General features: G+C 69.5%; 40 protein-coding genes (2 of these 40 cut by a window edge). 22 read left to right on the top strand and 18 right to left on the bottom strand.

What is annotated here, in order from left to right:
• The 3 genes from HUA75_RS43750 to HUA75_RS43760 all read left to right on the top strand — a co-directional run.
• Positions 1–925: the 3' portion of an adenylosuccinate synthetase gene (locus HUA75_RS43750; protein ID WP_174489829.1), read on the top strand. The gene continues 455 nt to the left of window position 1, outside the view; 925 of the gene's 1,380 nt are visible here — the last part of the coding sequence; its start codon lies off the left edge, out of view; it ends in the stop codon at positions 923–925.
• A gap of 81 nt (positions 926–1,006) precedes the next feature.
• The gene (locus tag HUA75_RS43755) at positions 1,007–1,912 is read left to right on the top strand and encodes a VWA domain-containing protein (protein WP_174489830.1); all 906 of its coding nucleotides are present in this window, start codon (positions 1,007–1,009) and stop codon (positions 1,910–1,912) included.
• A 57-nt stretch (positions 1,913–1,969) separates the two neighbouring features.
• On the top strand, positions 1,970–3,220 hold the full coding sequence (locus HUA75_RS43760) for a DEAD/DEAH box helicase (protein ID WP_141644170.1): 1,251 nt from the start codon (positions 1,970–1,972) through the stop codon (positions 3,218–3,220).
• A 49-nt stretch (positions 3,221–3,269) separates the two neighbouring features.
• Here the strand turns inward: HUA75_RS43760 and HUA75_RS43765 are convergent, their stop codons facing one another.
• Complete coding sequence (locus HUA75_RS43765; RefSeq protein ID WP_174489831.1) at positions 3,270–4,148, bottom strand: alpha-ketoglutarate-dependent dioxygenase AlkB; 879 nt, start codon at positions 4,146–4,148, stop codon at positions 3,270–3,272.
• Between the two features lie 98 nt (positions 4,149–4,246).
• On the opposite strand from HUA75_RS43765, the gene HUA75_RS43770 reads away from it, so the two are divergent.
• From HUA75_RS43770 to HUA75_RS43780, 3 genes are read left to right on the top strand one after another with little or no spacing between them, the layout of a single operon-like run.
• Positions 4,247–4,732: an RNA polymerase sigma factor gene (locus tag HUA75_RS43770; RefSeq protein ID WP_141644168.1), complete on the top strand. Its 486-nt coding sequence runs from the start codon at positions 4,247–4,249 to the stop codon at positions 4,730–4,732.
• The gene (locus HUA75_RS43775; RefSeq protein WP_174489832.1) at positions 4,729–5,484 is read left to right on the top strand and encodes a DUF4384 domain-containing protein; all 756 of its coding nucleotides are present in this window, start codon (positions 4,729–4,731) and stop codon (positions 5,482–5,484) included. Before HUA75_RS43770 ends, HUA75_RS43775 begins: the two co-directional genes overlap by 4 nt.
• Entirely contained in the window at positions 5,484–7,313 is a 1,830-nt protein-coding gene (locus tag HUA75_RS43780) for a caspase family protein (RefSeq protein WP_254628089.1), read from the top strand. The genes HUA75_RS43775 and HUA75_RS43780 overlap by 1 nt, the downstream gene beginning before the upstream one ends.
• Before the next feature lie 15 nt (positions 7,314–7,328).
• Here HUA75_RS43780 and HUA75_RS43785 read toward each other — a convergent pair whose 3' ends face one another.
• The 6 genes from HUA75_RS43785 to HUA75_RS43810 all read right to left on the bottom strand — a co-directional run bounded on the left by HUA75_RS43785 (position 7,329) and on the right by HUA75_RS43810 (position 18,935).
• The gene (locus HUA75_RS43785; protein ID WP_371746332.1) at positions 7,329–9,194 is read right to left on the bottom strand and encodes a penicillin-insensitive murein endopeptidase; all 1,866 of its coding nucleotides are present in this window, start codon (positions 9,192–9,194) and stop codon (positions 7,329–7,331) included.
• Positions 9,195–9,410: 216 nt separating this feature from the next.
• Positions 9,411–10,136, bottom strand: a complete 726-nt coding sequence (gene deoD / locus HUA75_RS43790) for a purine-nucleoside phosphorylase (RefSeq protein WP_141644164.1) — start codon at positions 10,134–10,136, stop codon at positions 9,411–9,413.
• Positions 10,137–10,173: 37 nt separating this feature from the next.
• Positions 10,174–14,097 carry a hypothetical protein gene (locus HUA75_RS43795; protein WP_174489835.1) on the bottom strand — a complete coding sequence of 1,308 codons (3,924 nt, stop codon included), beginning with the start codon at positions 14,095–14,097 and terminating at the stop codon, positions 10,174–10,176.
• Between the two features lie 35 nt (positions 14,098–14,132).
• A complete protein-coding gene (locus HUA75_RS43800) occupies positions 14,133–14,537 on the bottom strand; it encodes a TonB family protein (RefSeq protein ID WP_174489836.1) in 405 nt (134 codons plus the stop codon).
• A gap of 51 nt (positions 14,538–14,588) precedes the next feature.
• The gene (locus tag HUA75_RS43805; protein WP_174489837.1) at positions 14,589–17,897 is read right to left on the bottom strand and encodes a carboxypeptidase-like regulatory domain-containing protein; all 3,309 of its coding nucleotides are present in this window, start codon (positions 17,895–17,897) and stop codon (positions 14,589–14,591) included.
• Positions 17,898–18,017: 120 nt separating this feature from the next.
• A complete protein-coding gene (locus HUA75_RS43810) occupies positions 18,018–18,935 on the bottom strand; it encodes a hypothetical protein (RefSeq protein WP_217446550.1) in 918 nt (305 codons plus the stop codon).
• 270 nt (positions 18,936–19,205) lie between these two features.
• On the opposite strand from HUA75_RS43810, the gene HUA75_RS43815 reads away from it, so the two are divergent.
• On the top strand, positions 19,206–19,877 hold the full coding sequence (locus HUA75_RS43815; RefSeq protein ID WP_254628080.1) for an abortive infection system antitoxin AbiGi family protein: 672 nt from the start codon (positions 19,206–19,208) through the stop codon (positions 19,875–19,877).
• Between the two features lie 86 nt (positions 19,878–19,963).
• Positions 19,964–21,721: a CotH kinase family protein gene (locus HUA75_RS43820; protein ID WP_174489840.1), complete on the top strand. Its 1,758-nt coding sequence runs from the start codon at positions 19,964–19,966 to the stop codon at positions 21,719–21,721.
• A gap of 28 nt (positions 21,722–21,749) precedes the next feature.
• Here the strand turns inward: HUA75_RS43820 and asnS are convergent, their stop codons facing one another.
• Positions 21,750–23,150 carry an asparagine--tRNA ligase gene (asnS, locus tag HUA75_RS43825; RefSeq protein WP_174458424.1) on the bottom strand — a complete coding sequence of 467 codons (1,401 nt, stop codon included), beginning with the start codon at positions 23,148–23,150 and terminating at the stop codon, positions 21,750–21,752.
• Between the two features lie 260 nt (positions 23,151–23,410).
• Here asnS and HUA75_RS43830 point away from each other — a divergent pair, with 260 nt between their 5' ends.
• From HUA75_RS43830 to HUA75_RS43840, 3 genes are all read left to right on the top strand, one after another.
• A complete protein-coding gene (locus tag HUA75_RS43830; RefSeq protein WP_141644157.1) occupies positions 23,411–24,439 on the top strand; it encodes a kinetoplast-associated protein in 1,029 nt (342 codons plus the stop codon).
• Between the two features lie 384 nt (positions 24,440–24,823).
• Positions 24,824–25,621 carry a right-handed parallel beta-helix repeat-containing protein gene (locus HUA75_RS43835; RefSeq protein ID WP_174489841.1) on the top strand — a complete coding sequence of 266 codons (798 nt, stop codon included), beginning with the start codon at positions 24,824–24,826 and terminating at the stop codon, positions 25,619–25,621.
• An 8-nt stretch (positions 25,622–25,629) separates the two neighbouring features.
• The gene (locus HUA75_RS43840; RefSeq protein WP_174489842.1) at positions 25,630–27,471 is read left to right on the top strand and encodes a putative Ig domain-containing protein; all 1,842 of its coding nucleotides are present in this window, start codon (positions 25,630–25,632) and stop codon (positions 27,469–27,471) included.
• Between the two features lie 85 nt (positions 27,472–27,556).
• On the opposite strand, the gene HUA75_RS43845 is transcribed toward HUA75_RS43840, so the two are convergent.
• The 3 genes from HUA75_RS43845 to HUA75_RS43855 form a co-directional block, all read right to left on the bottom strand.
• A complete protein-coding gene (locus HUA75_RS43845; protein WP_141644154.1) occupies positions 27,557–30,847 on the bottom strand; it encodes an RCC1 repeat-containing protein in 3,291 nt (1,096 codons plus the stop codon).
• A 129-nt stretch (positions 30,848–30,976) separates the two neighbouring features.
• Complete coding sequence (locus tag HUA75_RS48160) at positions 30,977–31,234, bottom strand: hypothetical protein (RefSeq protein ID WP_371746333.1); 258 nt, start codon at positions 31,232–31,234, stop codon at positions 30,977–30,979.
• Positions 31,153–33,390 carry an RCC1 repeat-containing protein gene (locus HUA75_RS43855; protein WP_254628081.1) on the bottom strand — a complete coding sequence of 746 codons (2,238 nt, stop codon included), beginning with the start codon at positions 33,388–33,390 and terminating at the stop codon, positions 31,153–31,155. Before HUA75_RS43855 ends, HUA75_RS48160 begins: the two co-directional genes overlap by 82 nt.
• 240 nt (positions 33,391–33,630) lie before the next feature.
• On the opposite strand from HUA75_RS43855, the gene HUA75_RS43860 reads away from it, so the two are divergent.
• The 3 genes from HUA75_RS43860 to HUA75_RS43870 all read left to right on the top strand — a co-directional run bounded on the left by HUA75_RS43860 (position 33,631) and on the right by HUA75_RS43870 (position 36,508).
• The gene (locus tag HUA75_RS43860; protein WP_174489844.1) at positions 33,631–34,740 is read left to right on the top strand and encodes a kelch repeat-containing protein; all 1,110 of its coding nucleotides are present in this window, start codon (positions 33,631–33,633) and stop codon (positions 34,738–34,740) included.
• A gap of 49 nt (positions 34,741–34,789) precedes the next feature.
• Positions 34,790–35,599 (top strand): SAM-dependent methyltransferase, encoded by an 810-nt coding sequence (locus tag HUA75_RS43865; protein WP_141646718.1) that lies wholly within the window; start codon positions 34,790–34,792, stop codon positions 35,597–35,599.
• Between the two features lie 192 nt (positions 35,600–35,791).
• Positions 35,792–36,508 carry a hypothetical protein gene (locus HUA75_RS43870; protein WP_141646717.1) on the top strand — a complete coding sequence of 239 codons (717 nt, stop codon included), beginning with the start codon at positions 35,792–35,794 and terminating at the stop codon, positions 36,506–36,508.
• A gap of 24 nt (positions 36,509–36,532) precedes the next feature.
• Here HUA75_RS43870 and HUA75_RS43875 read toward each other — a convergent pair whose 3' ends face one another.
• The 3 genes from HUA75_RS43875 to HUA75_RS43885 form a co-directional block, all read right to left on the bottom strand.
• Positions 36,533–38,050 (bottom strand): hypothetical protein, encoded by a 1,518-nt coding sequence (locus HUA75_RS43875; RefSeq protein ID WP_254628092.1) that lies wholly within the window; start codon positions 38,048–38,050, stop codon positions 36,533–36,535.
• A gap of 196 nt (positions 38,051–38,246) precedes the next feature.
• Positions 38,247–40,016: a DUF4215 domain-containing protein gene (locus HUA75_RS43880; protein WP_141646716.1), complete on the bottom strand. Its 1,770-nt coding sequence runs from the start codon at positions 40,014–40,016 to the stop codon at positions 38,247–38,249.
• A 222-nt stretch (positions 40,017–40,238) separates the two neighbouring features.
• Positions 40,239–41,714, bottom strand: coding sequence for a M20 family peptidase (locus HUA75_RS43885; RefSeq protein WP_371746334.1), 1,476 nt, complete (start codon positions 41,712–41,714; stop codon positions 40,239–40,241).
• Between the two features lie 182 nt (positions 41,715–41,896).
• Between HUA75_RS43885 and HUA75_RS43890 the strand changes: the two genes are divergently transcribed.
• Positions 41,897–43,657: a glycosyl hydrolase family 18 protein gene (locus HUA75_RS43890; protein ID WP_141646715.1), complete on the top strand. Its 1,761-nt coding sequence runs from the start codon at positions 41,897–41,899 to the stop codon at positions 43,655–43,657.
• Positions 43,658–43,740: 83 nt separating this feature from the next.
• Here the strand turns inward: HUA75_RS43890 and HUA75_RS43895 are convergent, their stop codons facing one another.
• Positions 43,741–45,945 carry a M3 family metallopeptidase gene (locus HUA75_RS43895; RefSeq protein WP_174489845.1) on the bottom strand — a complete coding sequence of 735 codons (2,205 nt, stop codon included), beginning with the start codon at positions 45,943–45,945 and terminating at the stop codon, positions 43,741–43,743.
• A 195-nt stretch (positions 45,946–46,140) separates the two neighbouring features.
• On the opposite strand from HUA75_RS43895, the gene HUA75_RS43900 reads away from it, so the two are divergent.
• The 5 genes from HUA75_RS43900 (at position 46,141) to HUA75_RS43920 (ending at position 50,649) form a co-directional block, all read left to right on the top strand.
• Positions 46,141–47,220: a hypothetical protein gene (locus tag HUA75_RS43900; RefSeq protein ID WP_174478032.1), complete on the top strand. Its 1,080-nt coding sequence runs from the start codon at positions 46,141–46,143 to the stop codon at positions 47,218–47,220.
• A 38-nt stretch (positions 47,221–47,258) separates the two neighbouring features.
• Positions 47,259–48,797 carry an acetyl-CoA hydrolase/transferase C-terminal domain-containing protein gene (locus tag HUA75_RS43905; protein WP_174461693.1) on the top strand — a complete coding sequence of 513 codons (1,539 nt, stop codon included), beginning with the start codon at positions 47,259–47,261 and terminating at the stop codon, positions 48,795–48,797.
• Positions 48,794–49,720 (top strand): tetratricopeptide repeat protein, encoded by a 927-nt coding sequence (locus tag HUA75_RS43910; protein ID WP_254628083.1) that lies wholly within the window; start codon positions 48,794–48,796, stop codon positions 49,718–49,720. Before HUA75_RS43905 ends, HUA75_RS43910 begins: the two co-directional genes overlap by 4 nt.
• Positions 49,721–49,739: 19 nt before the next feature.
• A complete protein-coding gene (locus HUA75_RS43915) occupies positions 49,740–50,225 on the top strand; it encodes a hypothetical protein (RefSeq protein ID WP_174489846.1) in 486 nt (161 codons plus the stop codon).
• 154 nt (positions 50,226–50,379) lie between these two features.
• The gene (locus HUA75_RS43920) at positions 50,380–50,649 is read left to right on the top strand and encodes a hypothetical protein (protein ID WP_174489847.1); all 270 of its coding nucleotides are present in this window, start codon (positions 50,380–50,382) and stop codon (positions 50,647–50,649) included.
• A 94-nt stretch (positions 50,650–50,743) separates the two neighbouring features.
• Here the strand turns inward: HUA75_RS43920 and HUA75_RS43925 are convergent, their stop codons facing one another.
• Both HUA75_RS43925 and HUA75_RS43930 read right to left on the bottom strand, forming a co-directional pair.
• Positions 50,744–51,841, bottom strand: a complete 1,098-nt coding sequence (locus HUA75_RS43925; protein WP_174489848.1) for a hypothetical protein — start codon at positions 51,839–51,841, stop codon at positions 50,744–50,746.
• A 10-nt stretch (positions 51,842–51,851) separates the two neighbouring features.
• Entirely contained in the window at positions 51,852–52,085 is a 234-nt protein-coding gene (locus HUA75_RS43930) for a hypothetical protein (RefSeq protein ID WP_217446551.1), read from the bottom strand.
• Positions 52,086–52,478: 393 nt separating this feature from the next.
• Here HUA75_RS43930 and HUA75_RS43935 point away from each other — a divergent pair, with 393 nt between their 5' ends.
• Both HUA75_RS43935 and HUA75_RS43940 read left to right on the top strand, forming a co-directional pair.
• On the top strand, positions 52,479–53,453 hold the full coding sequence (locus HUA75_RS43935) for a hypothetical protein (protein ID WP_174458443.1): 975 nt from the start codon (positions 52,479–52,481) through the stop codon (positions 53,451–53,453).
• A 114-nt stretch (positions 53,454–53,567) separates the two neighbouring features.
• Positions 53,568–55,334, top strand: coding sequence for an NBR1-Ig-like domain-containing protein (locus HUA75_RS43940; RefSeq protein WP_174489850.1), 1,767 nt, complete (start codon positions 53,568–53,570; stop codon positions 55,332–55,334).
• An 18-nt stretch (positions 55,335–55,352) separates the two neighbouring features.
• On the opposite strand, the gene HUA75_RS43945 is transcribed toward HUA75_RS43940, so the two are convergent.
• On the bottom strand, positions 55,353–57,671 hold the 3' portion of the coding sequence (locus HUA75_RS43945; protein ID WP_174489851.1) for an HYR domain-containing protein. It continues 1,101 nt past the right edge of the window; only the last 2,319 of its 3,420 coding nucleotides appear in the window; its start codon lies beyond the right edge, outside the window; the stop codon is at positions 55,353–55,355.

Below are 57,671 nucleotides of genomic sequence, written 5' to 3' on the forward strand. Positions count from 1 at the left end.
GGAGGCCGCCGTCCTCGCGGCAGACTTGTGTCGACCCGACGTCCTCACCAGGAAGGCCCGCGCCGCGCAGGAGCGACTTCGCGCGGAGCTGGCCGAGGTGCGGCGCGCCGCCGTGGGCCATCCCGACTCCGCGCCCGAGCTGGGACTGCTGGAGGACTCCGACATTCCCTCGCGCTGGGTGGAGGCCGTGCGCGTCATCCATCCCGAGCAGCGCGTGGTGGGCAATGGCTGGCTCGGCCCCCGGCTGCGCGAGGGCCACACCGTCTTCGAGGGCGCGCAGGGCGTCCTGCTGGATGAGTGGCGCGGCTTCCATCCGCACACCACCTGGAGCACCTGCACCTTCGAGCCCGCCCTGGCCCTGCTGCGCGAGCAGGGCTTCGACGGGGACGTACATCGACTCGGCGTGCTTCGCGCCTACGCCACGCGCCACGGCGAGGGCCCCTTGCCCACCGAGGAAGCCTCGCTCGCGGCCTTGGTGCCCGAGCCTCACAACACCGCCGACGGCTGGCAGGGCGGCTTCCGCGTGGGCGGGTTCGACGCGGTCCTCGGACGCTATGCGCTCCAGGTCTGCGGCGGTGTGGACTCGCTCGCCCTGACACATGTGGACAGGCTTGGCCCGCACTGGCCCGTGTGCTCCGCGTACCACGCACCTCCCGGCACCGCGGAAGACGAGGCGCTCGTGGTGCGCGACGAGGCCGGGCGCGTCACGGCGCTGCGTCCCGGCGCGGCCCAGGACCTCGCATGGCAGGCACGACTCACCGGGGCGCTCGCCCGCTGCACACCCGAGCGGACGACGCTGTCGCTGGGAGAGAGCGCCGACACCCGGACTCAGCGCTTCGTCACCTGGGTGGAGGCGACCCTGGGCGTGCGCGTCTCCGTGACGTCACAGGGCCCCAGGGCCCGGGACAAGCGCTCCCGGGGCTGACGACGAGAGGGCCTCCGGGCTAGCGTCCGGGCACATCGCGAGGTGCATTCGCGGTGTCTCCACCGAGGGGGTCTTTCAGTCATGGGTTACGGGAGCTACAGCCACAAGGCGCATGAGGCGATGACGAAGGCTCGCAGCGAGCTGCCGCCTCAGGAAGTGTTCAAGCAGCGCGCCTGCCATCCCCAGATGGACCCCTTGGGGGTGAAGTTCCGCGAGAGCCGCGACAGCGCGGCCCACCCGAACTCGCTCGCCGTCGTCATGGCGCTCGACGTGACGGGCTCCATGGGCAACATCCCCGAGAGCCTCGCGCGCCAGACGTTCCCCTCGTTCATGAAGGACCTGATGGAGGCGGGCATCCCCGACCCGCAGGTGCTCTTCATGGCGGTGGGTGACGCGTTCTTCGACCGCGCCCCGCTCCAGGTCGGCCAGTTCGAGTCCTCCGAGAATCAGCTGGACCAGTGGCTCACCTGGATGTTCCTGGAGCGCGGCGGTGGCTCGAACCCCGGCGAGTCGTACGAACTGGGCATGTACTTCGCCGCCGAGCACACCTCGATGGACTGCTTCGAGAAGCGCGGGAAGAAGGGCTACTTCTTCATGACGGGCGACGAGCCGGCCTTGGAGAACGTGTCCCTGACCCAGGTGAAGTCCCTCATCGGAGACACGCTCGACAAGGACATGCCCATCTACCAGGCCGTCGAGCGGCTGGAGCGGACGTTCCACCCGTTCTTCCTCATCCCGGACCAGCGGCGGAGGGGCTACTGCGAGGACTTCTGGCGCATCGTCATGGGCGACAGGGTCATCTGCATGGATGACGCGGTGGACACCTGCGACGTCGCCGCCGCGCTGGTGGCCCTCACCGAGCGCGCCGTCCCCCACCTCGACGCCATCGCCAAGCGCCTTCGGGACTCCGGCAAGCCCCCCGAGCGGGTGAAGGGCATCCTGCGGGCGCTGGAGCCCTGGGCCCAGAAGCTGCGAGCCACGACGTAGGACAGTGTCGGTCGAGGCTCTTTCCCACGGAGCCTCGCGCCGTGATACCCCGAAGCCGTGAGTGAATCCTTCGAACGGCTCGGACTGTCCAAGGCCACCCTCGGCGCCCTGCGCCGGGTGCGCTTCACGCAGCCCACCCCCATCCAATCCCAGGCGATTCCCCCTGCCCTCTCGGGCAAGGACATCATCGGCTGCGCGGCCACCGGCACGGGCAAGACGGCCGCCTATGTGCTGCCCCTCGTGGAGCGCTTCCACAGCAAGTCGGGCACGCTCGGCCTGGTGCTCGCCCCCACCCGCGAGCTCATCCAGCAGATCGCCGAGCCCGTGCAGGTCTTCGCCGAGGCCCGCGGCCTGACGCACGCCGTGGTCATCGGCGGCGAGGACATGGGCGCCCAGGTGGAGGCCCTCAAGGCCCAGCCCACCTTCGTGCTCGCCACGCCTGGCCGCCTGGTGGACCTGCTGGAGAACGGCATGGTGGACTTCAGCAAGCTGGAGGCCCTGGTGCTCGACGAGGCCGACCGGATGCTCGACATGGGCTTCTTCCCTCAACTCGAGCGCATCTTCGAGGCCCTGCCCCGCCGTCGGCAGACGCTGCTGTTCTCCGCGACGCTGGGGCCGGACGTCACCGAGTTCGCCCGCGAGCGGCTGTACCGTCCCGTGCGCGTGGAGGTGACTCGCAGCGGGACTCCCGCCGAGCGGGCCGAGCAGCGGCTCTACATCGTCAAGGCCGAGGAGAAGTCCTCGCTGCTGCTCACGCTGCTGGCGGAGGATTCGACGACGGCGCTCGTCTTCACGAAGACGAAGGAGCGCGCGGACAAGGTGATGCGCATCCTCCAGCGCGCGGGCCACAAGAGCGCGGTGCTGCACGCGGACCGGACGCAGAACCAGCGTCGCCAGGCGATGGAGGGCTTCCGCAAGGGGACGTACCGGTGCCTCGTCGCCACGGACATCGCCGCGCGCGGCCTGGATGTGGAGGACGTGGGACAGGTCATCAACTACGACCTGCCCCATTCACCCGAGGACTACGTGCACCGCATCGGTCGCACCGCGCGCGCGCAGGCCAGCGGCGTGGCCTCCACGTTCGCCATCCCCAAGGACAAGGAAGTCGTCGCGCAGATTGAGCGCGTCATGCGCGGACAGATTCCCCGAGTGCCGGTGCCTCGCGAGGACCCCGTGTTCCAGGAGGCGTGGGCCCAGTTCCTCGCCTCACAGAAGAACCCGGGCCCGGCGCAGCAGGAATCGGAGGCGCCCAAGCGCGAGCAGCGGCGGCCCGAAGGCCGACACGCCCGCACGCATCGCAAGCGCTGACCAGGCCGAGGGCTCCAGGGCCACCCACCCCCGGCGACGGGGGTTCGCGTCAGGGGGAAGCGGGGCGCTCGCGCTCCAGCTCCGCGCGGAAGAAGGCGCTGCCTTTGGCGAGCTGCGCCATGTAGCCGCGCACGTCCTCGCGCGCCTCGTCGGACAGCTTCGCGAAGGGCATCACGTGCGCATCCGGCACGTAGCGGAACGTCAGGTTGATGCGCCGCGTGCGGAAGTCCGGCAGCTTCGGCGCCAGGTCATGCCCCTCGCGTGTGTCCACCCGCTGCACCCGGTGGAACGTCTCTTCCTTCCACCGCGTCCCGCCGAACAGCTCCAACGAGCCGTCATCCAGCCACTGCTCCAGCACCACCGCGTCGCGCTCACCGGGCCGTGAGGACGTGACGAACTGGATGAGCGCCCGCTCTCCGAAGGACAGCGAGGCCACCGGCCCCGGCTCGAAGTCCTTGTGCTCGCCCACCCGCGCCGTGTCCACCCAGCGGTCATCCTCCAGGCGACTGCCGTAGAAGTTCACCAGACAGGTGTTGAGGTGCCAGCCCTTGGGCATGTCCGGCCCCCGGAACATGCGCCGCGCCAGGTCCTCCACCTTGTCCACCTGCCGCTGGAGCACCGCCGGAAAGGGCTCCGCCTTGACGCACCGGTTCAGGATTCCCTTGGGGGGGCGGTAGTAGTCCAGGCACGCGAACTGCCAGTTTCCCAGCCAGTACACCGGCCGCAGCAGGCGCCGCTGCTGCTGTCCCGGCGGGGGCGGGAAGTGCGTGGAGTAGCGCTCCTCCCAGAGCGGGTGGAGCCCACCGAGCCAGTTGAGGATTTCCATCCGGTCCGCGGCGGACAGGAAGCTCGCGTTGTAGTGGTGACCCGGAGTGCGCTGGCGGGCCTTCTGGGCCAGCGAGGGGCCACGGCGGGGGGGAAGGGCCATGGGCGCCCCCGTGCTACCACACCCGCTCTGTCCGGAGCGCCTGTTGCGCAATCCGGACACCCCGGGTGTTGGTAGGGAGGCCGGAACGCGAAACCACCATGTCCGAAGACCGCCTCCATGCGCTTTACCGCACCTACGGGCCCGCCCTGTATGCCCGCTGCCGCCAGATTCTGGGCGACGACGCCGCGGCCGCCGACGCGGCCCAGGAGACCTTCCTTCGCCTGCACCGGCAGTTGGCCCGCGCCCCGGATGCCCACCACGCCCTCGCGTGGATCTACCGCGTGGCCACCAACTACTGCCTCAACCAGGCCCGGGACCGCCGCCGCCGCGCCGTGCCCGTCGGAGAGCTTCCCGAGGCACCGGGCGTCGACGCCGAGCGACTCCTGGAGGACCGGGACCTCGCTCGCCGCCTCATCACCACCGCGCCCCCCAAGGCGGCCGAGGTCGCCTGGCTGCACCTCGCCGATGGGATGACCCAGGACGAGGTCGCCCAGGTGCTCGGCATCTCCCGTCGCACCGTCGTCAACCGGCTCGCAGACTTCCACCGGCACGCACACACGCTCGCCGGGAGGCCCCCCTCATGAACACCGCCCCCTCCCACGTCTCCAGCCTCAAGCTGGATGCCCTCGCGATGGATGCGCTCTCCCCCCAGGAGCGCAGTGCCACCCAGGCCCACCTGGACACCTGCCTCACGTGTCGCACCCGCGCGGACGAGCTGGCGTCGCTGCGCCGCCACTTCACCGCCTATGTGCTCCCCCGCGCCGACCGGCTCCCCACCCGCGTGTCGCCGTGGGGACACCGCTGGCGATGGTGGGCTCCCGCCCTGGCCCTCTCGTCGGCGGTGCTGCTCCTGCTCGCGCTCGTCGCCATCCCCTCTGTCGAGGAGCCCGAGCTCGCCCTCAAGGGAGGCGCGGTGCTCCAGCTCTTCGCGCACCGCGGCGAGCGCACGTGGAAGGTGGAGGAAGGCGAGGCGCTGGCCGCGGGCGACCAGGTGCGCTTCGTCGTCGAGGGACTGGGGCTGCCCTACGTCCTCGTCGTCTCCGTGGATGGCGCGGGACAGGTGAGCACCTACTTCCCGTTCGGGGGAACCGAGAGCGGCCTGTTGCCCTCGAGGGGGCTGCCGCTGGAGATTCCGGGGAGCGTGGTGCTCGACAGCGCCCCGGGCCCCGAGCGACTGTTCGCCCTGTTCTCTCGCAAGCCGCTGTCCATCGAGTCCGTGGCTCCCGCACTGCGTGAAATCTCGGCCGGGGGGGCTGACGTCATCCGAGACCGCACGAGGTTGCCGGTTCCCGCCGGAGCACAGGCCTCCTTCCTCTTCGAGAAGACCCAGCCGTGATGACCTTCATCCGCTGCCTCGTCCTCGCCTTCGTGTGTTGCGCCGCCCTGCCCGCCCAGGCGGGGACCCGGCGCATCGCGGTGCTGGTCGGCCACAACGTCGGCAGTGGCGAGCGGCCTCCGTTGCGCTACGCCGAGGCCGACGCGGTCAAGCTCGCCGGAGTCCTCTCCGAGCTGGGAGACGTGCCACCCTCGGACCTCATCGTCCTGCAGGGCGAGAACCTGGCCACGGTGCGCGCCGCGTTGGACGCCGCCGCGCGGAAGGTCGACTCGCTTCGCGTCACGCCGGACACGCGGGTGGTGCTGCTCTTCTATTTCTCCGGGCACTCGGATGGCGTGGCCCTGGAGCTGGGCACGGAGCGACTGCTGTATGCGGAGCTGCGCCGGTGGCTGGACGCGACGCACGCGGATGTGCGGCTGGCCATCGTCGACAGTTGCCGCAGCGGCGCGCTGCTGCGCTTCAAGGGCGGACGACCCGGCCCCTCCTTCGAGCTGCGCTTGACGGACGAGGTGCACAGCACCGGGCATGCGCTGCTCACCTCCAGCGCGGAGGACGAGCTGGCGCTGGAGTCTCGCGAGGTCGGCGGTTCGCTCTTCACGCACCATCTGGTGTCCGGGCTGCGCGGGGCGGCGGATGCCTCCGGCGATGGGCTGGTGACGCTGGCGGAGGCGTATCAGTACGCCTATGCGCATACGGTCTCCGCCACCGCAGACGTGCTGACGGGCGCGCAGCATCCCGCCTATGACTACCGGCTGACGGGCAAGGGCGAGCTGATCCTCACCCAGCTCCCCAGCCCGGGCACGGCCCTGGAGCTGCCCTCCGACTTCGAGCGCGCGTTGTTGCTGCGTCCCGGGCGGGGACAGGTGCTCGCGGAGCTGGGGCCGGGCGCGGTGCCCCGGCTCGCGGTGCCTCCCGGGGAGTACGAGCTGCGGGCATGGCGCGCGGGCAAGCAGCACCAGGGCACGGTGCGCGCGCCGTCGGGACAGGTTCAGAAGGTGCGGTGGGAAGACCTTCAGCTCGTGGCCCCCGCGCCTCTCGTCGGTGGAAGGAAGGGGGGCTCGGAGCCGGTGGCGCGGACGGCCGTCTCCTCCTCGTCACCCGAGGAGTGGAACTGGCCGGCGTCGGCGGCTCCGGTGCAGCCTGGGCAGGCGCCCGGTGCGAAGACCTCCAGGACGGCGCCGGAGGAACCTCGTCCCTGGGAGGAGGCCGCCACGCGCCGGGCCGCGGCCGAGGCTGGCACGGTCTCGGTGGAGTCTCCGGAGCCTCCGACTTCGGAACCCCTGGCGGTCGGCGCGCTGGAGCCCGTGGCCGAGAAGTCGGTGTTCGAACAGGCACTGCCGCCACCGCCCCTGCCCATGTCACGATTCCAGAATCCTCCTGGGAGCCGTGCGCTGAGCCTGACGGTGGGAGCGCGTCAGACGGTGATCGATCCGGACGGGGCCTTGGTGTCGTTCCGACTGGAACTGTCCCGGACGGAGTCGAGCGGAATGACCTTCTCGCTGGAGCTGGGCCAGGGGCCGCACCAGGAGGACCGGGAGTTCATCACGGGGCTGGGCGTGGGCTACGCGTGGAAGAAGCAGGCCCGCATCGTGGAGTTCACCGGCGGCGTCGAGGCCAGCATGCAGCTTGTCGTGCAGAGCCGGTCGGGCGAGACGCTGTGGACCGTTGGACCCGCTGTCGCTCCCGTGGGGTCCATCGCGGTCTTCGTCATGCCCCAGCTCGCGCTGCTCATCGGAGGACGACTGCCCGTGGCCGTCCTCCGGATGGACGACTTCACCGAGGTGAAGTTCCTGCCCGCACTGGACCTGGGGGTGAGGACGCGCTTCTAGCGAAGCGCTCGAGGTTCAGCGTCCGTGGGAGATACCGGCGGACGAGCCCTCCGAGGCACCATGCACCGAGGCCGGCGACGCGGGCACGGCCGTAGCCGAAGCGGACGGCACCGACCCGGCGACTGGCAATGAGGCCGCCTGCGCAGACGCAGCGACTGGGATGGTGGTCTGCACCGCTCCGGCAACGGGCGCGGCGGCGGGCTTCACCGTCTCGGCAACGGGCGCAGCGGGCTTCACTACCTCGACGACAGGTGCGGCAACCGGCTTCACCGTCTCGGCGACAGGCATGGCAGCGGGCTTGACCACCTCGGCAACGGGCGCGGCGGCCGGCTTCACCGTCTCGGCGACAGGCATGGCAACGAGCTTCCCCGCCTCGGCAACGGGCGCGGCGGCCGGCTTCACCGTCTCGGCAACAGGCGCGGCGGCCGGCTTCACAGTCTCGGCAACGGGCGCGGCAGCGGGCTTCACAGTCTCGGCGACAGGCATGGCGGCCGGCTTCCCTGCCTCGGCAACGGGCGCGGCGGCCGGCTTCACCGTCTCGGCAACAGGCGCGGCGGCCGGCTTCACCATCTCGGCAACAGGCGCGGCGGCCGGCTTCACCGCCTCGGCAACAGGCGCGGCGGCCGGCTTCACCGCCTCAGCAACGGGCGCGGCAGCCGGCTTTACCGTCTTGGCAATGGGCGTGGGCTTCGCGCAGTTCGTCGCGAGCGCTGCATCCATCGTGGGCGCGGCGCTCGTGGCGACGGCCATCGCGGGAGCCTTCGGCTCGGGCGGCAGTTGCCGGGGCGGCAGCACGAAGGGCGGCGGCACGGGGCAGTTCGTGCACGGTCCCCGCAGCGGCACCGACAACCGCTGGCCAGCACGCAGGAAGTTGTTCCGCATGCGGTTCGCCTTGCGAATCATGGACACCGTCGACCCGTACTTCAGCGCGATGCCGCCCAGCGTGTCACCGGAGCGCACGCGGTGCACCATCACGTTGTGCTCGGGCTGCAACGACAGGAGCGGCTGCACCCTGCGCCCCAGCTCCTGCGCCCTCGGGTTGTGGAAGCGCAGGTGGAAGTGGTCCCGATGCCGACGCGCGTGCCGGATGATGCCCACCGGGCTGAACAGCGAGTCCAACCACGCCTTGTCCTCGCCCACCGCGAGCGCATGGTCGTAAAGGACCTTCTGCACGCGCTTGTCCACGAGGATGAGCTGGATGTCCGTCTTGGTGACGACCGCGCGGATGAACGCCCAGTTGAGCGGCACGTTGATGTACTTCTCGCGCTCGCGCTCACGGATGGGGTCCACCGTCGGGTAATAGAAGCCGACGTCCACGTCCCGGCCATTCTGGTGGCTCTTGTGAGGACGCTTGTAGCCGCCCTCCTTGTTGCTGATGCCATTGACGCGGATGGGCGGCGCTTCCGGGTACTTCGAGCGCACCTCGCGAATGGCCGACACCAGGTAGTCGATGCTCTCCTGCGTGCCCCACGCAATCTCCGGCGACACGACAATCCAGTCGTCGCCCCGGGGGAACTGCACGGAGTTCACCAGCCGGCCGCTGTGCGCGAAACCCACCGCCATGGAGCCGAGCGACGCGATGTCTTCCTTCCAGCGCCGCGTCAGGTCCTCATCGGACACCTCCGCCGAGTACAGCGGCCCCGTCGGCACCTCGCCGCCCACCACCGGCGTCTCGCCCTCGCCGTCGTCGCCTTCACCCTCGCCGGCCTCCGCCGCCTCGTCCTCCAGGTCCTCCGCCGACAGCGCGCAGCTCTCGTCGGAAGCCTGGGCCACGACAGCGGCGGCCCCGGAAGTCGCCCCCTCCGCCGAGGCAATCGGCACGGCTTCAACCGGTGCCGGAGGCACCTGCTCTCGCCCAGGCGTCAGTCCTTCCGAACGCACGGACGCAAGGGCAGCCTCGCCGCCAGAGGGGGGAGCCACGCGCGCGGCACAGCCGGCGCAAACCAATAGGAGCCAGAGGGGGTAACGCACCGGGCCGGAGGATGGCCCGAGAATCGTTCGAGCACAAAGCCCCGCCCTGATTTTTTGGCGCCCCCCTGCCCCGGGGGGCGCTCTCTGCGTGGCCAGGGCCACACTTCCCGCGCGAGAATGTCCGCGTCAGGGCGCCGGCGCCGGCACCTTGAGTGCGACGTCGAGCGCCAGCTCAATCATCTCGTCGAACGAGGTCTGCCGGTCTTGCGGGGAGAGGGCCTCACCCGTCTGGAGGTGGTCCGACACGGTGAGCAGGGCCAGGGCGCGCGCACCGAACTCGGCTGCTACGCCGTACAAGCCAGCAACCTCCATCTCGATGGCCAGCACGCCCATGCGCACCAGCGTGGCGGTGAGCTGCTCTTGCGGGTGGTAGAACAGGTCGGACGTGAAGACGGTGCCCGCGCGCACGGCCTTGCTCCGTCGCTCCGCCGCCTCCATCGCCCACCGGGCGAGCTGGAAGTCCGGCACGGCCGCGAAGTCGTGGTCCAGCAGCCGCATCCGGTTCACCTTCGAGTCCGTGCCGGCCCCGGTGGCGACGATGACGTCCCGCAGCTTCACGTCCGGGCGGAGCGCGCCGCAGCTCCCCACGCGGATGAGGACGCGGGCGCCATATTCCTTGATGAGCTCGGTGGCATAGATGGAGATGGACGGCACGCCCATGCCGTGTCCCATCACCGAAATCCTGCGGCCCTGATAGGTGCCGGTGAAGCCGAACATGTTGCGCACGGAGGTGACGCCCCGGGCGTCCTCCAGGAAGCGCTCGGAGATATAGCGGGCCCGGAGGGGGTCGCCGGGCATCAGCACCACGTCGGCGAAGTCGCCGGGTGCGGCGGAGATATGAGGGGTTGCCATGGGGGCGCACCATAACGCTCCGTGCGCCTGCCCGCGATTACCAACTCGAACTGCCGAACCCCGAGCCGCTCCCAGAAGAACCGCTGCTGTAGGAAGAACTGGAGAAGCCCGAGTCGCTGCTCGAAGAGGACGAGCTGGACGAGAACGAGCTGGACGAGGACGACTCGCGAGCCCGCGCCTGCTCACGGGCCTCCTCGCGGCGCCGCTCCTCCTCGCGCTCGGCCTCCTCGATGGCGTCACGAGCCTCGCGCGTCGCCGAGTCCGCCGACCGCAGGGCCTCCGGATAGAGCCCCTTGTCGAGCGCGCGCCGTGCCGAGTCGAGCTGGGAGCCTCCCGCCCTGCCCCGCCAGGTCGCGGCGCTCTGCACGAGGCTGGCGGCGGACCGGATGGCGTCGGAGGCCTCCTCGGCGGCGCGCAGCTCTCCGCGCAGGTCCGCCGACTTGCGCGCGGCCTCGGAGGCGATGCGGTCCGCCACCCGGTCGAAGGCCACCCAGTCTCCATGCGGCTTCGCGAAGTCCTTCATCGTCGTGTCGAGCTCGCGACGCAGCGTCACCAGGGCGTTGATGGCGACCGTCGTCGCGCGGCTGTCGGTGATGCCGTCGTTGGCGGCCTGACGAATCCACTGGTCCGCGAAGGACAGGGCGCGGTCCGCCGAGGCCAGGCTCTCCTCGGCCTGGGCGTGGTGGGCCCGGTCCGAGGCGGCGGTCTGCCGCACCTGCTCCAGCGACAGGCAGGCGGCGGCGAGCCGCTCGGCGGCGTCGAAGGGGTCCGCGGGGCGCGTGTCCGCGGCGGTCACCGCCGCCAGGAGGAGCTGCCGGGCTGCATCGCGGGCCGTGCGCGTGGGCTGCATCGTGCGGGCATCGGAGGCGTCGGTGTCACAGGCCGTGATGAGGCCCTGGGCCACGAGCAGCGTGCGGGCATTGCCCTCCTCGGTGGACTGGAGTCTCCGCGACTTCTCCTCGACTTCATCGAGCCGGGCGTGGACCCGGGCATGGCGCGCCTCCACCTCCGTCAGCAACGCGGCGGTGGCCAGCAATCGGGCCTCCGCATACGCCAGCTCCGACTCCGCCAGGCGCTTCGCCGCCTCACCTCGATGAAGGGCCACCTCGGCGAGGTTGTCCTGCACCGTGCCGTTGGCCTCCGGATGCACCGGGTCCTCCGGCCGCAGCCGCAACGCGGAGGGGCGATAGCCACGTGTCAGCGCCTCGAGCAGCACGGTGCCATCCGCCACGCGCACCTCGAGACGCCGGGCCTCCGCACGGCACGCATCCCGCCGGGCCGCGAAGTTCTTCCGGGCCTCGTGGCTGCCGGCGATGAGCGCCTCCACTTCGCCCACGCGCGTCAGGGTGGCCGTGAGCGCCGTGAGCGCCGCATCCAGCTGTCCCTCACCGAGGGCCGCTCGCGCCTCCGTCAAGGAGTGGGCACCAGAGGCATGCCGGTCCGTCGGGTCCGCGTCCTTCTCGCGAAGCATCGCCGAGGCGGGCTTGTCCATCGACTGCCCCAGCTCCGCGCGGGCCTTCGCCGTTTCCTTCTCCACGCGCGCCAGGGAATCTCGCGCCCGGGCCGAGAGCGCCACCAACTCGTCCGCTTCCGTCGCTCGCGTGGCCAGCGCCGAGAAGGACTGCCCCAGCACCTCGACGGACTCCTTCACCGGCTGGTCCACCAGCGCCTTCGCGGTCTCCTCCGCCGTATGTCCCAGGGCCGCGAGCGCGTCATCCAACCACCGGCGCGAAAGGCCCGCGCCCCCCAGCGCCTTTCCCGCCTGCGTCACCACCGGGAGCACCTCGCGCGCGGCCACGTCCAACACGGTGACGAGCGCCAGTGCATCATCCATCCGTCGCGCGCCCTGCGCGAGCGGCCCCTCCAGCGCGGCGAGCGGGTCCATGCCCAACAGGGACCTCGCTTGCTTCGCGAGTGCGTCCAGGCACGGCGTGACGTGACCGATGACGTCCTTCACGCGAAGCACCGCGTCCCCGGAGGCGGTCGTCTTCAGCTCGGCCGAGAAGGACTCCAGCACCTTCACCGAGTCCACCGAAGTCGTCGGAGCCTTCTCCAGCGAGTCCACCAGCACAAGGGCCCGCTCGGCATGGGTGTTGAACGCCTCCAGCAAGGCCTCGAAGGAGAGCGAGAAGGGCTGATAGCTCTTCAGGTCGCCGATGAGCCGCTGCGCCTCCGTGCGCGGTCCGCGCAGCACGTCCTCCACGCCTTCGTCGGGGTGGAAGACGATGGGCTCGTCGCGCAGCAAGCGGGTGACCTGCTCGTAGCGAGCCGTCCCCAGATGCGCTCCCAGGGCCTTCGTCATACCCGAGCCCTCGAGCAGTTCCTCGGCCCGATGCAGCACGCGCGCGGCGGCGGTGGCGAGCAGGAAGAGTTCGTCCACATCGGAGGCAAGCTGCTGCCCGCGCTCCCGGGTGATTCCCGCGAAGCGCTTCTCGATGTCCTCTCGGGACTTGCCGGCGCACAGGTGCGTGCGCTCCAGGAGGCCGAAGAGCGCGTGGGTCTTCTCGTCGATGGCCGTGCGCCAGCGGGCATGCAGTTCGGTGGCCTTGCGCCGACTCGCGTTGCGGCGACGACGCGCCCAGACACCCGCGAGGAGCAGGCCCGCGCCACCCGCCGCCCCGCCCTGGTTGCGCGTCCTCCGGGCCTGCTCCGCCTCGTCCGCCGACGCGACTGCCGTGCGGTAGGAGTCCTCAGTCGCTCGCAGCAGCTCGCCGTATGTGGAGGCTCTCGCATCATACGCCTCGCGAGCCTGCCCCAGTGCCAGCCGGGCTGAGGTGAGCGGCTCCTGGAAGTCCTCGACCTCCGGCCTCGTCGCGAGGCGCTCCAGCAGGCCCGCCAGCTCCGTGAGCCGCTGCCCATCCCGTCCCGCGGCATCCAGCGTCTCGGTGACCTTCGCGCGTGCCGCCTCGGCCGACGTGAGCGCGCCGCCATGAGCGAGCGTCATGTCGCGCACCGCGCCGCGCGCCGTCTCCGTCTCCGTGCGCAGCAGCGTGAGCCGCTCGGACGCAAACGCGGCCAACGGATGCGCGGACAGCGTCACCTGCGCGGACTCCAGCGATTTGAGTCGCTCGGACGCGGCACGGTGCGTCTCCATCGCCACGCGCAGCCCGTCCAGACGCGTCCGCAGTCCGTCATGAACCGCCGTCGCCTTCGCGAGGTCGGCCTTCTCCAGAGGTGTCAGCAGCGCGAGGGCATGGAGGACCTGCTGCTCCGCGCCAGGAAGGTCCACGGCGGCCGCGGTCAGCCCCGAGGGAAGCGCCGTCCCGAAGGCCGCGAGCCGCTGCGCGGAGAGGCGCGGCACCTCCTCCCGCATCGCCAGGAGCCGGCCCCGCAGGGACTCGAGGAGCCGGTTGCGCTCGGCCACCTCCTGGTCGATGGCGGAGGCCACCCGCGAGTCGACGAGCGTCACGGTGTTCTTCGCCGCGTCGATGATGCGACCACCGTTGCGCATGGCCTCGATGGCCGGAGCATCCAGGTCGCCCTTCCACTGGGCCTCGCCCGCCTTGCGCCGGTCCTGCGCCTCCGAGCCGAAATACGACAGGTTCCGCTCCGCCAGGGACAGCACGAACACGGCGCCGTCCGGCTCCTGCGTCTTCGGATGCTTCAGCGCGCCGAAGCGGGTGCGATTGGACAACCCCTTGCCCAGGGCATGCAACGCGGCGTCGATACCCGTGAAGGTCGTGCCCTCGGCGTCGACGAAGCGCTCCCCCGCCGCGCTCCAGAGGAACACCACCGTCCAGTGGGGCGCGTTCGTCGCGAGCCAGGCCTCCAGTTCCTCGAGCTGCTCCTCGGAGACGCCGACGTCTCCCTTCACATAGACGTGCTGGGACTCGGACCAGAGCTTCTCGACGCTCGTCGCGCTCTGGATGCTTCGAGGCTTGCGCGCGGCCTCGACGGGCGACGCGGCCAGGGCAAGCGCGAGAAGGAGCAGGAGCGCGAACGACGGGGACGAGCGTTTCATCGGTGGCACCGAGACGAACGAGCGCTGCGAGGTGTTCAAGGTGCGGCGACCCACGCGACATGAAAGTGCGCGTCGAGCGTGGCCAGGGCGTAGTCCTTGGGCAGCGGCGCGAACGGCGCGGCCTTCTGCACGGCGGACAGCGCGGCGGCATCCCAGACCTTGGAGCCCGACTCCTGGGAGACGACCGCGGTGACGAGCTTGCCATCCCGGCCAATCACCGCCTGGACCACCGTCCTGCGTCCCACGGCGGGCAGCCCCTTGCGCGCGGGCTGCTTCCACTTGCCGGCGACCTGGGAGTAGGCGCGCTGCTGATACGCGGCGCTCGTCAGCTCGGGCTGGAAGAAGGCCTGGAGCTGGGGGGTCCCACCGGCGGCGAGCGCCAGCGGCGCGACGACCAGCATGAGCAGGGCCACGACAGACAGCGGACGGAGGCGGAGCATGGCGCGCAATGGTAGTCGCCACGGACCGCGCCGCGAAGGGGCCTCACGCCGTCAGTTCCACTCCATCTTCATCAGCAGCTTCTCCGGCAGCAGCGTCCATGAGGGCAGCAACTCGAGCGACACCTCCCCCGTCCCCGGAAGCGTCAACTCCTCGCGCACGACACTGAAGGGATGCTGCGCGTCCTTTCGAAAGACGAAGGCCGTATAGGCCCCCTCCGGCTGCGAGCGGAACGTCCAGCCACCGCCCTCCCTCGCCGGCTCCCGCGAGTACATGGACTGAAGAAGCACCAATTCCCCCGGAGTGCTCGGAGCGGGCACCGACCCTGGCACGAGGATGGCCACGGAGTCCTCGCAGGCCCCCTCGACCCGCAGGTGGAGCGTCACCCCGTCCCGACGCGCCTCGAAGTCCACTGTCACCGTGCCGGTAGCAGGGACCTGGACGTGCCGCGCCATGAACACGGGGCGCGACGCGGGCTCCTCCTCTTCGTGGACATGGGGCTGGACAGCCACGAGATAGGTGCCGGGAGGGACACTTCCTTGCTCGAAGCGACCGGAGACGACCCGCACCTCCCTCCGGAAGCCACTCGCCGCGCCCGAGAGGACCACCGTGCCATCGCCTGTCTTCAAGCCGCTCACGGTGCCGCGCAGCGTGGCCCCCGCATCGAGCGCCACCGTGACCTCGTCCTGCCCCGCGCCGAGCAACAGGCGCTTCTGTGAATACGAAGCGTGCGTCACGACGAGCGCATACGGTCGCTCCATGACATGCGGCAAGGTGAAGGTGCCATCCTGCCGCGTCCTCGCCGCTCCCGCCTCCTCGTTGGGCCGAGCCTGGCGCTCCCAGCCCTCGGCATCCTCGGGGACGTCGCCCACGTCCACCAGCGCTCCCGCCACGGGCCTTCCCGTCGCCGCGTCCGTCACGCGCCCCCGCAGCGGCCGTCCCTGGTGGAGGACCACCGCTCCCAGGTCCAGGGACTGCCCCTCCACGACCTCCACCGTGAGCGACAGCTTCGCGAAGCCGGGGGCGGTGAAGTGGAGCGTCAGCTTCCCCCCGGTGAGGGGACCCCGAAAGAACTCGCCCCGAGCGTTCGTGACGGTGCCGTCCCACAACTGGAACCGGGTGACGGGAGTGCCATCCTCACGAACCAACCGCCCCCGGATGCCCACGTCCCGGCGCATCACCAGGCGCACCTCGGCGTCGCCCGCCTCGACGGGCACGGAGGTCTGGCCCCTGGTCGTCGAGGCCCCCTGCGTCCGGGTCGCATCCAGTGAATAGCCACTGCCTCGCACCGTGAGCGAGTACGCGCCCGGAACGAGGTGGCTCAGCGTGAAGCGCCCTCCTTCGTCGGTCTTGCCCGTCGATGGTCCCGGGTGCGACAGGATGCGGCTGGAGCCGTCGCTTTGAGGTCGCACCACCACGGCCTTCCCTGCCGGCTGCGCACGCACCTGGGCTCCATCGACGGGACGGCCATCCCCGTCCTCGACGACGCCCGAGAGGGACAGTCCCGCGAGGAACTGGAGGCGCGCATACACGGGCTGAAGCCCCCGCACCTCGATTGGCGTGGTCAACTGGCGCAGCGTCTCCGACTCCTTCTGGGTGACCACCAGGTGGTGCCGCCCCTCCTCGATGCCCTGGAGCGCGAAGCGGCCCCTCGCATCCGTGAACGCCCTCTTGTCGTGAGCGCCCGCCACCTCCGACACCACCGGCACCACGTCCACCTGGGCGGAGCGCACCGGAGCGCCCGTCTCGCTCAGCACCTCGCCGCTCACCGTGGCGCCCGGCGTGAGCACCACCCGGAGCCCCTTCCGAGGTGACGTCACCGGAAGCCACGTCGGCCGATGCGCGTCATGGGTGACGACCAGTCCATGCTCCCCTGCCTCGGCGGAAGTGAGCAGGAACGAGCCGTCCTCCTCGGTCTTCGCGCTGCTCTCCAACTCGAGGTCATCCCTCGCCATGACCGACGCATCGAACGGGCCACTCAGGTCGCGCGCGGACCTCAAGGCGAGGCTGGCTCCCGCCAGGGGACGGCCTTCGGCATCCACCACCGTTCCCTCCACCGTGACCGCGTCGCGCAACACGATGGCGAACGGCACGGTGTCCGCTCCCAGCCGCACCTCGCCGTTATGGTCGAGGAAGCCCGGTGCCTCGACATTGACGGCGTAGATGCCGTGCAGCAGCGGCCCCAACGTGAAGGCCCCGCGAGCGTCCGTGGTCCCACGCTTTTCCAGGGGAACGGCGGGCGTCCCCATCAACCAGGCGGAGATGCTCGCCCCGACGATGGGCGCGCCCCTGGAGTCGCGCACCTCGCCGGGAAGGAGCAGGGCATTGCCGAGCGCCAGCACGACCTCGGGATAGTCGCCCCCAGGCGCCAGGCCGACGCGCTCCTCGGCCACCGCTTCGCCGTGCGTGGCGGAGAACGAATATTGGTCAGGCCGCAGTGCCTCGAAGGTGAAGCGCCCCTGGTCGTCGGTGACGACGTCGCGCGTCCAGTATGGGTTCCCGCACCTCACACTCGCGCCAGGGATGGGCACGTCTCCCATGACGACACGCCCCGAGAGCCGACGTGCGCGGGGCATCATCACGTCCAGCCGCTGCATGCCGGTTCCCCGGAGCTGCACGCGCTGCGGGAGCAGCCCCTCCTTGGAGAAGAGGACGTTGTAGTCCCCGAAGGGCAACGACGCGAACTGGAAGCGCCCATCCAACGTCGTGGACACCTCGAAGGCACGGTTGTGTGCCACGAGGATGGCGGTGACGCGGACGCCCTCCACCGGCTGCGCGAACTCGTCCCGCACCTGGCCCGACAGCGGAGGCTCGCCGCCCAACCGCACTTCGACCTCCTCGCCGCCCGCGGCGACGTCCTCGCTCAACCCCACGCCTCGCGGCCCCTCGGCCCACACCGCGTACCGTCCCGCTTCCAGGCCCGCGAGCGTGAAGTGCCCCTCCGCGTCCGTCGTGGTGCGCGCCAGGGGAGGCGTCTCTCCCGCGCCGGATTCCAACCAGTCCAGCAGCCCCTCCGTCCGGCACAGGGTGCTCAGCAACAGCAGCTCACAGGGCTCGCCACAGTCGCAAGGCTGTTTGAGCAACGGCATGTCTGGCTTTGCTTCGGTGGCCACCACGACCGCGCCGTCGACAGGCCCATCGGGTCCGAGCACGACGCCACGCACCCTCATCTCACCTCGGGGCGCCTCGACGGGCGCCGCGAGCAGCGCGCGCCATGACAATCCCCGGCCCTCCGTTCCGAGGCCAGAGGAGGAAGGCTTTCCGGTGTCGCGCCCATCCACGCTCGTCCCGTCAAGCAACAGACGCCCCAGGAAGAGTGTCAGGAGCAGCAGCCCCGCGCCGATTCCAAACCATCGCCTCATGCGCGAGCCCACCCCGGAGGACCTCGTGTCGTCCGGTCAGCCTATCCGCATTCCCCCACCTCGCGCTGCAGTTCGTCGGCCTCGGGCTTTTTCCGTCGAAGCACCCGGGCCACGCGCCGCTCAGCGTCGCCTGGCGAGGGTGAACGCGGTGAGCATGAGCGCGCCGCCCGCTCCCATCGCGACGGCAAGGGGCATGCGCAGCCGCTCCGACAACGCGGAGAACACGCCCAGCGTCACCTCTCGGCTGGCGCTTCGCAGCGAAGGATTCCCCAGCTCGTCTCGCGTCGTACGGAGCTGGCGTCGCAGCTCCTCGGAGGCGCCCCGCACCGTCGCGGTCGCCGTGCGCTCGGCCATTGTCGCGACGACGACGCCCACATCCACGTCGGAGCGCTCGCGGTGCTCTTTCAGCTCCAGCTCCAGCTGCCCCACCACGGCGTGGATGAACCGCCGCCCCACCTGCTCCAGCACCTCGTCGAGCCGCTCGGTCCGCGCATCCAGGGCCGTGCTCAGTCCCTCGACGAGCCCGCGCCCCGCCTGGGACGCCACCTCCGAGGCGATGGGCGCCAGCACGGGCATCTCGTGCTCCAGCTCCAGCACCGCGCCTCGCACCGCGCCCGTCGCCAGCGTCCGGGCCCGCGCACCGGGCTGGCGAAGCTCCCGCTGACGCTGGTCCGCCGCCCTGGCCGAGTGGTCCAACCACCCATTCACCCGCGCGAGGAGGTCATGGGACAACGCATCCGCCCCGGGCATCGAGCGCCGCAGCTCCGCCACCACGCCCTGCACCGCGCTCTCCGCGAGCGAGCGAGACCACGAACCGCGAGGACGCTCGGCCGCGACCTCGACCTCCCGAGCAAGCAGGGCCACGGCGTCTTGGATGAGCTGACGAAGCTGTCCGTCGAGCCCTGGCAGCTCCGCCTGGAGTCCCTCCGAGGCCCCCTGGATGGCGCCGCTCGTGAGCCCATGGGCGGCGATTCGCTCGAGTGACAGGGTCAGACGCCGCATCAGCTCGACTGGTGACAACCGTCCATCGTGGCGCATCGCTCGCTCCCCCCGCGGAGGCCCACTCCGCTCGACAACGATTGTGATGTCGCCCACCGGCCAACACCCCGACGGACCAGCGGAGACAGCGCTCGCGATGCCCCTTCGCGTCGACTCCTGACGCCACCGAGCACCGGGCCCGTCGTCGGCAGGGCGGGCAGGCAGCGGGGTCGCGAATGCAGTCCGGTTGCATCGCCCACCTCGCTCCGGGACATTGCCTCCGGGGATTGGACGATGCTGGGCTATCAGGCGAACTCACAGTGGCGCGACATGTCTGACTTCGTGGTGCACTTCACGAAGCCCGGACCGCCATTCCATGACGCCTACCAGAACATGATGAACATCCTGGGCACGCGGACGCTCATCCCGGGCGCCCAGGGCTTCGGGCTGGCGCGCAAGGAGCCCCAGGTCGCGGACCGGCACCGAGCCGTCTGCTTCAGCGAGATTCCGCTCGACCAGCTCGACAGGCTCGTCCAGCGCCGCAGCCTGTATGGCATCGGCTTCAGCAAGAGCTTCATCCTCTCCCAGGGTGGCGGCCCCGTCTGGTACGTCCAGTACGCCTCGCCCGCGCACCTCTCCTTGAAGCACCAGGTGGACCAGGCGCTGGCGGCGACGGACTCGCGAGCACACCCGCTCTGGGCCATGACGCCCTTCGTGGACATCCAGGGCGACAAGCACAACGCGCCCTACAACTACCGCTTCGACTGGGAGCGGGAGTGGCGCGTGCCGGGCCTCTTGCGCTTCACCGAGTACGACGTGGCGGCACTCTTCCTCCCGGAGGAGCTGCACCCGACAGCTCGCGGCTTCTTCGAGTGGGCCGTGCGTGAGAAGGCGGGCCCTGGCTACTTCTGCCCCTGTCTGGATCCGCTGTGGACGGCGCCCCAGATCGCCGCGGCGCTGGCGAAACACGCGGAGGACTCCGTGCGCCTCCGGGCCGGATAGTCACCCCTTGCGTCCATGAGCCAACACCGGTGCGGGGCGGGGGGCCTGTCAGCGCTTCTCCGGATGCCTATCTCTTCCGCTCCGACATGGGTGGGTGGACACGGGGGAGCTACACAGTGGCCGGAAGAAGCTTGTCGCGAGGCGTGCTGGCGTGTGTCGTTTGTCTGACGGTGGCCTGTGGGGGTGGCACCTCCCCCGGCCCTGGAGGTGACCCTCCGGACGAGCCGACGGGACCTTCGGGGACCATCCCCGACCCGCCCCCCACGAATCCCCAGGAGCTTCCGGACGCGGGCGTGCCCGATGCGGGGAGCCCCCTTCCGGACGCGGGTCCTCCCAATGCGGGCCCCGCGCCCATTGTCTGCGCTCCCACCGCGGGCGAGACGCGCTGGCTGACGGAAGGGCAGCTCGTCACGGCCACCGTGACGTGCTCCACCGGGAGCACCACGACGGGGCTGCGCTTCGGCGTGGACAACCTTCCGCCCGGCGCCACCTTCGATGAAGCCACCGCCACCCTGCGCTGGACGCCCGGCAGGGACCAGGCCGCCGTATGGCACCTCGTCCTGCGCGAGCACACGAGCAATGAAACGGGCACCCTCAAGGTCGGCGTGGCGGAGAACGACGGAGGCCCCGGCAACATCAAAATCGTCGACCCGACGAAGTACACGGAAGAGTACGGGCTGCCCGTCTTCCACCTCATCTACACGCCGCCCCTCACCTCCGGCAGCGACAAGCCCGCGCAGCTCATCTACCGGGGCCGCACCTACAACATCGAAGCCAAGTACCGGGGCGCCACGTCCGGGGCCTTCCCCAAGCGCAGCTTCACGCTGGAGTTCCCGGACGAGGACCTCTTCAACGAGCCCGTCCACGGCGACGGCTTCCTCAAGAAGAAGCGCGTGGCGCTCGTCACCACGTTCAATGACAACTCCTACGTGCGCACGCGGCTCGCGTTCGACCTGTGGAGCCGCATGTCACCCGAGCACATCCGCGTGCGCACCTTCAGCGCGGTGCTCTATGCCAACAACCGCTTCCTCGGCCTCTATACGGCGGCGGACCTGCCCCACAAGCGGCTGATGGCGGAGCACGGCATGGACAAGGACTCGGACCTGTTCAAGGCCGTGGAGAACGACGCCAACTTCTCCCGCATCCGCAAGAACGGCGAGCCCAAGGCGTCACTGCGCGAGGGCTTCGAGAAGAAGGTCGGCGAGCCGGAGATGGGCCAGCCCCACGCCTGGGACACCCTGGAGGCCTTCATCACCTTCGTGGCGGACTCCGACGACGCCACGTTCCGCGCAAGCTTCCCGCAGCGCACCCGCCTGAAGGACTACGAGGACTGGTGGATCTTCAACTCCCTCATCCTCGGGACGGACTCCCACTCGAAGAACGCCTATCACGCGTATGACCCGAAGACGCAGGGCCCCTGGCGCTTCATCCCCTGGGACCTCGATGCGAGCTTCGGCCAGAACTTCGACACCACGCGCACCTCGCCGACGACGCGCAACACCTTCACCGGGAACAACCGCATCTTCGCGCGGCTGCTCGCGGACCCGACCTTCGCGGGGCCCATGCGCGAGCGCTACCGGGCGCTGCTGCGCAACGAGCTGAAGCTGGAGAACGTGCTCGCGCTCATCGACGGCTACGAGAAGGAGACGTCCGCCGTCGCGAGGCGAGACTGGGCGCGGTGGCAATTGGAGTACCGCGCCCTGGGCGCGCCCGGCACCGTGGGCGAGGGCAACTTCCCCGCCTGGTACCAGCGCACGGACTTCCTCACCTACGAGGAGGAGCTGGAGTACGTGCGCCAGTGGGTTCGCACCCGCTGGCCCGCGCTCCAGTCCCAACTGCCCTGACGTCCTCCCCGCCGGTGGACTGCCCCGACTAGAACTGCGCCCAGCCCGGAACGCGCGGGTAGGGAATGGCGTCGCGGATGTTCTGCAGGCCGCACATGTAGACGATGAGCCGCTCGAAGCCCAAGCCGAAGCCCGCGTGCGGCACCGTGCCGTAGCGGCGCAAATCCCGGTACCACTGGTAGTGGGCCGGGTCCAAGCCGAAGCGCTTCATGCGCGCGTCCAGCACGTCCAGGCGCTCCTCGCGCTGGCTGCCGCCGATGATTTCGCCGATGCCCGGGGCCAGCACGTCCATGGCCGCCACCGTCTTCCCGTCCTCGTTGATGCGCATGTAGAAGGCCTTGATCTCCTCCGGGTAGTTCATCACCACCACGGGCCTCCCCACGTGCTCCTCGGACAGGTAGCGCTCGTGCTCCGTCTGGAGGTCCTTGCCCCACTCCGGCGCGTACTCGAACTTCTTCTTCGCCTTCTTGAGGATTTCAATCGCCTCCGTGTAGGTCAGGCGCTCGAAGCTGGAGTGGATGAACTTCTCCAGGCGCTCCGTGACGCCCTTCTGCACGCGCTCCTCGAAGAACTTGAAGTCGGGGCCACAGTCCTCCAGCACCGCCTTGAAGACGAACTTGAGGAAGCGCTCGGCCAGGTCCGCGTCCGCGTTCAGGTCCGCGAAGGCGATCTCCGGTTCGATCATCCAGAACTCTGCCAGGTGGCGCGTGGTGTTGGAGTTCTCCGCGCGGAACGTGGGGCCGAAGGTGTACACCTTCGACATGGCCATGGCGTAGGCCTCCACGTTGAGCTGGCCGGAGACGGTGAGGTACGCCTCCTTGCCGAAGAAGTCCTTGTGCCAGTCAATCTTGCCTTCCGGCGTGCGGGGCGGATTGACGGTGTCCAGCGTGGACACGCGGAACATCTGCCCGGCGCCCTCCGCGTCGCTCGCGGTGATGATGGGCGTGTTGACCCAGAAGAACCCCTCCTGGTCGAAGAAGCGGTGGACGGCCTGCGCCGCGCGGTGACGCACGCGGGTAATGGCGCTGAACGTGTTGGTGCGCACGCGCAGGTGGGCCACGTCGCGCAGGAACTCCAGCGTGTGCTGCTTGGGCTGAATGGGGTACGTGTCCGGGTCGTCCACGAAGCCCAGCACCTGGACCTCGTCGGCCTGGACCTCGAAGGCCTGGCCCTTGCCCTGGGACTTCACCAGCGTGCCGCGGCACACGACGGAGCAGCCCGCGGTGAGGTGGAGGATCTCCTTCTCGTAGTTGGGCAGCGAATTGGGGGCGACCACCTGGAGGGGGTCGAACACCGAGCCATCGCTGACATTGACGAAGCTGATGCCCGCCTTCGAGTCGCGCCGGGTGCGAACCCAGCCACGGACCTCCACCTTCGTCCCTGCCTCCACCGCGCCGGCGAGGACCTGCTTCACACTGACGACCTGCATTGACGCTCTCCCTTGAGCGGATTCGGGGGGCGAGTTAGCCGCGCGCCGGCCCGAAGGACAAGCCCGGTGTGGCTTTCCGGGGCCCCAAACGCCTGTTTCCGGGCCCCGGACGGATGCCTGGAACCCGGCCAACCATGTCAGACCCCACAGGTACTCTTCTCCCATGGTCGCCCGAAAAGGGGACCACGAATCCCACGAAACCCGCACGTCATTCGCGAGCCGCCCTGGCCCGCCTGGCCGTGCCCTACCTGGAGAGTCACATGGCTACGCGCAAGTCCGCTTCCCGCAAGTCCGCCGCCCGCAACCGCTCCTCGGAGTCCACCAAGGCCGCCTTCGAGGACCTGGCTCGCAAGGCGCGCAGCAAGCCCGTCGTCCCCGCCAAGGAGCAGGAGGCCCGGGACACCCACGCCAAGAACGTGCTGGCGGACGTCTCCACCCTGTCGGCCGAGTCCGCGGTGAAGAAAGTCACCGAGGCGGGGCTCACCATCAACAAGACGCTTTCGGGCATCAACGAGCAGGTCATCGCGCTGGTGGAGGAGATGAAGCAGTTGGATGAGGCCATCCAGCTCAAGACGGACGAGCTGTCGGAGCTGCACGGCAAGGACGTGGCGGCCAGCGCCGTGGACGTGCTCGTGGCGGAGTACGACAAGCGCAAGGCGGAGCTGCAGGAGGAGATGGAGCGGCTGAACAAGGACATCGAGGACACGCGCGCCAAGGCGGCCACGGACCTGGCCACCGAGCGTGAGGCGGCGCAGATGGCGCGCCAGCGGGCGGAGGAGCAGTACGCGTATGACGTCCAGAACCTGCGCAAGAAGGAGCAGGACGCGTTCGCGGAAGGACTGCGCGTGCAGTCCGCGGCGGAGCGGGACCGCAAGGAGAAGCTGGAGAAGGACTGGGCCACGCGCGAGGACGCGCTGAAGCTGCGCGAGAAGGAGCTGGAGGACCTGCGCAAGCAGGTGTCCGAGTTCCCGGCGGTGCTGAAGAAGGAAGCGGACACGGCGGCGGCCATCGTCGGCAACCGCGTGAAGTCGGAGTGGGACCTGAAGCTCACGCTCGCCACGAAGGACGCGGAGACGTCGCAGCGCGTGGCCAGCATGGAGATTGCGTCGCTCAAGGACACGAACACCAAGCAGGCGCAGGCCATCCAGTCGCTCCAGGCGGAGCTGGCGGACGCCAAGCGCCAGGTGCAGACCATCGCCGAGAAGGCGCTCGAGTCCGCCTCCGGCGCCCGCGCCCTGGCCGAAGTGCAGGGTGTCATCGCCAGCCGCGAGTACAACAAGACGAAGTAATCCCGGCTGGAGCCACACGGGGACGCTTGCCGCGCTCGGCCTGGCGAGCGTCCCGCGCGAAGGAATTCGACAAGGTGCGTTCAGCCTTCATGCGAAAGGCTGAAACACCCCTTCCTGGGTGCGTTCAGCTTTCATGGGAAAGGCTGAAACACCTTGAAGAATCTGAGTGCCGATGGACTCGGGCTGTCCTGGGATGAGTCACGCGCGGGCGTCGTTCGTGGAGTGAGCACGAGCGGGGTAGCCTGTCTCACCATGTCCAATCCTGGCTCTGCTCTTTCCCGCGCGAGGGGTCTGTTCGCGCTTCCCGCCCTGCTGTGCCTGCTCGTGGGGTCCTCCGCCTCGGCCCAGGCGACCCGCACGTGGGTCTCGGGCGTGGGGGATGATGTGAACCCCTGCTCTCGCACCGCGCCGTGCAAGACGTTCATGGGGGCGCTCAGCAAGACGGCCACGGGTGGAGAGGTCGATGCCATGGACCCGGGTGGCTACGGCGCGCTGACCATCACCAAGTCCATCACGATTGACGGCGGGCCCAGTGCCGGAGGCATCCTCTATTCGGGGACGCATGGCGTGGTCGTGAACGCGGCCGGCGCCACCGTCATCCTGAGAAATGTCGCCATCAATGGCGGCACCACGGGACTGGACGCCATCCGCATCCTCGCGGCGGACAAGGTGCTGGTGGAGAACTGCACGATTCAGGGGTTCACCGGCTCGGGCATCAACGTCCTGCCTGGCGCGGGCGCCGTGCAGCTCGTCGTGCGCAACACGACGGTCAACGGTGCGGTCGCCAGGGCGCCGACGAGCGCCGGTGAAACCTCGGGTGGCATCCAGGTGGCGAGCGGCGGGGCCGTGATTGGAAACAGCCAGATTGCGTCCGGCCTCATCGGGCTCCACGTGCTGAACGGCGCGCGCGTCACCGTGAATGACACGACGGTGGTGGGCCACTCCGGCCAGGGCGTCCTGGCGGTGGGCGGTGCGCAGGTGACGCTGGAGCGGGCCGTGGTGGCGCAGAACGGCGTCGGAATCAAGGCGGAGGCCCCGGCGCAGGTGCGCATCTCCGACACGATGGTGGGCCACAACACGGGCCTGGGGCTGGACGGCCCGGTCGTCTCGTTCGGGAACAATCGCGTCGCCGCGGGCAACGGCACGGATGGTTCCCCCTCCACCACGCTGCCTCAGAATTGAGCCGCGCGATGGGGGTCCACTTGCGCTGCATCCTCGTGGTCGCGCTCTGCGCGTCCACTCCCGCGCTGGCCCAGGCAACGCGCACCTGGGTGTCGGCCGTGGGCGACGACGCGAACCCGTGTTCCCGCACCGCGCCGTGCAAGACGTTCGCGGGGGCCATCAGCAAGACGGCCGCGGGGGGGGAAGTCGATGTGCTGGACGCCGGCAGCTTCGGCACGTTGGTCATCACCAAGGCCATCACGATTGATGGTGGGCCGGCCGGCAAGGTGAGCGCGTCCGGCATCCCGGGAATCACCATCAACGCCGGCCCTCAGGACGTGGTGGTGCTGCGTCGGCTCTCCCTGACCGGGAGCGCGGGCACGCGCGGAACGACGGGTATCGCGTTCAACAGCGGGCGGGCGCTGCATGTCGAGCGCGTACAGATTCATGGCTTCCAGCAGGACGGCATCCGCTTCTCGCCCGAGGCGGGTGGCCAGCTGGTCCTCGCCGATGTCGTGGTTTCGGGAAATGGGGGCGCTGGCGTCAGGGTGAGTTCGCCGTCCGGGGTGGCCTCTGCCGTCATCTCGCGCGGCAACCTTTCGGGGAATCGCCAGGGGCTCTGGCTCGGCGCGGGCAGTGTGGCGACGGTGAATGAGCTGACGGCGTCCGACAATGCCGAGGCCGGCATCTGGGCCCGGACGGACGATGGCGGCAAGGTCCAGCTCAACGTGGAGCGGGCCCGGCTCACGCACAATGGCGTGGGCCTGCATGCCGCCTCGGTGGGGAGTGGGAGTCAGACGCTGCTAAGGCTGTCCCGCGCCGCCGTGGACGCCAATGTGCTGGCCACCACGCGGCTCATCGGCACGGGCACCATCCTGTCCTTCGGCAACAACCGGATGGCGGGAGGCTCCGCGTCGACGTGTCCCACGGGAGCCGTCTTGCTGGAGGACGCGGCGCTGCCGGGGATTGCCCGGGGTGGAGTCTTCGCTCCGGTGGAGCTCGCCGTGCTGGGGGCCATGGGGAGCGTCACCTCGACGGTGTCGGGGGCCCTGCCTCGGGGCTTCCGGTTGGAGGGCGGCGTCTTCTCGGGCACTCCCGAGGAGGGCGGCGACCATCCCTTCACGGTGACGGCGACGGATGGGAATGGGTGCACGGCGTCACGCGACTTCACGCTCGCGGTGGCCTGTCCGCCCATGACGCTGGGCCCCACCGTGTTGGCCGCGGGGACCACGGGACAGGTCTATGCGCAGACACCCTTCGTGCATGAGGGTGGCGAGGGCACGACGACGTTCGTGCTCGATGGGGCGCTGCCCCGTGGACTCCAGCTCCGTGACGGCGTCCTCACGGGAATGCCCACGCAGCCCGGCTCCTTCCCCATCACCCTGACCGCGACGGATGGCGGGCGCTGCTCGTCGAGCCAGAGCTACACCCTGGCCGTCGCTCGCTCCGCCGACTTCCAGGAGGCCACGGTTCAGCTCCAGGCCTCGGCCAACCCGGCGTATGCGGGAGAGGCGGTGTCCGTCACCGCGAGCATCGTGGGCGGACAGGGAGAGCCCTCGGGGACGGTGACGTTCTTCCGGGGCACGGAGGTGCTGGAGGTCGTCACCGTGACCTCCCGCGAGGCGAAACACACGCTCGCGCCGCTTGCTCCGGGCCAGTACACCTTGAGCGCGATGTACAGCGGAGACACCCGCTTCGGTGGAGTCGACGCGGCGCCCCTGACGTTGGAGGTCCTGCCCGCCAAGGCGCCCGTCGAGGAGGGTGACAGCGGATGCGGCTGTCGACAGTCCGGAGCGCCGGGCGGAGTCCTGCTGACGCTGCTGCTGCTCGTGTTGAACCGTCGGCGTCGGGAGTCACCGACTCCAGGCTGAAGTCGTATACGCCGAGGGAACCCCCACCCGTGTCCGACGCTGGCATCGAGGCCGCCGTCGTCACGGGTGGGGTTGAATCCTCGCGCTACCAGACCAGCACGGGCGCGGCACGGAAGCTGGAGAGCCCCGTGCCCAGCTGCCCATGGCTGCTGCTGCCCCAAGCCCAGACACTCCGGTCCGCGAGCACGGCGAGCGAGTGCTCACCTCCCGCCCCCACGGACACGGCGCCCGTCAGCCCCGCCACCTGTGCCGGCAACAGCCGCCAGTTGGACTTCACCCCGCTGCCCAGCTGGCCCTGCTGGTTGCGCCCCCAGGACCAGACCTTGCCACCCGTCGTCACCGCGAGGCTGTGGTGCTCGCCCGCGTCCAGGGTGACAGCCCCCGCCACCCCGCTCACCTGCACGGGCAACAGCTTGCGCACCTGGGTGCCATCCCCCAGCTCGCCATAGGTATTGGACCCCCAGCCCCAGATGGTCCCATCTCCCTTCAAGGCCAGCGCATGCGTGCGTCCAGCCGAGACAGCCGTCACGCCCGTGAGCCCTTGCGTCTGCACCGGCGACAGCCGCCGGGCCGTGGAGTTATCGCCCAACTGTCCCAGCGAGTTGTACCCCCAGCTCCACACCGTGCCGTCGTGCTTGAGCGCCAGGGAGAAGCCCTCGCCCGCCGCAATCGCAGCCACCCCCGTCAAGCCCTGGACGCGGACCGGCAGGATTCGGGACACGGTCGTCCCGTCACCCAGTTGCCCCTGGACATTGGAACCCCAGGACTGGACGGTGCCATCTCCCAGCAAGGCCAGCGAGTGCCGGCTGCCCACCGCGATGGACAACACTCCCGTCGGCGAGGGAATCAACGTGGGCAGCGCCCGGGACACCCCCGTCCCATCTCCCAGCTCACCCTCCTGATTCTCCCCCCAGGAGAGCAGCCGCCCATCTGACTTCAAGGCCAGGGTATGCCCTTGACCGCCGGCAATCGCTCGACACTCCGTGAGCCCCAGCGCCGCCACCGGCAGCGCGCGGTTCAGGACGCTCCCATCCCCCAACTGCCCTGACAGATTCGCCCCCGTGCCCTGGACGCTCCCGTCCAGCGCGACGCCCAGCGAGAACTGATACGCCGTGGACAGCCCGCGTGAAGCCACGAGCTGCGAGCGCACCGGCAGCAACTGCCAATCCACGACCCCATCGCCAATCTGCCCGTCGGCATTCCCACCCCACGCCCAGACCGTCCCATCCTCCTTCACCGCCAGGGAGTGCTGCTCCCCCACGGAGACCGTCCTGACCCCCGTGAGCGCGGGCACCTGCACCGGACTCGTACGCGCCGCCGAGGCGCCCCCTCCCAACTGCCCCTGGACGTTGGCACCCCAGCCCCACACGGTGCCATCCGCCTTCAAGGCCAGGACACTCTCGGCCCCCACCGACAGCGCCACCACCCCCGTGAGCCCTGGCACCCGCGCCGGAGCGAGCCGCGCCGTGAAGCTCCCATCCCCCAGCTGACCCTTCGCGTTGCTTCCCCAGGCCCACACCGTGCCATCCGCCTTCAACGCCAGCGAATGACAGACACCCGCCCCCAGCGAAACCACGTCCGTCAGCCCCAGCACCTGCTCGGGCGCGAAGACCAGCCGCCCCAGGTCCTCGACGTCCTCGCACGTGTCCTGGCGGCCCCAGGTCCAGACGGTTCCATCCGCCTTCAACGCCAGCGAGTGCTCGACGCCCGCCGAGAGCGCCACGACGCCTTCCAGGCCCAGCGCCTTGACGGGCGCCGTCCGGGACAGGAACCGGGGATTGCCGTCCCCGAGCTGCCCCATCTCATTGTCTCCCCACGCCCAGACGGAGCCGTCCACGCTCAAGGCCAGCGAATGATAGGCCCCCACCGCCACGGCCGACGCGGTGAGCGTGGTGCCCACCTTCACGGGCAGGGCCCGGTTGACGTTCGTCCCATCCCCCAGCGCTCCCCAACTGTTCGAGCCCCAGCTCCACACCGAGCCGTTCTCCTTGAGCGCCACCGAGTGGTAGGCCCCCGCGGCCACGGCCGCCATCAGCGTCAGCGTGGGGACCTGGACTGGCAGCCAGCGAGTCTGCGTCGTGCCATCCCCGAGCTGGGACTGGTCATTCGAGCCCCAGGCCCACGCGGTGCCATCCGCCTTGAGCGCCAGGGAATGGCGCCCTCCCGAGGAGGCCTCCACGCGCTCCAGCAACCCCCGCGTCAGCGCGGGCGCCAGCTTCATCAGATAGGTCCCATCCCCCACCTGTCCGTCGGAGTTGGAGCCCCAGGCCCATACCTCGCCCGTGGCCACCACCGCCACCGAGTGCTGCCCACCTCCCGCCGACACGCCCTTGACCTGCGTGAGCCCGGGCACCTGGAACGGTGACAGTCTTTGCGTCTGCGTTCCGTCTCCCAGCTGCGCTCTCAGGTTGCTGCCCCACGCCCACACCGTTCCATCCCCCTTCAGCGCCACCGTGTGCTGGCCTCCCCCCACCACCGCGGCGACGCCCGTCAGCCCTGGCACCTGCGTGGGGACCAGGCTCGCCGCCGAGGTGCCCAGCCCCAGTTGCCCCTCGTCATTCCTCCCCCAGCTCCACACCGTGCCATCCGTCTTCAACAGCACCGAGTGAGAGCCACCACCGGTCACCGCCGTCACGCCCGTCATCCCTGGGAGGACGGCGGGCAGCAAGCGGCCTGTCAGGGTTCCCGTGCCGAGCTGACCATCCGCGTTTCCGCCCCACGTCCACACCCGGCCGTCCGCCGTCAGCGCCATTGAATGAGCATTGCCCGCCGCGATGGACACCACGCCCGTCAGGCCCTGCACCTGCACAGGTGACGTCTTTCGCACCGTCGTCCCATCTCCCAACTGCCCCGTCGCGTTGTTGCCCCAGGCCCACACCGTCCCGTCCGCCTTCAGGACCACGGAGTGGGAGAAGCCGGCGGCGATGCCCACCACGTTCGTCAGGTTCGGCAGGGCCGCGGGCACCGAGCGCGAGACGAGGCTGCCATCCCCGAGCTGGCCGCTGCTGTTGTAGCCCCAGGACCACACCGTCCCGTCCGACTTCAACGCCAGCGAATGCAGCTCCCCGGCGCCAATGGCCCTGATGCTGAACAGACGCCACACGCGCGTGGGCGCAGGACGAGGGCGGGTGGTGCCATTGCCCAACTGTCCAAAGGCATTTCCGCCCCAGGACCACACCGTCCCATCCGAGCGCAGCGCCAACGTGTGGTGCCGCCCCGCCATCACCGTGCCCTGGCGCGAGGCACCCTCGGCGGCACGGATGGTGCCGAGTTCGGAATTTTCGAATGCACCCGGTTCACCACAACTCGCCAGCCACATCACGCACAACAGCCAGCACACCGGGATTCCAGACACACGTCTCGCGACACGCTCCATGGGACACCCCTTTTCAGACAGCCCGACGACGAGAACTTCCAAACAGGACCCGCGCGAAGCAGGGGCGCGGTCGGGAGGGTGCTCGCAGCAGCACGAGGCCCTCCCGGACTTCGTGCTGCCTTTGCCGCGCTACCAGACCCCCACGGGTGACACTCGAACAGGAGACAGGCCCGTGCCAAGCTGCCCCGAAGTGCTGTCACCCCAGGACCACACGCCCCGGTCTCCTCGAATCGCATTCGAATGAGCGGCGCCTGCGGCGACGGACAGCGCCGAGAGGCCGGGAACATTCACGGTCCCGCGGCGAATCACCACACGCGCACGGGCGAGGCGCTGTCGACGAAGGTCCCCGTGCCCAACTGCCCGCTCTGGTTGAGACCCCAGGTCCACACCGAGCCATCCCCCTTCACCGCCGCCACGTGATGCAGCCCGGCCGACAGGGACACCGTCCCCGTGAAGCCCGTCAGCGGAGCGGGCACCGAACGCGTGACGAACGTGCCGTCCCCCAGTTGCCCGGAGCCATTGAAGCCCCAGGACTCCACCGTCCCGTTCGACTTCAGCACGAAGGAGTCCGCGAAGCCGGCTGAGAGGCGTATCCCTTCCGTGAGCCCCTGGACCTGGATGGGCGAGAGCCGGTTGACCTGGGTGCCGTCTCCGAGCTGGCCGTCGGAGTTCTCACCCCAGGTCCACACCGTGCCGTCCGCCTTCAGCGCCACGGAATGAGTCAGCCCCGAGGAGAAATCCATCACCTCCGTCAGTCCCAGCACCCGCACCGGGAGCGGGGCATCATCCAGCGTCCCGTCGCCGATGTTGCCGTGCGGATTGGTGCCCCACGCCCACAGCGTGCCGTCCGCCTTCAATGCGAAGAAGTTGTAGCCGCCCCCCGACACCGCGATGACTCCCGTGAGGCCCGAGACTTGCGTCGGAGCCAGCACGAAGCTCGACGGGGGCGCACCCGGGAACCACAGGGGATTGATGGACCACGCCCACACCGTGCCGTCGTCCTTCAGCGCCACGGAGTGGTGCATCCCCGCCCCCACCATCACCACGTTGGAGAGGCTGGTGATGCGCGTGGGCGTCCGCAGGCCGTCGCGAGCCGCCGGCCCACCGGGGCCCTCGAAGGTTCCTCCCCACGTCCACACCGAACCCTCCAGCGTGAGCGCCACCGTGTGGTCCCGGCCAGACGCCACCGCCAACACCTCCGACAGTCCTGGAACCTGCCCGGGCGTCGCACGGCCCGGCCGGCCCGCCGCCCCGAGCTGCCCCAGGTAGTTCTCCCCCCAGGCCCACACCGTGCCGTCCGCCTTCACCACCACCGTGTGCGCATCCCCCGTCGACACGTCCGTCCGCTGCCGCCAGCCCGCCGTCCGCGTCGGAACGAAGGCCTGGAACGTCGTCCCGTCCCCCACCTGCCCGTCCGCGTTGGAGCCCCACGCCAGCACCGTGCCGTCCGCCTTCACCACCACCGTGTGCTGTCCCCCGCCCGCCGTGACGCCCTTCACCAAGGACACCCCCGTCACCCGCATCGGAGCCAGGCGCTGCGTCAGGCTTCCATCCCCCAACTGACCTCGCTGGTTGTTCCCCCACGCCCACACCGAGCCATCCACCCTCAACGCCACCGAGTGCTGGCCTCCGCCCACCACCGCCTCCACGTCCAGGAGCCCGAGGACCTGGGTCGGCGTCAGGCGCTGCCCCGTCGTCCCATCGCCGAGCTGGCCGTAGGTGTTCTGTCCCCACGCCCACACGGTGCCATCCGACTTGAGCACCACCGAGTGCGAGCCACCGCCCGACAGCGCCGTCACGCCTGTCAGTCCCGCCACGGCCACCGGCAGGGTGCGATTGAGCGTGTCCCCCATGCCGAGCTGACCATCCGCGTTTCCACCCCATGTCCACACGGCGCCGTCCGCCGTCAGCGCCAGGGAGTGCGCATTGCCCGCGGCGATGGCCACGACGTTGAAGAGCCCTTGCACCTGGGTGGGAGCCAGGCGCTGGGACGTCGTCCCATCACCCAGCTGCCCCGTGGCGTTGAGGCCCCACGCCCACACCGTGCCGTCCGCCTTGAGCGCCAGCGAATGCGAGAAGCCTCCCGCGATGCGCACCACGTTCGTCAGTCCTGGCACTCGCTGGGGCCACGCCCGACGCGTGGTGGTTCCATCCCCCAACTGCCCCCGGGTGTTGTCTCCCCACGTCCACACGGTGCCGTCGGCCTTCAGCGCGAGTGAGTGCAGCTCCCCCACGCCAATGGCACTCATCCCCAGCGGCCCTCGAATCCGTGTGGGCGAGGACTTCGCCGTCGTCGTGCCATCCCCGAGCTGACCAAAGGTGTTGCCACCCCACGCCCACACCGTGCCATCTGCGCGCAGCGTCAGCGTGTGATTACGCCCCGCCATCACCGTGCCTTGACGGGAGAAGCCTTCCGCGGCGCGGCTGGAAGCAAGGTCCTCGGGAGGCGGAGTTGCCCCTGGCTCGACGCAGCCCGACAGCCACAGCGCTCCCAATAGACAACCCCAGACAGCCACGGCGGCACCACTGCGCACACGGCTCATGTCTCCCCCCTCGACACGACTTGGAATGGACAGAGAAACACCAGACATGCACGCGAGACAAGCCTTTGCCTGGGACACCCACGGCTCGTCCACCCTCCCAGGTTGTCACCCCGGCCGGCCCACGTCCGGCATCCGCCCCGGCGCTCGGGGTCGGCTGACGTGTGCATCCCAGCGTCCAGGTCGCCGGAGACCTCACCGGGCCAGAGGCGCCAGGCGGCGGGGCCGGCGTACGATGGCGCCATGACTCGAAGCCCGCCGTCCACCGCGCGCAGACGCGTCCCCTACTCCGGCCTCTGGCTCGACGGGTTCAGCCTGACGGCTGTCGCCGGAGGGGCGCTGCTCGCGGGCGGACAGGGCTGGCAGCGGGACGGCATCGGCGCCACGCCTCGCGCGTCGACGGGCGCGGCGTTCTGGGACACCTCGCGGGAAGAGTGGTTGGAGCTCTCCCCGCTGCCCGAGCCCCGGCAGGACCATGCGGCGGTGGCGCTCCCGGACGGACGCGTGCTGCTCATCGGCGGACGGGACAACCCGACTCCGGAGCTGGACAGCACCCGCTACTGGGAGCCGGACACCCGGCGCTTCGTCCCCGGCCCGCCGCTGCGGGCCGCGCGCTCGCGTCCCGTCGCGCGCGTGCTCCCGGACGGCGCGGTGCTGGTGCTGGGCTCGGACCATGACAACGACATCGAGCGGGGCACACGCGCGGAAGTGCTGCGCCCCGGCGCCACGGCGTGGGAGCCCGCGGGCCAGACGGTTCGCATCTTCCACACCGGCCCCGTGTGCGTGAGCGGGGAGCGCGTCGTCATCGCCGGGGGCCGCGACAACGGCTTCGGCTTCGCCATCATCGAAGGCGAACATCTGGCGCCGCCCCTGAACCTGAGCACCGAACTCTGGGAGCCCTCGTCACGGGCCTGGAGGACCGCCCCCCATCCCCTCACAGAGGCCCGAGACGACGCCGAGGGCGTCACCCTCTCCGACAGGCGCATCCTCGTCGTGGGCGGCTGGCACCAGGGCACCTCGCTCATGAGCGCCGAAGTCTTCGACCCGCGCACCGAGCAGTGGACGGCGACGGGCGCGCTCGGCCTGGCCCGCTCCAGCTTCACCCTCACCGCGCTTCCGGACGGACGGGCCGCCGTGTCCGGAGGGCTGCGCTCGGACACCTACGCGGAAGCCACCGACGTGGAGCTGTGGAATCCGGCCACGGGCACCTGGAGCCCTGGGATGCCGCTGGCCGTGGGCCGCGCGGGACACCACGTCGTCCCGCTGGGCGAGGGCGCGTTCCTCGTCGCGGGCACCACGCGCGTGGCGCCGGATGGCTCGCTGGAGACGACTTCCGAAGTCTGGCGGCCCTGAAGCCGCGCCACCCCGTTACATCCGCATCCACCCCGACGGAGACAGACGCATGGACAACCCGGAGCTGGCCCGCATCCCCGGCGTCAACCCCCACGTGCCCGACGCGGCCCGCATCTACGACTACACCCTGGGAGGCACCCACCACTTCGAGGTGGACCGTCAGGCCGCGGAGTTCATGTTCTCGCTGGTGCCCTCCACCCGGAAGTGGTTGCGCATGCTGCGCGGCTGTCTGCGCACCGCCGCCCAGCGCCTGTCCTCGGACGGATTCCATCACTGGGTGGACTTCGCCTCCGGCCTGCCGACGAGCGACCACGTCCACTCCGTGCTGCCGCAGGCCAAGGTGCTCTACAGCGACATCAACCCGCTCACCATCGCCACCGGCAAGCACCTGCTCGGCGACAATCCGCGCACGCGCTACATGGAATGCGACATCCGCTCCGCGGGGGACTTCCTGCGCCGCCCGGACGTCCAGACGTTCCTGGATGGAGAGCGGCGCGTGGCCTTCGGCGCCAACGGCATCACCGTGTTCCTCTCCTCGGAGGAGAACCGGAAGTTCTTCCGTGACTTGTATGACTGGGCCGCGCCCGGCTCCAAGCTCTTCGCGACCTTCGAGACGAAGGCCCCGGGCCTGAGCACGCCGAAGTGGGAGCAGTTCGTCGGCATGTTCCAGAAGATGGGCGAGTCCTTCCAGCTCTACTCGCTGCGCGAGTATCTGGACCTGTGCGGTCCGTGGACGCCCGGCCCCGGCGGAGTGATGACGGTGCGCGAGTTCCTGGGCCTGCCCGTGGGCCACATCACCGAGGAGGACCGCGAGGGCGTCGGCATCGAGTTCTACGCGGTCATCCTCGAGAAGCGCTGAGCCCGCGCTCGTCCGCGAAGCAAGCCGGCGGACGAGGCCCGCCCCCCGGGGCCCGTCTCCGGGAGGCCCACGGAGCCTCCGTCCGGCGCGCCGCGAAGCGAACGCCCGATGCACTGCAGTGCCGACTGCCTCACCACCGCTGAGTGCCTACCGTGTCGAGCAGGCAACGATCCGCGATGGTGAGGAGGAATCATGTTCCAGACGAGACGGCGTCAGGTGCTGGCGGGAGTGGTGTTCGGTACGGCCCTTGTCCTCGGAGGGTGCAGCTCATCCCGTTCCGCGAGCAAGGAGCAGCAGAAGGTCGACCAGTCCTGGCTGGCCCGAGTCCCTGAGTCGGAGCTCGGCGACGTGCGCAACGCCCAGGCGGAGCAACTCAAGGCGCAGGATGAAGTCACGCGCGCGGACGTGGCCGTCAAGGACGCGGAGCGCGCGGCGGAGGTCGCCCAGCGCAACGAGGAGGCCGCGAAGCTCTCCACCAAGGCCAACCAGACGGCCGTCGAGGCCGCGCAGGCCACCGGCCGGGCGTCCAACATCTCGCAAGCCCAGGCGGAGCTGAAGGCCACCGAGGGCAAGCAGGCGGCCGCCCATGCCCAGCTCGAGTGGCGCCAGCGCGCCATCGAGACCCAGAAGGCTCGCAAGGACCTTCGCCAGCGCGAGCTGGAGCTGGCCGACGCGCGCCTTCGTCAGGCCGAAATGGAGGCGCTGAGGAACAGCGATGACGTGCGCGCCAAGGACCTCTCCGAGGCCGAGTTCACCAGCGCGGTGGCCAACGCCCAGCGCAACACGGAGGAGGCGCAGCGGCTGGTGGACCAGCGCCTGGGCGAGGAGCGTCAGGCCCGAGGTGATTGGGAGAAGCTGCGCGGCGAGTCCCGGGGCTACGGCGGCAGCGGCACGTCCGACGGGGAATGACGCGCGGGCGACGACTTCCGGCCGCTACTTCGGCGGCGGCCGGAAGACGTACTGGAAGATGGGCTCGTCCTGGCCGGGAGGATATTGCGCGTCCAGGAAGGCGAAGTACGCGTGGCCCGCGATGAACGGGTCCTCCATGCTGTCGTAGAGGACCGACACCTGCGTGGCCCGGCCGGACGCATCCACCTGGACGCGCAGCTTGAGGTTGCCCTTGAGCTCCGGCAGCTCCTTGAGGCGCTCCATGTAGAGCGCCACCAACCCCAGCGACACCCGGTTGTAGATTTTGTCCGCCGCGCCCCTGGCCGGCGTCGCGGGCAGGCGGAAGCGCCGCACCAGCTCCGCCGTCTCTGCTTCCGCCTCCGGCACCTTCCGCTCGGGGGCGGCCTGCGCCGCGCGGTAGGACACCAGCGCGTCCTTCCAGCGCTCCTGCTTCAAACACAACCGGGCCCGGCGCACGTGGATGTCGGAGCGCTCCGGCGCCCGCTCCGACGCCTTCACCAGGAAGCCCTCGCTGGCGGCCGCGTCCGCGCGCGCCTCGGTCAGCTCCGCCAGCCGCAAGAGCGGCTCGGGGTCCTTCAGCTCCACGTCGATGAGCCGGACCAGGGCCTTCTCCTCGTCCGCCGGGCGCGACAGCTCCGCGTACACGCGGGCGAGCAGCGCCAGCGCCCCGGCCTCCGCGCCGCCCAGCTCCACGTACCGCGCCAGCGAGCGCGCGGCCTTGTCCTTCTCCGAGGCGGAGAGCCACAGGTCCGCCTGGAGCCGGTGCGCCTCGCGGTCCATGGGCTTCAGGGCGACGAGCTTCTCTCCCGCCAGGGCCGCCGCGCGCACGTCCTTCGCCGCATGAGCCAGCGCGGCCAGCTTGCGCAGCGCCTCCGGCTGCTCCGGCCAAACCTCCACCGAGCGCGACAGCTCCGCGCGCGCCTCCGCCTCCCGTCCGGGCTTCGCCGCCAGCAACAGGCCCAGCGCGGTGCGCACCTGGGGCGCATCCAGCTTCGCCAGCGAATCGCGCAGGCGCGCCTCCGCCTCCGCGGGCTTCCCCTCCGCCTGGAGCAGCAGCCCTTCCCCCCAGAGCGCGGGAGCGAAGTCGGGCGACGCCCGGCGCGCGGCGGCCAGCGGACCTCGCGCCTCCGACAAGAGGCCCCAGCGGATGTAGATGAGCCCCATGCCCAGATGGGGCCAGGGGTTCTCCGGCTCCAGCGTGGACAAGGCCTTGAGCTCGTTCCAGCAGGTGTCCGCCGGGAAGGCGAGCCATGCGCGGTACACGCGTGGCATCAAGTCCTTGGGCCGCGCGCGGCCCTGCTCTTCCAGGTCACTGTCCAGCACGCGCAGCGTCCCGCGCACCCGGGCCGTCTCCACCTTGCGCAGCATGCCCATCACCTCGTCGGCGCCGGGCTGCGTGCTCTTCGCGCCAGCCGCGCCGGCCGGAGCAGCCAGCAGCAGGGACAGCAGCAGCAACACGCGCGGCGGGGAGAGGGACACCATGGAGTCGCGCGGAAGATACCAGACGGCCTCGCGAGAGCGGCCCGCGACGAATGAGCGCATGCCTGCTCCCCGGCCAGCCCCTCGCGGTCATCCCGACCCCAGGCCCGCTCCGGAGCGAATCGGGGGCCTTTGCGAGTCTCGGGACACGCGCCTCGCCCCCACCGCGCGCCGGGCGGGTGTCACCCTGGCGCGCGGCGGTGAGGCGCGAGCCGCTCCAGGGCGTCAGGCCCGGAAGCGGCTCGTCACGACGGACGACTCAGCCGATCTCCACCTTGCAGGTGGCGCTGCAGCCGTCATTGCTGCGGGTGTTGCCGTCGTCGCACTCCTCGTTGGCCGGAGCGTCCTGCTGCACCTTGTTGTCGCCGCAGCGCGGGCCGAACACGCAGCCGCGAGCGCACTGCCCGTAGCCACCGGCGTTGATGCCGTCGTCGCACTCCTCACCCTCGTCCAGCACGTTGTTGCCGCAGGTGGCGCGGCAATCCGTGCGCTTGGTGACGAAGTCGTTGAGGGTCAGCTTGTACGAGGACGCCGTGGTGTGGCGCTCGGCCTGGTACACGACGACTTCGTAGATGCCGCCCACGGAGAGACCCAGCGCGGAGGCCTGGCTCGACACGTTGACCGAGTCCTCCTGGGCGCCGTGCACGCCGCCCAGGTCCAGCGCGAGCTTGCCGTTGATGAACACCCACACGTCGTCGTCGCCGCGGAATGTGAGCACCTCGGTGCCCTTGTACTCGAACCAGTAGCGCGCCTCGCTGGTGAAGCTGAAGTTGTGCCCACCATTGCGCGGCTGCTCGAAGCCCGCGGCAATCCAGCCCTTGCCGTCCACGGGGAAGAAATCCGGGTCGTCGAACACGTACGACTCATCGGGCTGCTTGGCCAGGTCCAGGGTCCCCACGACGGTCTGGTTGATGCCCGCGGCGTCGATGTACCACTGCATGAAGGGGGCCTCGCCATGCGTGGTGGTGGAGCCCGTCAGCTTCGCCAGGCCGGGCTTGCCGCCGGGGTAGTCCTTGCCGTTGTAGCTCCGCACGAGCTCCGTCTTGACGATGCCCTTCTCGGAGCCATTGGCGTTCTCGAAGTCGATATGGCCCTTCGGGACCGAACCCGAGGCCGGCAGGTCCCAGCCACGGAAGTCACGGTAGACGACGGGGATGGAGATCACGTCCGGCGGCGTCTCCTCGATGAACTTGCACACGAAGCCTTCCTCGAGCTTGCACGTCGCGGAGCAGCCGTCGTTGGAGCGCGCGTTGCCGTCGTCGCACTCCTCGGACGTGTCGTTGGGCAGCATGATGCCGTCGCCGCACACCGCCTGGCAGGTGCCACCGGTGCAGCGCGGCTCGCGCTTGCACAGCGGCGAGCAGCCATCGCCCATGTCCTTGTTGCCGTCGTCACACTCCTCGGTGCCTTCGACAATCGTGTCGCCACAGTTCGTCCGGGTGCAGACCGCGCCCACCGTGGGGCACTTCCAGCCCTCCTCGAGGCGGCACTCGGAGTTGCAGCCGTCGTTGTTGGCGACGTTGCCGTCCTCGCACTCCTCATCACCCACCTTGATGCCGTCGTTGCACCGGGCGGCGTGGCAGCGACCACCGGCCGCGGGGCAGTTCCAGCCGGCCTCCACCGTGCAGGTCGCGCTGCAGCCGTCGTTGGATGACACGTTGCGGTCATCACACGCCTCGGGAGCCTCCACGCGGCCGTTGCCACAGCCGAACTTGCGGATGCAGGGCTGACCCGCGACATCGCAGACCCAGCCGTCTTCGATGGCGCACGTCGCCGTGCAACCGTCGCCGGCCACCTTGTTGCCGTCGTCACACGCTTCGCCCGTCTGGAGCGTGCGGTCGCCGCAGGTATCGACGGGACAGGTGCCGCCGTCACAGAGGACGGGGCCACCATCACCCCCATCGGGGAGGCCGGCGTCGGGCTTGCCAGCGCCACCATCGCCTCCGCAGGAGGATGCAACTATCGAGAAGAGAAGAGAGGCGAGTACGAGACTCGCGAGCCGCGTTCCAACAGGGGGGACGGTCGCCATAGACACCGATGCTGGAAGTGCGCGCGGTGCGTGTCAACGCGGTTGCGCATTCGGCATCCCGCACCCTCCGTGAAAATGCAGGAAATGCGCAGATGTGCAGGAAGAGCGGACTGAATCACCTGTTTTCGTGTCTCAGACCCACATTCCCTTCCATGGCAGCCGTGTCCGGTCCGGACTCGATTGCCCTGGCTCTGATGCCAGGGGGCCTGTCTCAGCGGTGTCTCAGCGCGCGGCGTTGCGCAGATACTGGGCGTAGAAGCGGACCGCGTCCGCGTAGGCCGTCACGGCGATGCGCTCGTCCTTGCCGTGGATGCGCGCCAGGTCCTCGCGCCGCAGGTGCGCGGGGAAGAAGCGGTAGACGTTGTCGCTCAAGCCCACGAAGTGCCGCGAGTCGGTGGCGGCCACGTTGAGGTACGGCGACACGAGGACGTCGGGAAACACCTGGCGCAACGAGCGCTCCAGCTCGCGCCAGGATTCGGAGTCGGTGGGAGACACCGGCGAGGGCTCGCTCTGGAAGTCCAGCGTGCCCACCTCCACGCGCGAGTCATCCACCGTGGCCCGGACATGCGAGAGCACGCCTTCGACGCTGTCACCCGGGAGGATGCGGAAGTTCACCACCGCGCGGGCGCTCGCCGGCAGGACGTTGTCCTTCACGCCGCCCTCGAACACGGTGACGGCCGTCGTCGTGCGCACCGCCGCGTTGGTGGTGGGACTGGCCGTGAGCTGCCGCACCACGAGCGGCTCGGTGAGCCACAGGTTGGCGAAGAGCAGTCGCATGCCGAAGGGCATCTCCGGCCCCACGCGGGTGAACAGCTCGCGGCTGCCACCCTGGAGCCGCGTGGGCATGGGCGCGGCCTCCAGCCTCGACACGGCGCGAGCCAGCACGCCCACGGCGGTGCTGGGCGGCGGCATGGACGAGTGGCCACCTTCGCCCTTCACCGACAACACCACGCTGACGAAGCCCTTCTCCGACGTGCCCACCAGCGCCACGGGCGCGCTCACGCCGGGCACCGTGCCGGACATGATGACGCCGCCCTCGTCCAGCACGGACTCCAGCCGGACGCCGCGCTCCTGGAGCCGCTTCGCGATGACCACCGCGCCCTCCCGGCCGCCCACCTCCTCGTCCGCGCCGAACGCGAGCAGCACCGTGCGCCGGGGCTTCTCCCCCGCCGCCAGCAGCGCCTCCACCGCCTCCAACTGCGCCAGCACACTCCCCTTGTCGTCCAGCGAGCCGCGCCCCCAGACGAACCCGTCCGCCACCACCCCGTCGAACGGAGGATGGGCCCACGCGCCCTCCGTGCCGGGCGTCACCGGCACCACGTCCAGGTGCCCCAGGAGCATCATCGGCCGCAGCGAGGCGTCCGTGCCCTGCCACGTGTAGAGCAGCGAGTGCGCCCCCACCACCTCGCGCTTCAGCTCGGCGTGGACGCGCGGGAAGTGCTCCGCCAGGTAGGCATGCAGGGCCGCGAAGGCCTCGGCGTCCGCGGGCACGCCCTCGGAGGCGGCCACCGTCTTCAACCGCAGCGCCCCCGACAGGCGCGACGCCAGGGCCTGAGCGTCCACCGTCAGCGCGGTCGCCGCCTCTGGCACCACCTGCCGGGACTTGAACGTGAGCGTCCGGGCGACAAGCACGACGGCGAGGACACCGACCCCAAGGGCCATGGACAGGAGAAGTCGTTTCATTGGCAGGTGCGCCACGCTACCAAAGGCGCCACCCCGGGATGGGGAACCTCCAGGACGGCCGAACCGGCTTCTCGAAATATGAGAGAACCCCTCGCCCTTGTCCTGGGGGAATCACATGCAGTACTGCTAGATAATTCCAGCACAAGAAATGTCAGGCTTCCCCGTATAGTCGGGAGACTGGTCCATGAGGTGCGCAGGTGAAGACTCGACACGCAGCGCGGTGGCAGCTCGTCCTGGCGTTGGGAGTGGGGACGCTGCTGGGGGGATGCGGCAAGAGTGACGAGGGCCCGGGGCTTCCGGCGGAGCCGTCCTCGGTGGAGGCGCAGGCCGCGGATGCCCAGGCGCTGGTGACGTGGACACCTCCGACGAGCGACGGTGGGCACCCTCTCCTGTACTACGTGGTGCGGTGCCAGCCCGCGTGCGGCGGCGCCATCGTCAGCGCGGGCGAGCGCCAGGCCACGGTGATGGGCCTCAACAACGGCTTCGCCTATCTGTTCAAGGTCTCCGCGGTGAATGCCCGGGGCGAGGGCACCTCCTCCATCCCCTCCGTGCCGGTGATGCCGATGCCGGGCATGGCCATCAGCAACCCCACGGTGCCCGGCCAGCCGCGCTCGGTGCGGGCGACCGCGGGCAACGGGCAGGCCTACGTCAGCTGGCTGCAGCCGGCGAGCTACGGGGGCCGCGCGCTCACCAAGTACGTCGTCACCGCCGAGCCCGGGGGCCGGTCCGTCACGGTGGACGCGCCCGCGGCGAGTGTGAGCATCCCGGACCTCACCAATGACAGGCCCCACGTCTTCACGGTGCGGGCCGTCAACGAGGTGGGCGAGGGCCCCACGGCGCTCGTGGGCCCGGTGACGCCCAGGCCCGGCGGTGCGCCGTCGAGCTGGGTGTCGGGCTACTACGTGGGATATCAGCGCGCGCAGCTGCCGCCGGAGGAGGTGGACTTCTCCGGCCTGACGCACATCATGGTGGGCCGCGTGCGTCCCCGCTACGACGGGACGCTGCACACGGACTTCGACGTCACCGTCTACGAAGGGCCCCTCATGGCCAAGGCGCTGTCGGCGGGGGCGCGGCTCGCGGGGAAGAAGTCCCTGCTGATGGTGGGCGGCTTCGGCGAGCACGATGGCTTCGTGCAGGCGTCCACGGGGGAGAGCCGCATCGTCTTCGTGAAGGAGCTCATCAAGGCGATGGAGGAGCTGGGCTACGACGGCCTGGACCTGGACTGGGAGCCCATCAACCTGCCGCCCGCGGGCAATGATGGCGAGCTGCTGTTGGCCTTGATTGACGAGCTGCGCGCGGCCCGCCCGGACATCATCATCACCGTGCCGGTGAACTGGCTGAACTCCAACTTCGGGATGCCCGAGGTGGAGGAGAAGTTCATGGCCCGGCTGGCCGAGCGCGTGGATCAGCTCAACATCATGTCCTACAAGATGAGCGGACACTGGGGCGGCTGGGAGAGCTGGCACTCCAGTCCCCTCCGGGACGAAGCCCAGAACCGCCCCACCTCCGTCGCGTACTCCGTGGAGGGATATCTGAAAGCGGGAGTGCCGCGCGGCCGGCTGGGCGTGGGCATCGGGTTCTTCGGCACCTGCTGGCAGGGCGTGACGGAGCCCCGCACGCCGCTGGACGGGCGGCCCGACGTCAACGAGGGCCAGAGCGACAACGCGATGAGCTACGACAACATCATGACGTCGTACTACAGCGCGGAGGCGCGGCACTGGGACGAGAAGGCCGCGTCCCCGTACCTCTCGTACCCGTCCGTGAATGGCCCGGGCCACTGCAACTACATCTCCTACGAGGATGGCCAGTCCGTCTTCGCCAAGGGCCAGTGGGCGCGCGCGCAGGGGCTGGGCGGCACCATCATCTGGACCATCAACCAGGGACACCGGCGGGGGCAGCCCGCGGGCAAGCAGGACGAGCTGCTCATGGACGTGAAGCGCGCGTTCCTGGACCCGTGAAAAGGCCCGGGGGCACGAAGCGACGGCTGGCCGTGCTTCGCGCCCCCAGGAGCGTCACCCGACGTCGGTGACGACGACCTGGCTCAGGGCTGCGCCTTGGTCTGCGCGGCGGCGGGCGCCGGGAAGCCCCGCTTGCGCATCAGCGCGTTGATGCCGGCGTCGCGGCCGCGGAACGCGCGGTAGCCCTCCGCCGGATCCACGGTGTTGCCCACGGAGAAGATGCTCTTGCGCAGCTTCTCCGCCACCGACTTGTCGTAGGCGCCCTTGCCCTCGGTGAAGCCCTCGAACGCGTCCGCCGTCAGCGTGTCGGACCACAGGTAGCTGTAGTAGCCCGCCGAGTAGCCGTCGCCCGCGAAGACGTGGCCGAACTGCGGCGTACGGTGGCGCATGACGATTTCCTTGGGCATGCCCAGCGCCTTGAGCGTGTCGCGCTCGAAGGCATCCGCGTCGATGCTCACGTCGCCGGCCAGGTGCAGCTTCATGTCCACCAGCGCGGAGGACAGGTACTCCACCGTGCCGAAGCCCTGGTTGAACGTCGCGGCCTTCTCGATGCGAGACACCAGCGCCTGGGGGATGGGCTTGCCCGTCTGGTAGTGCAGCGCGAAGGTGTTGAGCACCTCGGGCGTGGCCAGCCAGTGCTCCAGGAGCTGCGAGGGGAACTCCACGTAGTCGCGCGCCACGCTGGTGCCGGACAGCGACGGATAGGACACCGACGAGCTCAGGCCGTGCAGCGCGTGGCCGAACTCGTGGAACAGCGTGCTCGCGTCCTCCCAGGAGATGAGCACCGCCTCGCCGGGCGCGCCCTTCACGAAGTTGGAGTTGTTGGAGACGATGGTCGTCACGTCGCCCCGGAACCGCTCCTGGTTGCGGTACGCGTTCATCCACGCGCCGGAGCGCTTGCCCGGCCGCGCGTACGGGTCGAAGTACCACAGGCCCACGTGGCGGCCCGTCGCCTGGTCCTTCACCTCCCAGACGCGGACATCCGGGTGGTAGACCTGCACGTCCGTCACCGGGGTGAAGGCGAAGCCGAACAGCTCGCCGGCCACCCAGAACATGCCCTCACGCAGCTTCTCCAACTGGAGGTAGGGCTTCACCTCGTTCTGGTCCAGGTCGTACTTCGCCTTGCGGACCTTCTCCGCGTAGAAGCGGTAGTCCCACGGCTCGATTTTCAGCTTCGCGCGCTCCTTGTCGGCCACCTTCTGCATGTCCGCGACCTCTTCGCGGACGCGGGCCACGGCGGGCTTCCACACCGCCTCCATCAGCTCCATGGCGCGCTCGGGCGTGCGGGCCATGGCGTTCTCCAGCCGCCAGTGCGCGTGCGTGGCGTAGCCCAGGAGCTTCGCGCGCTCGGCGCGCAGCTTGAGGACTTCCGAGATGATGGCGTTGTTGTCGCGCGCGTCCCCGTTGTCGCCCCGGTTGACGTAGTTGCGCCAGACCTTCTCGCGCAAGTCACGGCGCGATGAGTACGTCAGGAACGGCTCCATGGAGGAGCGCGTGTTGGTGATGATCCACTTGCCCTTCTGGCCCCGCGCCTCGGCCGCGGCGGCGGCGCCCGCGCGCACGGAGTCCGGCAGGCCCGCCAGGTCCTTCTCCGACTCCAGGACGACGGTGTAGCCCTCCTCGTCACCGAGCACGTGCTGACTGAAGGACGTGTAGAGCGACGCGAGGCGCTGGTTGATGGCGCCCATCCGCGCCTTGGCCGCCCCGTCCAGCTTCGCGCCGGAGCGCACGAAGCGCGTGTGGTGCAGCCACGCCAACCGCTGCTGCTCGGGCGTCAGCTTCGCCTTGTCGGGGGACTGGTAGACGGCTTCGATGCGACGGAAGAGGCCCTCGTTCTGGGTGATTTCATCCTCGAAGGCGGCGAACCGGGGCGCCATCTCCCGCTCCACGGCCTGGAACTCCGGGCTGCTCAGCGACGAGCCCCAGATGCCGTACAGCGTCTCCACGTTGGCGTACGTCCGGCCCGCGTTCTCCAGCGCGGCCAGCGTGTTCTCGAAGTCGGGCGCGGCGGGGTTGCCCGCGATGGCGGCCAGCTCCCGGCGGTACTCGTCCATGGCGGCTTCGATGGCGGGCTTGAAGTCCTCCACCTTCACCTGGGCGAAGGGAGGCACGCCGCCGTGCGGGCCGGACCACTTCGCCAGCAGGGGAATCGAGGGGGCCACCGGCGCGGCGACCTCGCTCGAAGGGGCCGGCGCGGCGACTTCCGGGCGGGGCTCCGGGGACGTCGTCGCACAGCCGGAGGAGACGAGCGCGGCCACACCCGCGCTGGCGAAGAAGAGGTTACGCATGAAAAGTGGTTCTCCCGACGAAAAGGGGTGTGCACCAAAGCACGGAATCGCGGCGCCCAACACGTTCCGGGGGCCGCCTCTTCCCGACCGAGGACAGACGCCCCGACGGCCGGGTGAGGGGCCGCTCGAAGCGGGCTAGAGGGGAGGAGCCATGCCGGGGTGTCCCGGCTCGCGCACGTCGGCAGGAGCCTCCTCATGCGGAACGCACCGGGCACCCGCCCGTCCAGGACCCGAGCGCCGCTGCCGGCGCTGGTGGCGTTGCTGCTCGTCGCGGCGGCGGAGGCCCGGGCGGACTGGCGGTGGGAGTACAACTCCCCTGCCCCGCTCTTCCTGGACCGCAGCTATGTCTTCGGCTCGCCCAACCGCATCCGCCGACAGGGGGACCCGGACTCGCCCGCCCCGCTGCTGTTCGAGGCGCAGATTGCCCCAAACCTCTTCTTTCCCCAGCTCCACAACGGGCACTTCCGGAGCAAGGGAGGCGAGTGGTTCCTCACCGCGGTGCTCACGCCGTACATCCGGCTGCGGATGCTGAACACGGACAGCAATCCCGTCATCCCTCCGTCCTACGTCCCCAAAATCACGCTCCAGGTGGCGCACCTGCGCGTGCTCCCGGGCTCGCGAGGCAAGGACGGTCCGGGGCGGGGCCTGGCGCTCGCGGCCAACCTCACCGTGGGCCACTACTCGAATGGCCAGGAGGGGTGCTTCTTCGCGAACCAGGAGGGTACGGACCCCGACTGCACGCCGGCACAAGGAGAGCTCCCGCTCAACGAGCTGACCGGCAGCTTCTCCACCAACTTCCTGCGCGGAGAGCTGCACGCGCGCACCGCCTTCGCGGTGGAGCCGAGCCTGGACAGCGCGTGGCTCGTGGGCGGCGGCTCGTTCCTGGAGCTGAACACGACCATTGGCCCTGGCGGCATCACCGAGGAGCAGCGGCGCGTCTACGGCGATGGGAACTGGGGCGTGAGCCTCCTGGGTGAGCGCATCTGGAAGCAGCACCGGTTCCGACTGGAGTGCGCCCTGTCAGCGCCCTTCGGGGAGACGCCGCATCGGCGCGCCACGGTGAGCGCGGAGGTCGCCGCGCTGCCGTACTGGGGAGCGGGCTTCGGCCTCTTCGCGCGCTACGTGTACGGCCAGGACTCGTACAACATCCTCTTCCTGGAGCGCGCGAACTTCTGGCAGTTCGGCCTGGTGTTCGAGCTGTCTCCGGGAGCCCGACTGAAGGCCGAGGACGCCGAGACGGACGCGGACAAGCGGCGTCCTCCGGGCTTCCGCTGAGGACCGAGGCCCGGGGGTGTGTCATCCTCCCGCCGCCCATGAACGCTCCGAGCACGTTGCAGGAACGCATCCAGAACGCCGGCCTGCTGGCCAAGGTCGTCCCCGTCGAGGAGGCGGTGAAGCACGTCACCGACGGGAACACGGTGGCCATCAGCGGCTTCACCAAGTCGGGGGAGCCCAAGACGTTCTTCCCCGCGCTGGCCTCACATCTGGCGAAGACCGCGCCCCAGACGCGCATCACCCTGCTGTCGGGCGCCTCTTTGTCCGAGGACGTGGAGGGCCCCATGGCGCCCTTCATCGGCAAGCGCGGGCCGTACATGTCCTCGTCGGCGTCGCGCCGGCGCATCCACGCGGGGGAGATGGACTTCACGGACGTCCACCTGTCCGCCTTCGCGCGCAACATGATGTACGGCTTCTACGGCGACATCGACGTGGCGGTGGTGGAGGTGTCGCGCATCCGCCCCAACGGCAGCGTCATCCTCACCTCGTCGGTGGGTGTCAGCGCCGAGGCGCTCGCGAAGGCGAAGAAGATCATCCTCGAGGTGAACACCTCCGTGCCGGACTACACGGGGTTCCACGACATCGTCCTGCCCACGGTGCACCCGCACGTGGGCTGGCCGCTGCCGCTGCTCAACGTGAGGGACCGCATCGGCAACCCCTACGTGGAGATCGACGCGAGCAAGGTGGTGGCGGTGGTGGAGTCGCGGACGCCGGACCACCCGGTGCCGTTCAAGGCCGCGAACGCGACGGACAAGCGGATTGCCCAGAACGTGGTGGCGTTCCTCATGCGCTGCCGAGAGCAGTTCCAGTGGGGCAAGCGCCTGCCGCCCATCCAGTCCGGCGTGGGCAACGTGGCCAACGCCATCATCGGCGAGCTGTACGCGTCACCGTTCCAGAAGATTCGATTCTGGACCGAGGTGTTCCAGGACGGAATGCTGCGCTACGTGGAGGACGACGCGAAGTTCGAGTACGCGTCCGCCACGGCGGTGTCCTTCTCCGCCGAGGGGCGCGCGCGGTTCCAGCAGATGTTCGAGCGGTGCCGGGAGCGGCTGGTGCTGCGGCCGATGTGGCTGTCGAACAGTCCGGAAATCATCTCCCGCCTCTTCGTCATCGCGATGAACACGCCCATCGAGGTGGACATCTACGGGCATGTGAATTCGACGCACATCGACGGCTCGCGCATCGTCAACGGGCTGGGCGGCTCCGGAGACTTCTTCCGCAATGCGTACCTCAGCATCGTGCACACGCCTTCGGTGCGGAAGCTGAAGGACGGCCGGACGGTGAGCTGTGTGATGCCGTACGTGCGGCACATCGACCACACGGAGCACGACATCAAGTGCGTCGTCACCGAGCACGGCTACGCGCTCAACATGGACATCCGCTCGCCGAAGCGGCGTGCCACGGACATCATCGACCAGTGCGCGCATCCGCACTTCAGGCCGCTGTTGCACGCGTACCTGGACATGGCGGGACCGGGCGACGAGCCTCGCGCCTCCGACATGAAGGTGCTCGATGCGTGGTGGCGCGACTACGACGCGCTCTGCCGTGATTTCCCGGGGGAGTCCGAGGCGGAATGACGAAGCAGGACGACCAGGAGACACAGCCCCCGGAGCCGCTCCCTGGAAAGACCTCCGGGGAGGGCTCGACGACGCCGTCTCATGGGCAGCGCGAGGATGAAGGTGCGGCTCGCGACGCAGCCGCATCGGGGAAGTCCGCGAAGCAGCGACGCAACCGGCGCGAGGTGGACGAGTCCGACGCACCCGACGTGCCCGGTGCGGGGGAGCGCAATGGACGCGAGCCGTGTCCTCCCGAGGTCGCACAGAAGCTCCGCGAGTTGGACCGGCTGCGCAGGAGTGGCCGGTACACGACGGCGCTCGCGCTGGCCCGCTCGCTCGCGGAGGCGCATCCGAAGCTGGGGCGCGTCCTGCTGGAGCTTGCGATGACGCTCGGCATCTGGGGGAGCGCTCCCGCCGAGGCCCTCCCCTGGTTCGAGCGCGTCCTGGAGCTGGCGCCCGGACATCGCACGACACGCCTGCACCGAGCGCTGTGCCTCGCCCGGCTGGGTCGCCATGTCGAGGCCGTCGCGGACTTCGATGCGCTGGTGGACGGCGGCTATCGCAAGGCGCTCGTGCTGCACATGAAGCGCGCCGAGTCTCTGGAGGCGCTTGGCCGAGACACCGAGGCCGAGCAGGACTGGACGCTCGCGCTCGTGGAGGACGCGGACAACCCCTGGCTGCTCCAGCAGCGGGCCGCCGTCCGCGCACGACTGGGAAGGATCGCCGAGGCCATCCAGGACCTCACTGCCGCGCTCGCCCTGCAACAGGGAGAGGGCATCGACCCCGAGCTGCTTCACGAGCGGGGCCTGCTACGCGCCCGGCTCGGCGAGGTCGACGGCGCGCGCGCGGACTTCCAGGCGGGACTGGACGCCCTTCGCCGGGGAGACCCGAGCACGCTGCCAGACGCGCTGCGTTCGGCACTCCAGGCGCTCGCCGCGACTTGACTGGAAGAAGAAGGGCGCCATGGACAACAGCCTGCGGAATGAAGTGCTCAGACTCCTCGCGCTCCACATGGACGTCACCAGCCCTGGTGGTGCTGGAATCGACAAAGCCTTTCCGGGTCCCGAAAAACAGAACATCAGCCACATGACCCTCACGGAGGCCAGGCAGGCGGGAATCACCATGTATGGCGATGCTTCGTTTTCCATCGACGCCTACGTGGGGAACTTTCCGAGCTTCGCGCATTTCGTGGCCACGGTGATTGTCCATGAAACTCGTGGCGTTCAATCACTCCACGGAGTCGAGCTGGAACAAATCGAGCCGGAGAAAGGCTGGAAGACGCTCTTCGGGGGCTTCGCCAAGGGAGTGACCGAGAAAAACATCTTCTCGGGACGGAAGCGCCTGGGAAGTCCGACCAAGGCTTGCAGAATCCTCGCGACCGGCAACGAACAACTGTATGCGCTGGATTGCAACGGCAGCTACGCCACCCTCTTCATGCAGACGTCATAGGGTGCCTGCCGACCCCCATCCACAGCTCCGACTCCAGGGAAACCAAAGTCTTTCACAGACTCTGGACTGGAATCCCCCGCCTGCACCCGCAGACAGGAACTGTGGCATGCTCCTCATGCAACCCCATGGAGCGCCTCATCCCTCTGGAGGAGCAATGCGTTCATTGTTGGTGCTGGGTCTCACTGTCCTCGGATTTCAGTTCGGCTGCGGAGCAGGCGAAGGCGACCCAGGAATGCAGTCCGATTTGACATCACGCGAAGACTCACTGGTTCGCTGCATCGCCGATTACTATATCACTTATTACAGTGACGCCACCTACACCACGGCGGTCGGCAGCGAGCGGTGTACTTGCAACAGAACACCCACGCGCACTGGCGTTCAGACCGACTTTGCGGTCGAAAACTATTACGAAGAGTGCCTCTGACGCGCGGCAGCCACCCCGCAAAGCCAGACAGCAACCACTTGCGCTGCCGTCAAGCAGCGCAAGTACACTCCCCCGCCACGCGGGAGCTGCTGTTTCAGCGAAACGCAATGGGCTCGAAGTGCTTCCCGTCGCGCGAGGACGCCAGCTGGTGGGGGAACACCGTCCACAGCCGGTCGCCAGCGACGACGAGGCGGGCGGCGCCGGGGGAGAGGAAGGGCAGCTTCGGGGCGACGCCGCGGTCCTTCTCCATCCGGAGCACCTGGTCGCCCACACTGACGAACAGTCGGTTCTTGAAGAAGGCCAGCGAGTGGATGCCGTCCTTGGGGAGCACGAGCTTCTGCGCCTTGCCCTTCTGGGGCAGATACCAGGCGTGCTCGTCCGTGTGCAGGTAGACGCCGTGCTCGGGGGCGGCGCACAGGCTCCGCACCGGAGCGCGCGTGGCATGACGCCGAACCAGGGCTCCGTCCTTGAGCACCCACACGCCGTCGTTGCCGAAGGCGAAGAGCGTGCCCTCGTGGACGAAGAGGCCGCGCAGGCCGGATTGCTCTTCTCCTCCGACGAGTTCAAGGCGCAGCCCCTTGCCCTCGCGCACCAGGCGCCCCAGGCCGTTCTCGGAGCAGAGTCCGAAGAGGACGCCGTCGTGCACCACGCCGTCCACCAGGTCCAGGCCCCCGGGGCCGCTGACCTCCTTGAGCTTCCAGCTCTTGCCGGTGCCTTTGAATGCGAGCGCGGACACACCGAAGGCGGACAGGCCCCACGGCGCTCCCAAATCACGCAGGACGGGCGCCACGTAACCATAGGGCAGCGCCTTGGGCAGCTTCCTCCGGGTCCACGTCTTGCCGTCGTGGATGAGCAGGCGGTTGAAGTCGACGTCATAGGAGAGCCCGTTCGCCTCCAACTCGTCCACGTCCACGTCCACGTCTATCTGGCCCAGCCACACGACGTCGTTCCACGGCTGGTTCCACTTGATGTCTTGGTCGAAGTCCCACAGGTCGTCGCCGGCGACGTAGCCGTGGTCGGAGTCCGGATGGGGCGTGCCCGCGAGCACCACCACCGTGCCTTCCGGGGTGACATGCACATCGGCGAACACCTGGGCCGTGGAGTACACGTCCGGCGCGGCCTGCTTCTTGGGAGCCGGCGTGTCGGCGCGAGCGGACAGCGAGTCGACTTCGGACGGACGGGGCTTGGGCATGGGAGCGCGCTCAGTATTCCTTCAGGAGTCTACCGGCCGTCTCGAAGCGCAGGTTCTTGAACAGCGTGGCGAGCTTCGGCTTGGGAATCAGCTTCTTCGCAGCGGCCTCGATTCGCAAGAGCGCGAAGGCGAGCTCGTCGAGCGAGTCGAAGGCCGGCGACACCGCAACGTCCTCGCGCGAGTAGCGGACACGGAGGAGGCAGTCCTCCGACAGCTGCCCGCGCGGTTCGATGACTACAACCACGTGCATCCTCACAAGGGCCTGGAGATGCGGTCCCCTATCCAGTACCGACGTGCCGTATCACCCGATTGACTGTGTCCGATTTGACGGGAGCAACTCCACGGTGCGGGTTGGCGGTGAGTTGTAGGGCGACCGGAATAAAGCGCCCATTCTGTCCGGCACGAGCGCGAAGCCCAGCGATGGGCACTGAAACGGTCCCTCTTTCTGGGTGAATCACGGCCTAGGCTGGACCACTCAGTCCCGGGACTCCCCTACCAGAAAGTGAAACACCCCATGTTCAGCTCGTGTGCCTCCCGATGGGCGCCTCGTCTGCGCCTTTTGCTCCTCGCGGGAACAGTGGCCGGGTCGGCTTGCGCCTCCTCCGATGTCGACCCGGATGCCCCCCAGTGCAAAGGGGTGCGCGCCTGCTCCCCGGGTGAGGGCTCCGGAGACGAGGACGTCATCCCCCTCGTCATCACCCATGGTTCGCAGCTCACCGTTTCGGACGTGGGGCCCGCGGGGATTGGCATCTCCTCCTTCACGAACGTCCCTGGAGGGACCTTCACCGGGACAGCGCTGGGAAGCTGGGGCGCGCTCTCTCGCACCGTTGGCGTCGGGGGCGAGACCATCGACGGCTTCTCCTTCCCTCAGGGCACCGTCGTCCTCGAGGGCGCGAACCTCACGTCGCAAATCACCGTCAACTCCGGGTGGCTGGTGCTGCGCGGATGCAAGGGCAGCCTCCTCCTCAACCATCCGGCGGGAAATGGAGGCGGTGGCGCGGCGCTGTACAGCGAACTGAGCGCCTTCAATTCAGTGGGAGCCAAGGACGGCAGGCAGCCCGCGAGGTCCATCTGCCACCGCTGCTATTTCCCGCACAGCGGGTTTGAGAATGTCTACTCGAACAACGTCACCATCACTGAGTCGTGGATTGCCGTGGACCCTGGCAGCGCTGGCGCTCACGCGGATGGCATCCAGACCTGGGGCGGGCAGTCGTACTTGAACTTCTCTCGCAATCGCCTGCAGTGGAACGGCGCGTGGAACAACACGCAGTCCGGGCTGATCGCGATGTACTCCGACGGTTCGCAGAGCGGGTTCAGCGGCTACGACCAGATCACCCTGCAAGACAACTACTTCGTGGTGGGCCTGGGCGGCGGAATCGCCTTGCACGCCCCCATGGGGGTGGCGGTCACGAACATGGTCGTGACCGGAAATCGCTGGGCGTGGAGTCCTGATTTCGGCGACCCGAACTACACGCCGGCCGTCTACAGAGGCTCCGGCGTGGCGAACTACAAGACCGGTGGGAACGCCTGGTCGAACAACCGCTGGGCGGACGGCCCCTCCGCGAACCAGTTCCTGCTGCCCGACAACAGGACCCGTTCAACAGACTACTGAGGCACCTCTCTCACCGCTCTATTTCTGACGCGGCGGGGCCCATCGCGGCTCGAGTGCTGCTCTACTGTCTGCCCTTTCCCGCCTGATTGGGCAGACACCCCTGGAGCGCCTCCCATGCAGACCCGACGAATCCCCTGGCTGCACACCCTGTCCGCGAGCCTCCTCCTGCTGCAGGCGGCTCCCTGCCTCGCGCAATCGCTGCACTCCGAACGTGGAGGGCTCCAGTCCACCGACCTCGTCCATCGCCCTTCCCTCACCTCGACGACGCTGGACCCGCTGCGCTCGCTGGCCATCTCCGACCACGCCACCGTCTCCACCATCACCGCGCGCAGGGTGTTCGACCAGCTCATCCGCCAGGCCGGCGATACGGGCCTCACATCGGACCAGCTCTTCCGCCAGCTCTGGGACACGCAGAACCCCGCGCCCGGGCAACCCGACCTGCCCGGCGGCCCCCACTGCAGCGACAACGGCAACACCCTCAACGGGGCCCCGTATGTCTGCAGACCTCTGGAGGGAGCCGATGCGAGCGCCCAGTCAGTCCCGCTCGACAGATACATCCTCGTGGGCCTCTTCAATCGCTTCGACCTGGCCCCCGTGGACGGCGCTCACTGCGGCGAGTACCGCATGTCCTTCGCCCGGTTCGTCGCGGCGCCGCAGGTGCGCTCACGCAACCGCTTCATCCTCGAAGGCGTACTCCCCAACCCCGCCCCCGAGCTCGGGCTGGAGGGCTGCCGTCCGGTGGCCCAGGCGTGGGCCCGGCTCTCCACCCTCGAGGACCTCACCCAGCGACAGGCCCTGCTGAACGCGCTCTTCTTCGAGGGTCTGGCCCCGGGCATCCCTCCCGTCATCCACATCAGCCACTACGGTGACAACCCCAGCGGCGCCGGACAGGTCCGCACCAACATGTTCATGCAGCAAGGTGTGGGCGCCCCCAACCCGTGGATGCTGCGCGAGTTCAAGCTGAAGCATCAATGTGATGCCACGGGCTGCACGCCGCGCTTCATCCCCGTCACCGTGAAGTCGACGCCCCGGGGAGACTTCTTCAACCCCCTGAACACCAATCCCCTCGCGGTGGGCTTTCGCGACCACTTCATCACGCAGGTCGCGAGCCTCGCGGTGGATGACTTCAACCGCTTCAACTACGCCGTCCCGGACGTCTACAACGCCGCGCAGAGCAGCTCCATGCCGTCGTTCGGCAGCGTGGACAACTTCCTCGTCGAGTTCAACAAGGCCGCCACGCCCAACGCCTTCTCAGACGCCCTTCAAGCGGAGCTCCAGCGAATCGGTAGCACGCTGACTCCGCATCAAGTCGTGGCGCGCGCTCAACTGCTGTCCTGCGGCGGATGCCATGACCTCAGCCGGGGAACCGACCTGGGAGGAACCCCTGGCATCGTGCCGATCGACTTCAAACGCTTCGTGCAGGTCGACGACCTCCTCTCACCCCTTCCACCCCCCGGGCCGGATTCCCGTTACGCCTTGTCCACGTCCCTCACGACCGCCTTCCTCCCCTTCCGCCAGCAGCTCCTCGGCGCCTTCCTGGACACGCCCGTCCTGGATGCCACGGTCTCCGCTCCCGACCCGCAAGTCCTTCACGTCCAGGCAGGCCAGCCCTTCCGGGGCACGGTGCAGGTAGCGAACACGGGCACCACCGCGTGGAGCGCGGCCCAGGGCGTCCGGGCCACCTCGCTCGATGGAGCAGCGGACCTCACACTGGCCCCAGGTGAGGTCATCCACTTCGGGCAGGGGAAGACCTTCGACTTCACGCACACCGCGCCGACGAGCCTCGGTCAGACGACCTATCGCTGGAGATTGCAGCGCAACGGCCTGGCGTTCGGCCCCGAGGTGTCCCTCACCGTCGAAGTCCAGCCCGCACCGCGCTGAGCACGGCGACGGCCGCGCCTAAACCCCTCTACGTCTCTTGCGCGAGAGCGCGGGGAGCATCAACAGGGCGAGTCCGAAGAGGAGCTGCTCGCCCCCACCCGCGCAACCGCAGGACTCCGATTCCGCCGGAGGATTCCCACCCGCATCTCCAGGCCCACCGTCGCCGGTCCCCGCGTCCACCATCCCCGCGTCCAGCGGCCCACCGTCGCCGGAGCCCGCGTCACCCGCCCCCGCGTCCACGGGACCCGCATCCGGCGCTGGCGACACGAGCACGGAGAACTGGCAGGAGACACGGTGGCCCGCGTGGTCCGTCGCCGATGCCTCGACCGAAGTGAGCCCCTCGGGGAAGACCGTCCTTGAAGGAGGCGTGCTGACCACCACGGGAGCCGGGTCCAGCGCATCGACAGCCGTGACGGAGAACGCCACGGGGATGCCGCTCTTGCCCGTCACCTGGGTCGGGCACGTGAGCTGGGGCGGCGAAGCGTCGCGTCGGATGGACACACGGTTGACAGCCGTTCCGCCCACGGAGGTGGCGGAGCAGGTGAACACCCGCTCCAGCGTGTCCACGGTCACCGCCGCGCTGCCGCAGCCGTTCGTGTCGGTGACGGAGGATTCCAGGTCGCCTACGGACCAGGTGAGCGAGACGTCACCCACGTAGAAGCCGTTCTGCCCCAGGGTTCCCGTCACCGTCGGCGCGATGTGCGGCGGCGTCGTGTCCATGTCCAGCGCGAAGGCCTCCCGCCCGACGACGGGGTGTGTCGCCGCGACGAACAACGCGCCGCCGAAGAAAACGGGGGCCGATGGCGACGAGGGCATGATGCCCGGCGCGTAGTCCGCGACCAGCGTGGGCTGATTCGCGTTCGCGGCCAGGGAGCAGAGCTCCACGCCCACCTGCCCGTCCGGATCACAGTCCAGGTACACCGTGCCGTGGAGCGTCTCCAACCAGGTCGTGCCATGAACGGGCCCCAGCACCCGCGTTCCCGAGGGAGTGCCGTTCGTCCGCACCAGCGAGCGGCCCGCGTTCGTCTGGAGGAGCAGGACGGCCTCCCCGGCCTGCAGGGTGGCATCCAACAGCTTCGTGTCCCCGGCCCCAGGCTCGAAGTCTCCCAGGCCGCGCGCCCCGGCTCCGTCCAGAACCCAGACCTCGCGCCCGCGTGCCCCGTCCACGGCGGTGAAGAACACCCACGACCCCAGACCCTGAAGGTCATCGGGCGACGTGTTCTCCGTTCCAGGCACGAGCCTTGTCCCCGCCGGTGTTCCATCGCTCGATGCGAGGGAGGTCTCGTTCGCGACGAAGGCCACCCTGTCGCCATAGGCCACGGGAAGACCGGCATCGAAGGTCGCCAGCCGCACCAGGGCTCCTGCCTCGAGCGTCCCCGTCGCTCGGTACAACTGGTGGGTCCCCGAGGGGGAATCAGACTGGAGGAAATAGGCGCGAGTTCCCGCCGCGACGAGCCCCTGCGGGTACCCCACGAGCGGCTGCAACGCCTGGGTCCCCGCGCTCGTGCCATCGCTCCGGGCCAGCTCATAGCCCGACGAACCCCTCTCCCGGGCAATCAACACCCTGGCCCCCAACTGCACCATGTCGAGGGCGCTGGAGAGGAACACGGCATCACCCGGTGCGCCCTGGGTGGCACGGACCGCGCGGCCCTCGAGGAAGACGAGCGTGCCCCCCAGGAGGGCTCGACGCCCGTAGGGGCTCCCTCCCGAAAAGGACTCGCCGCGCAGGACCTGCGTGCCCACGCCATCGGTGCGCAGCAACTCGATGCGGTTGTACGCCGGCCGCGTGCCGAAGTACGCGAAGGAACCGTCCACCGTCCAGTTCTCGGGTGATGAGTCCTGGTTCGGGGGCATCCAGACCCGCGTCACCGGCCGCTCCGGCTCGCTCTTGGGGAGGACATGGAGCCACACCGCTGCGTCGTCGAGGGTGAAGGCCGCCATCCCCGCCGTCGTCGTCACCACACTGCTCGTGATTCCGGTGGCGACCTGGGACACGCCCGTCGTGGTGCCATCCGTCCGCCACAACGAGAGCGCCCCACCCTTGGGTGTCGCGGTGAACACCAACTGCCCCGCTCCCGGATGGAGGGCGTCGAACGCCGTTCCGTCGGCTCCCGCGCTGAGGTCCGAGACCATCACGGTGCCCTGCTCCGTGCCATCAGAGACCCAGAGTTCCTCGCCCGTCAGCGCGTCGCTCGCCGTGAAATAGAACAGCGAGCCGACCTGTGCGCTCAGGATGGTCGAGGGAAGCGCGGCGAAGCGGCGCACCACGCGCGGCGCGGCCGTCCCATCCCAGGCGAACAGCGCGGGCCCCAGGTCATCGGCGCCGACATAGATGGA

Origin of the sequence: Myxococcus sp. CA040A (assembly GCF_013336725.1) — a bacterium.
Classification (GTDB): Bacteria; Myxococcota; Myxococcia; order Myxococcales; family Myxococcaceae; genus Myxococcus; species Myxococcus llanfairpwllgwyngyllgogerychwyrndrobwllllantysiliogogogochensis.

Coding starts and splice junctions, on each gene's coding strand:
- HUA75_RS43755 (WP_174489830.1), top strand. CDS start 1,007: ATGGGTTACGGGAGCTACAGCCACAAGGCGCATGAGGCGATGACGAAG.
- HUA75_RS43765 (WP_174489831.1), bottom strand. CDS start 4,148: ATGGCCCTTCCCCCCCGCCGTGGCCCCTCGCTGGCCCAGAAGGCCCGC.
- HUA75_RS43770 (WP_141644168.1), top strand. CDS start 4,247: ATGTCCGAAGACCGCCTCCATGCGCTTTACCGCACCTACGGGCCCGCC.
- HUA75_RS43775 (WP_174489832.1), top strand. CDS start 4,729: ATGAACACCGCCCCCTCCCACGTCTCCAGCCTCAAGCTGGATGCCCTC.
- HUA75_RS43780 (WP_254628089.1), top strand. CDS start 5,484: ATGACCTTCATCCGCTGCCTCGTCCTCGCCTTCGTGTGTTGCGCCGCC.
- deoD (WP_141644164.1), bottom strand. CDS start 10,136: ATGGCAACCCCTCATATCTCCGCCGCACCCGGCGACTTCGCCGACGTG.
- HUA75_RS43795 (WP_174489835.1), bottom strand. CDS start 14,097: ATGAAACGCTCGTCCCCGTCGTTCGCGCTCCTGCTCCTTCTCGCGCTT.
- HUA75_RS43800 (WP_174489836.1), bottom strand. CDS start 14,537: ATGCTCCGCCTCCGTCCGCTGTCTGTCGTGGCCCTGCTCATGCTGGTC.
- HUA75_RS43805 (WP_174489837.1), bottom strand. CDS start 17,897: ATGAGGCGATGGTTTGGAATCGGCGCGGGGCTGCTGCTCCTGACACTC.
- HUA75_RS43810 (WP_217446550.1), bottom strand. CDS start 18,935: ATGCGCCACGATGGACGGTTGTCACCAGTCGAGCTGATGCGGCGTCTG.
- HUA75_RS43815 (WP_254628080.1), top strand. CDS start 19,206: ATGTCTGACTTCGTGGTGCACTTCACGAAGCCCGGACCGCCATTCCAT.
- HUA75_RS43820 (WP_174489840.1), top strand. CDS start 19,964: ATGGGTGGGTGGACACGGGGGAGCTACACAGTGGCCGGAAGAAGCTTG.
- asnS (WP_174458424.1), bottom strand. CDS start 23,150: ATGCAGGTCGTCAGTGTGAAGCAGGTCCTCGCCGGCGCGGTGGAGGCA.
- HUA75_RS43830 (WP_141644157.1), top strand. CDS start 23,411: ATGGCTACGCGCAAGTCCGCTTCCCGCAAGTCCGCCGCCCGCAACCGC.
- HUA75_RS43840 (WP_174489842.1), top strand. CDS start 25,630: ATGGGGGTCCACTTGCGCTGCATCCTCGTGGTCGCGCTCTGCGCGTCC.
- HUA75_RS43845 (WP_141644154.1), bottom strand. CDS start 30,847: ATGGAGCGTGTCGCGAGACGTGTGTCTGGAATCCCGGTGTGCTGGCTG.
- HUA75_RS43855 (WP_254628081.1), bottom strand. CDS start 33,390: ATGAGCCGTGTGCGCAGTGGTGCCGCCGTGGCTGTCTGGGGTTGTCTA.
- HUA75_RS43860 (WP_174489844.1), top strand. CDS start 33,631: ATGACTCGAAGCCCGCCGTCCACCGCGCGCAGACGCGTCCCCTACTCC.
- HUA75_RS43865 (WP_141646718.1), top strand. CDS start 34,790: ATGGACAACCCGGAGCTGGCCCGCATCCCCGGCGTCAACCCCCACGTG.
- HUA75_RS43870 (WP_141646717.1), top strand. CDS start 35,792: ATGTTCCAGACGAGACGGCGTCAGGTGCTGGCGGGAGTGGTGTTCGGT.
- HUA75_RS43875 (WP_254628092.1), bottom strand. CDS start 38,050: ATGCGCTCATTCGTCGCGGGCCGCTCTCGCGAGGCCGTCTGGTATCTT.
- HUA75_RS43880 (WP_141646716.1), bottom strand. CDS start 40,016: ATGGCGACCGTCCCCCCTGTTGGAACGCGGCTCGCGAGTCTCGTACTC.
- HUA75_RS43895 (WP_174489845.1), bottom strand. CDS start 45,945: ATGCGTAACCTCTTCTTCGCCAGCGCGGGTGTGGCCGCGCTCGTCTCC.
- HUA75_RS43900 (WP_174478032.1), top strand. CDS start 46,141: ATGCGGAACGCACCGGGCACCCGCCCGTCCAGGACCCGAGCGCCGCTG.
- HUA75_RS43905 (WP_174461693.1), top strand. CDS start 47,259: ATGAACGCTCCGAGCACGTTGCAGGAACGCATCCAGAACGCCGGCCTG.
- HUA75_RS43910 (WP_254628083.1), top strand. CDS start 48,794: ATGACGAAGCAGGACGACCAGGAGACACAGCCCCCGGAGCCGCTCCCT.
- HUA75_RS43915 (WP_174489846.1), top strand. CDS start 49,740: ATGGACAACAGCCTGCGGAATGAAGTGCTCAGACTCCTCGCGCTCCAC.
- HUA75_RS43920 (WP_174489847.1), top strand. CDS start 50,380: ATGCGTTCATTGTTGGTGCTGGGTCTCACTGTCCTCGGATTTCAGTTC.
- HUA75_RS43925 (WP_174489848.1), bottom strand. CDS start 51,841: ATGCCCAAGCCCCGTCCGTCCGAAGTCGACTCGCTGTCCGCTCGCGCC.
- HUA75_RS43940 (WP_174489850.1), top strand. CDS start 53,568: ATGCAGACCCGACGAATCCCCTGGCTGCACACCCTGTCCGCGAGCCTC.